Source organism: Klebsiella sp. PK18, assembly GCF_057784655.1.
In genome coordinates this window covers 1,940,108-1,996,992 of record NZ_CM173493.1, presented here as the reverse complement: position 1 = coordinate 1,996,992, position 56,885 = coordinate 1,940,108, and the positions used below count along the sequence as shown (strand labels likewise).

The 56,885-nt window shown below is 59.5% G+C and carries 55 protein-coding genes and 1 pseudogene (2 of these 56 running past the window's edge); 29 read left to right on the top strand and 27 right to left on the bottom strand.

The window, feature by feature from the left end:
- The 4 genes from tdcD to tdcA form a co-directional block, all read right to left on the bottom strand.
- Positions 1–495, bottom strand: partial view of a propionate kinase gene (gene tdcD, locus AC3EMD_RS09725; protein WP_008804335.1) — the 5' portion only. The gene continues 714 nt to the left of window position 1, outside the view; only the first 495 of its 1,209 coding nucleotides appear in the window; its start codon is at positions 493–495; the stop codon falls past the left edge of the window.
- A gap of 27 nt (positions 496–522) precedes the next feature.
- A complete protein-coding gene (gene tdcC / locus AC3EMD_RS09720) occupies positions 523–1,854 on the bottom strand; it encodes a threonine/serine transporter TdcC (RefSeq protein WP_004200322.1) in 1,332 nt (443 codons plus the stop codon).
- Between the two features lie 25 nt (positions 1,855–1,879).
- Positions 1,880–2,869, bottom strand: coding sequence for a bifunctional threonine ammonia-lyase/L-serine ammonia-lyase TdcB (gene tdcB / locus AC3EMD_RS09715; RefSeq protein WP_002910762.1), 990 nt, complete (start codon positions 2,867–2,869; stop codon positions 1,880–1,882).
- A gap of 93 nt (positions 2,870–2,962) precedes the next feature.
- Complete coding sequence (gene tdcA / locus AC3EMD_RS09710) at positions 2,963–3,901, bottom strand: transcriptional regulator TdcA (protein ID WP_302074051.1); 939 nt, start codon at positions 3,899–3,901, stop codon at positions 2,963–2,965.
- 179 nt (positions 3,902–4,080) lie between these two features.
- On the opposite strand from tdcA, the gene AC3EMD_RS09705 reads away from it, so the two are divergent.
- From AC3EMD_RS09705 to AC3EMD_RS09680, 6 genes are all read left to right on the top strand, one after another.
- Entirely contained in the window at positions 4,081–4,221 is a 141-nt protein-coding gene (locus tag AC3EMD_RS09705; protein ID WP_162494490.1) for a hypothetical protein, read from the top strand.
- 437 nt (positions 4,222–4,658) lie between these two features.
- On the top strand, positions 4,659–5,747 hold the full coding sequence (locus AC3EMD_RS09700; RefSeq protein ID WP_180264505.1) for an ATP-binding cassette domain-containing protein: 1,089 nt from the start codon (positions 4,659–4,661) through the stop codon (positions 5,745–5,747).
- Positions 5,740–6,369 (top strand): ABC transporter permease, encoded by a 630-nt coding sequence (locus AC3EMD_RS09695; protein WP_012541296.1) that lies wholly within the window; start codon positions 5,740–5,742, stop codon positions 6,367–6,369. The genes AC3EMD_RS09700 and AC3EMD_RS09695 overlap by 8 nt, the downstream gene beginning before the upstream one ends.
- Positions 6,369–7,037: an ABC transporter permease gene (locus AC3EMD_RS09690; RefSeq protein ID WP_004203269.1), complete on the top strand. Its 669-nt coding sequence runs from the start codon at positions 6,369–6,371 to the stop codon at positions 7,035–7,037. Before AC3EMD_RS09695 ends, AC3EMD_RS09690 begins: the two co-directional genes overlap by 1 nt.
- A gap of 60 nt (positions 7,038–7,097) precedes the next feature.
- Complete coding sequence (locus AC3EMD_RS09685) at positions 7,098–7,997, top strand: ABC transporter substrate-binding protein (RefSeq protein ID WP_023297855.1); 900 nt, start codon at positions 7,098–7,100, stop codon at positions 7,995–7,997.
- Complete coding sequence (locus AC3EMD_RS09680) at positions 7,975–9,372, top strand: NtaA/DmoA family FMN-dependent monooxygenase (RefSeq protein WP_306464725.1); 1,398 nt, start codon at positions 7,975–7,977, stop codon at positions 9,370–9,372. The genes AC3EMD_RS09685 and AC3EMD_RS09680 overlap by 23 nt, the downstream gene beginning before the upstream one ends.
- Before the next feature lie 47 nt (positions 9,373–9,419).
- On the opposite strand, the gene AC3EMD_RS09675 is transcribed toward AC3EMD_RS09680, so the two are convergent.
- The 3 genes from AC3EMD_RS09675 to AC3EMD_RS09665 all read right to left on the bottom strand — a co-directional run bounded on the left by AC3EMD_RS09675 (position 9,420) and on the right by AC3EMD_RS09665 (position 12,482).
- Positions 9,420–10,220, bottom strand: a complete 801-nt coding sequence (locus tag AC3EMD_RS09675; RefSeq protein ID WP_302074050.1) for a phosphate/phosphite/phosphonate ABC transporter substrate-binding protein — start codon at positions 10,218–10,220, stop codon at positions 9,420–9,422.
- On the bottom strand, positions 10,213–11,199 hold the full coding sequence (locus tag AC3EMD_RS09670) for a fatty acid desaturase (RefSeq protein WP_008804327.1): 987 nt from the start codon (positions 11,197–11,199) through the stop codon (positions 10,213–10,215). The genes AC3EMD_RS09675 and AC3EMD_RS09670 overlap by 8 nt, the downstream gene beginning before the upstream one ends.
- A 74-nt stretch (positions 11,200–11,273) precedes the next feature.
- Positions 11,274–12,482 (bottom strand): ROK family transcriptional regulator, encoded by a 1,209-nt coding sequence (locus tag AC3EMD_RS09665; RefSeq protein WP_039103940.1) that lies wholly within the window; start codon positions 12,480–12,482, stop codon positions 11,274–11,276.
- A 214-nt stretch (positions 12,483–12,696) separates the two neighbouring features.
- Here AC3EMD_RS09665 and AC3EMD_RS09660 point away from each other — a divergent pair, with 214 nt between their 5' ends.
- From AC3EMD_RS09660 to AC3EMD_RS09640, 5 genes are read left to right on the top strand one after another with little or no spacing between them, the layout of a single operon-like run.
- Positions 12,697–13,941, top strand: a complete 1,245-nt coding sequence (locus AC3EMD_RS09660; protein WP_008804325.1) for an extracellular solute-binding protein — start codon at positions 12,697–12,699, stop codon at positions 13,939–13,941.
- 9 nt (positions 13,942–13,950) lie between these two features.
- On the top strand, positions 13,951–14,859 hold the full coding sequence (locus tag AC3EMD_RS09655; protein ID WP_302074182.1) for a carbohydrate ABC transporter permease: 909 nt from the start codon (positions 13,951–13,953) through the stop codon (positions 14,857–14,859).
- The gene (locus AC3EMD_RS09650) at positions 14,849–15,688 is read left to right on the top strand and encodes a carbohydrate ABC transporter permease (RefSeq protein WP_032738925.1); all 840 of its coding nucleotides are present in this window, start codon (positions 14,849–14,851) and stop codon (positions 15,686–15,688) included. Before AC3EMD_RS09655 ends, AC3EMD_RS09650 begins: the two co-directional genes overlap by 11 nt.
- A 2-nt stretch (positions 15,689–15,690) precedes the next feature.
- The gene (locus AC3EMD_RS09645; RefSeq protein WP_012967785.1) at positions 15,691–16,653 is read left to right on the top strand and encodes a carbohydrate kinase family protein; all 963 of its coding nucleotides are present in this window, start codon (positions 15,691–15,693) and stop codon (positions 16,651–16,653) included.
- Positions 16,640–17,725, top strand: coding sequence for an ABC transporter ATP-binding protein (locus tag AC3EMD_RS09640; RefSeq protein WP_008804321.1), 1,086 nt, complete (start codon positions 16,640–16,642; stop codon positions 17,723–17,725). The genes AC3EMD_RS09645 and AC3EMD_RS09640 overlap by 14 nt, the downstream gene beginning before the upstream one ends.
- 61 nt (positions 17,726–17,786) lie before the next feature.
- On the opposite strand, the gene AC3EMD_RS09635 is transcribed toward AC3EMD_RS09640, so the two are convergent.
- The 5 genes from AC3EMD_RS09635 to AC3EMD_RS09615 all read right to left on the bottom strand — a co-directional run bounded on the left by AC3EMD_RS09635 (position 17,787) and on the right by AC3EMD_RS09615 (position 22,821).
- Positions 17,787–18,533 carry a proteasome-type protease gene (locus AC3EMD_RS09635; RefSeq protein ID WP_008804320.1) on the bottom strand — a complete coding sequence of 249 codons (747 nt, stop codon included), beginning with the start codon at positions 18,531–18,533 and terminating at the stop codon, positions 17,787–17,789.
- Between the two features lie 16 nt (positions 18,534–18,549).
- Positions 18,550–19,365 carry a transglutaminase family protein gene (locus AC3EMD_RS09630; RefSeq protein ID WP_008804319.1) on the bottom strand — a complete coding sequence of 272 codons (816 nt, stop codon included), beginning with the start codon at positions 19,363–19,365 and terminating at the stop codon, positions 18,550–18,552.
- Positions 19,362–20,291, bottom strand: a complete 930-nt coding sequence (locus AC3EMD_RS09625) for an alpha-E domain-containing protein (RefSeq protein WP_002910835.1) — start codon at positions 20,289–20,291, stop codon at positions 19,362–19,364. Before AC3EMD_RS09625 ends, AC3EMD_RS09630 begins: the two co-directional genes overlap by 4 nt.
- Positions 20,285–21,724 carry a circularly permuted type 2 ATP-grasp protein gene (locus tag AC3EMD_RS09620; protein WP_004180417.1) on the bottom strand — a complete coding sequence of 480 codons (1,440 nt, stop codon included), beginning with the start codon at positions 21,722–21,724 and terminating at the stop codon, positions 20,285–20,287. The genes AC3EMD_RS09625 and AC3EMD_RS09620 overlap by 7 nt, the downstream gene beginning before the upstream one ends.
- Positions 21,725–21,906: 182 nt before the next feature.
- Positions 21,907–22,821: an alpha/beta hydrolase gene (locus tag AC3EMD_RS09615; protein WP_302074049.1), complete on the bottom strand. Its 915-nt coding sequence runs from the start codon at positions 22,819–22,821 to the stop codon at positions 21,907–21,909.
- A 197-nt stretch (positions 22,822–23,018) separates the two neighbouring features.
- On the opposite strand from AC3EMD_RS09615, the gene AC3EMD_RS09610 reads away from it, so the two are divergent.
- From AC3EMD_RS09610 to AC3EMD_RS09595, 4 genes are all read left to right on the top strand, one after another.
- Positions 23,019–24,752 (top strand): alpha,alpha-trehalase, encoded by a 1,734-nt coding sequence (locus AC3EMD_RS09610; RefSeq protein WP_023340388.1) that lies wholly within the window; start codon positions 23,019–23,021, stop codon positions 24,750–24,752.
- A 260-nt stretch (positions 24,753–25,012) separates the two neighbouring features.
- Positions 25,013–27,133 (top strand): TonB-dependent siderophore receptor, encoded by a 2,121-nt coding sequence (locus AC3EMD_RS09605; protein WP_302074048.1) that lies wholly within the window; start codon positions 25,013–25,015, stop codon positions 27,131–27,133.
- Between the two features lie 179 nt (positions 27,134–27,312).
- Entirely contained in the window at positions 27,313–28,164 is an 852-nt protein-coding gene (locus AC3EMD_RS09600; protein WP_302074047.1) for a DUF2207 domain-containing protein, read from the top strand.
- A 12-nt stretch (positions 28,165–28,176) separates the two neighbouring features.
- Positions 28,177–29,001, top strand: coding sequence for a DUF2207 domain-containing protein (locus tag AC3EMD_RS09595; protein WP_302074046.1), 825 nt, complete (start codon positions 28,177–28,179; stop codon positions 28,999–29,001).
- Between the two features lie 48 nt (positions 29,002–29,049).
- Here AC3EMD_RS09595 and emtA read toward each other — a convergent pair whose 3' ends face one another.
- Complete coding sequence (gene emtA / locus AC3EMD_RS09590) at positions 29,050–29,661, bottom strand: membrane-bound lytic murein transglycosylase EmtA (protein WP_008804313.1); 612 nt, start codon at positions 29,659–29,661, stop codon at positions 29,050–29,052.
- Positions 29,662–29,836: 175 nt separating this feature from the next.
- Between emtA and ldcA the strand changes: the two genes are divergently transcribed.
- Positions 29,837–30,751 (top strand): muramoyltetrapeptide carboxypeptidase, encoded by a 915-nt coding sequence (gene ldcA, locus AC3EMD_RS09585; protein ID WP_016161371.1) that lies wholly within the window; start codon positions 29,837–29,839, stop codon positions 30,749–30,751.
- A gap of 92 nt (positions 30,752–30,843) precedes the next feature.
- Positions 30,844–32,577: a potassium/proton antiporter gene (locus tag AC3EMD_RS09580; protein ID WP_008804311.1), complete on the top strand. Its 1,734-nt coding sequence runs from the start codon at positions 30,844–30,846 to the stop codon at positions 32,575–32,577.
- A 16-nt stretch (positions 32,578–32,593) separates the two neighbouring features.
- On the opposite strand, the gene dadX is transcribed toward AC3EMD_RS09580, so the two are convergent.
- The 3 genes and pseudogenes from dadX to AC3EMD_RS09565 form a co-directional block, all read right to left on the bottom strand.
- Positions 32,594–33,664, bottom strand: a complete 1,071-nt coding sequence (dadX, locus tag AC3EMD_RS09575) for a catabolic alanine racemase DadX (RefSeq protein ID WP_038421446.1) — start codon at positions 33,662–33,664, stop codon at positions 32,594–32,596.
- Positions 33,665–33,673: 9 nt separating this feature from the next.
- Positions 33,674–34,972, bottom strand: coding sequence for a D-amino acid dehydrogenase (locus AC3EMD_RS09570; RefSeq protein ID WP_008804309.1), 1,299 nt, complete (start codon positions 34,970–34,972; stop codon positions 33,674–33,676).
- Positions 34,973–35,070: 98 nt separating this feature from the next.
- Positions 35,071–35,205: pseudogene (locus AC3EMD_RS09565) on the bottom strand (hypothetical protein); the annotation flags it as partial.
- 88 nt (positions 35,206–35,293) lie between these two features.
- Between AC3EMD_RS09565 and AC3EMD_RS09560 the strand changes: the two are divergent.
- Positions 35,294–36,826, top strand: a complete 1,533-nt coding sequence (locus AC3EMD_RS09560; RefSeq protein WP_004203310.1) for a SpoVR family protein — start codon at positions 35,294–35,296, stop codon at positions 36,824–36,826.
- 74 nt (positions 36,827–36,900) lie between these two features.
- Here the strand turns inward: AC3EMD_RS09560 and fadR are convergent, their stop codons facing one another.
- Positions 36,901–37,620 (bottom strand): fatty acid metabolism transcriptional regulator FadR, encoded by a 720-nt coding sequence (fadR, locus tag AC3EMD_RS09555; protein WP_012541278.1) that lies wholly within the window; start codon positions 37,618–37,620, stop codon positions 36,901–36,903.
- Between the two features lie 248 nt (positions 37,621–37,868).
- Between fadR and nhaB the strand changes: the two genes are divergently transcribed.
- The 3 genes from nhaB (at position 37,869) to AC3EMD_RS09540 (ending at position 40,573) form a co-directional block, all read left to right on the top strand.
- Positions 37,869–39,419, top strand: coding sequence for a sodium/proton antiporter NhaB (gene nhaB, locus AC3EMD_RS09550; RefSeq protein ID WP_012541276.1), 1,551 nt, complete (start codon positions 37,869–37,871; stop codon positions 39,417–39,419).
- 128 nt (positions 39,420–39,547) lie between these two features.
- Positions 39,548–40,078: a disulfide bond formation protein DsbB gene (gene dsbB / locus AC3EMD_RS09545; protein ID WP_008804305.1), complete on the top strand. Its 531-nt coding sequence runs from the start codon at positions 39,548–39,550 to the stop codon at positions 40,076–40,078.
- Positions 40,079–40,228: 150 nt separating this feature from the next.
- Complete coding sequence (locus tag AC3EMD_RS09540; protein WP_002910895.1) at positions 40,229–40,573, top strand: TehB family protein; 345 nt, start codon at positions 40,229–40,231, stop codon at positions 40,571–40,573.
- Positions 40,574–40,581: 8 nt separating this feature from the next.
- On the opposite strand, the gene ycgN is transcribed toward AC3EMD_RS09540, so the two are convergent.
- The 3 genes from ycgN to AC3EMD_RS09525 form a co-directional block, all read right to left on the bottom strand.
- Complete coding sequence (gene ycgN, locus AC3EMD_RS09535) at positions 40,582–41,028, bottom strand: cysteine cluster protein YcgN (protein WP_008804304.1); 447 nt, start codon at positions 41,026–41,028, stop codon at positions 40,582–40,584.
- 94 nt (positions 41,029–41,122) lie between these two features.
- Positions 41,123–41,782: a fumarylacetoacetate hydrolase family protein gene (locus AC3EMD_RS09530; protein ID WP_012967776.1), complete on the bottom strand. Its 660-nt coding sequence runs from the start codon at positions 41,780–41,782 to the stop codon at positions 41,123–41,125.
- A 16-nt stretch (positions 41,783–41,798) separates the two neighbouring features.
- Positions 41,799–42,080, bottom strand: a complete 282-nt coding sequence (locus AC3EMD_RS09525; RefSeq protein WP_004203320.1) for a YcgL domain-containing protein — start codon at positions 42,078–42,080, stop codon at positions 41,799–41,801.
- 126 nt (positions 42,081–42,206) lie between these two features.
- Here AC3EMD_RS09525 and minC point away from each other — a divergent pair, with 126 nt between their 5' ends.
- The 3 genes from minC to minE are packed head-to-tail and all read left to right on the top strand — an operon-like array spanning position 42,207 to position 44,017.
- Positions 42,207–42,908 (top strand): septum site-determining protein MinC, encoded by a 702-nt coding sequence (minC, locus tag AC3EMD_RS09520; protein WP_082227724.1) that lies wholly within the window; start codon positions 42,207–42,209, stop codon positions 42,906–42,908.
- Positions 42,909–42,931: 23 nt separating this feature from the next.
- Positions 42,932–43,744, top strand: a complete 813-nt coding sequence (gene minD, locus AC3EMD_RS09515) for a septum site-determining protein MinD (protein ID WP_008804300.1) — start codon at positions 42,932–42,934, stop codon at positions 43,742–43,744.
- Positions 43,745–43,747: 3 nt separating this feature from the next.
- A complete protein-coding gene (gene minE, locus AC3EMD_RS09510) occupies positions 43,748–44,017 on the top strand; it encodes a cell division topological specificity factor MinE (RefSeq protein ID WP_004103270.1) in 270 nt (89 codons plus the stop codon).
- Between the two features lie 77 nt (positions 44,018–44,094).
- On the opposite strand, the gene rnd is transcribed toward minE, so the two are convergent.
- The 5 genes from rnd to yoaA form a co-directional block, all read right to left on the bottom strand.
- Positions 44,095–45,210 (bottom strand): ribonuclease D, encoded by a 1,116-nt coding sequence (rnd, locus tag AC3EMD_RS09505; RefSeq protein ID WP_162822782.1) that lies wholly within the window; start codon positions 45,208–45,210, stop codon positions 44,095–44,097.
- Positions 45,211–45,291: 81 nt separating this feature from the next.
- Positions 45,292–46,977, bottom strand: coding sequence for a long-chain-fatty-acid--CoA ligase FadD (gene fadD, locus AC3EMD_RS09500; RefSeq protein ID WP_025999236.1), 1,686 nt, complete (start codon positions 46,975–46,977; stop codon positions 45,292–45,294).
- 205 nt (positions 46,978–47,182) lie between these two features.
- Positions 47,183–47,764: a Slp family lipoprotein gene (locus AC3EMD_RS09495; protein WP_008804297.1), complete on the bottom strand. Its 582-nt coding sequence runs from the start codon at positions 47,762–47,764 to the stop codon at positions 47,183–47,185.
- 38 nt (positions 47,765–47,802) lie between these two features.
- Positions 47,803–48,498 (bottom strand): tRNA (adenosine(37)-N6)-threonylcarbamoyltransferase complex dimerization subunit type 1 TsaB, encoded by a 696-nt coding sequence (gene tsaB / locus AC3EMD_RS09490; protein ID WP_008804296.1) that lies wholly within the window; start codon positions 48,496–48,498, stop codon positions 47,803–47,805.
- A 145-nt stretch (positions 48,499–48,643) separates the two neighbouring features.
- Complete coding sequence (gene yoaA / locus AC3EMD_RS09485; protein ID WP_008804295.1) at positions 48,644–50,554, bottom strand: DNA repair helicase YoaA; 1,911 nt, start codon at positions 50,552–50,554, stop codon at positions 48,644–48,646.
- A gap of 131 nt (positions 50,555–50,685) precedes the next feature.
- Between yoaA and AC3EMD_RS09480 the strand changes: the two genes are divergently transcribed.
- Positions 50,686–51,030, top strand: a complete 345-nt coding sequence (locus tag AC3EMD_RS09480; protein ID WP_002910910.1) for a RidA family protein — start codon at positions 50,686–50,688, stop codon at positions 51,028–51,030.
- On the opposite strand, the gene AC3EMD_RS09475 is transcribed toward AC3EMD_RS09480, so the two are convergent.
- Complete coding sequence (locus AC3EMD_RS09475) at positions 51,031–51,234, bottom strand: YoaH family protein (RefSeq protein WP_008804294.1); 204 nt, start codon at positions 51,232–51,234, stop codon at positions 51,031–51,033. It abuts the gene before it with no gap.
- Between the two features lie 88 nt (positions 51,235–51,322).
- Here AC3EMD_RS09475 and pabB point away from each other — a divergent pair, with 88 nt between their 5' ends.
- From pabB to AC3EMD_RS09455, 4 genes are all read left to right on the top strand, one after another.
- A complete protein-coding gene (gene pabB / locus AC3EMD_RS09470; protein WP_110242672.1) occupies positions 51,323–52,678 on the top strand; it encodes an aminodeoxychorismate synthase component 1 in 1,356 nt (451 codons plus the stop codon).
- A 3-nt stretch (positions 52,679–52,681) separates the two neighbouring features.
- Positions 52,682–53,260, top strand: a complete 579-nt coding sequence (locus tag AC3EMD_RS09465; protein WP_008804292.1) for a CoA pyrophosphatase — start codon at positions 52,682–52,684, stop codon at positions 53,258–53,260.
- Between the two features lie 162 nt (positions 53,261–53,422).
- Positions 53,423–54,787: an L-serine ammonia-lyase gene (gene sdaA / locus AC3EMD_RS09460; protein WP_004151445.1), complete on the top strand. Its 1,365-nt coding sequence runs from the start codon at positions 53,423–53,425 to the stop codon at positions 54,785–54,787.
- A gap of 182 nt (positions 54,788–54,969) precedes the next feature.
- Positions 54,970–56,541: an EAL domain-containing protein gene (locus tag AC3EMD_RS09455; protein WP_110199332.1), complete on the top strand. Its 1,572-nt coding sequence runs from the start codon at positions 54,970–54,972 to the stop codon at positions 56,539–56,541.
- Positions 56,542–56,574: 33 nt separating this feature from the next.
- Here the strand turns inward: AC3EMD_RS09455 and yoaE are convergent, their stop codons facing one another.
- On the bottom strand, positions 56,575–56,885 hold the end of the coding sequence (yoaE, locus tag AC3EMD_RS09450; RefSeq protein ID WP_302074044.1) for a CNNM family cation transport protein YoaE. 1,249 nt of this gene lie beyond the right edge of the window; the window shows 311 of its 1,560 coding nt (coding positions 1,250–1,560); its start codon lies beyond the right edge, outside the window; its stop codon occupies positions 56,575–56,577.

Below are 56,885 nucleotides of genomic sequence, written 5' to 3'. Positions count from 1 at the left end.
CTGGTAATACTCCCACGGCAGACCATAGAGAAAAGCTTCCGGGGCCAGGGTCTGGTGAAAGCTGGTATCAAAGACCGCCACCTGCATCACTTGCGGGAACAACCGCTGCGCCGAGGCGATGCCGCTGAGACTGGCGTAGTTATGCAGCGGGGCCAGGGACGATACCTGGCGAATGTTATTGATAACCTCCTCGCTAATAATGACCGACTCGGTGAAGAGGTCGCCGCCGTGGGCAACGCGGTGGCCAATCAGGGCCACGCTGTCGATGAGGTCGCGTTGGGCTAATGCCCCGGCAATCGCCTGCAGGGCGCCTTCATAGCCGCGCTGCGCCAGCGCCACCGGCTCGCCGCCGTTGAGCGAGAGAAACGCCCGTTCCGCGTTGATGCCCTCGGCCACGCCGTTCAGCAGGCAGTCGCAGCTGGCGGCGTCCAGGACGGAAAATTTGATCGACGACGAGCCGCAGTTGATCACCAGTACTACCGGAAATTCAGTCATGTTGTACTCCGCGTGGCCTGAGCCGGATTAGAACAGTTTGTAAACGATGTTGAGGATGGTCAGCAGACCAATGGCGGTCACAAAGAGGTTATCGAGACGTCCACGGTATTTGGCCAGCGAAGGCGCTTTACGAATGGCGTACATCGGCAGCAGGCACAGCAGCGAGGCGATAATCGGCGCGCCCATGGCCTCAATCAGGTCGAGGATATTGGGGTTGGCATACGCCACCACCCAGGTCGAGCCCATGATGAACACCATGCTCAGGGTATTGAGCTTGCCGCTGGAGACCCGGGTTTTATCCCCTTTATAGCCGAAGCGCAGGATCAGACCGTTCAGCCCCTCGAGGGTGCCGAGATAGTGGCCGAAGAACGATTTGAAGATGGCCACCAGGGCGATGATCGACGCGCCATACTCCAGCAGGGTGGCAAACGTGGATTTGGTGCCCGACATCGAGGCAAAGTGGTTCGCCAGATAGGAGAGCACCGGGATATTTTGCGCCTTGGCGTCCGCCATGTTCTGCGGCGAGAGGGTAAACAGGCAGCTGAAGGCGAAGAACATCACCACCGCCACCATCAGCATGCTGGCCCGGGAGATGATCTGTGAGCATTTGCGTTCGGTATACTCCCGGCCAAACTGCGCTTCATACTCTTCGCGTTTGGAGACCACAAATGAGGAGACGATCGGCGAGAAGTTAAAGGAGAACACCATGATGGAGATGCCCAGCCATACCGTCACCAGAATGCCGTCGTGACCGGTTAAGGCGATATCGCTGAGGTTGACCTGGTCAATCACCGCGCTATTCCAGTAAGGGATCAGGGACAGGGAGATCACCACCAGGCTGGCGATAAACGGCCACACCAGATAGCTCATCACCTTGACCATCAGGTCTTTACCAAACCAGATGACAAACGCCATCAGCAGCAGCAGGAGCAGCGCCACCACCCCGCGGTTGAGGGCCGGCATCTGCAGCTGGTTCTCCCAGAAGGTCATAAAGGTATTGGTGATCGTGACGCCATAAATCCACAGCAGCGGGCAGATGGCGAAGAAGTACAGAAAGGTGATCACCACCCCGCCGGTTTTGCCAAAATGCTCTTCCACCGTTTCGGTGATATTGCCGGAGGGGTTAGCTCCCGACAGGCATAGCCGGGCCAGCGCCCGATGGCAATAGAAGGCGATGGGATAGGCCAGCACCAGCATCACCAGGATCGGGATCAGCCCGCCGAAGCCGGCGCGGATCGGGAAAAACAGCACCCCGGCGCCGATAGCGGTGCCAAACAGGCCCAGGGTCCAGGTGGTGTCAGATTTACGCCAGGACGAAAGGCTTGTCTGGCTGGATGCAATGCTCTCAGTCGTACTCATATCCTGTCCTCACTTATGTATTGAATTAAGCGTCAACAAAACCCGTAATTTGCGAAACCCGCGAGAGATCGATATTGCCGCCGGAAATCAGGCTGACCGTTTTGCGGTTCTGGATATAGCTGTCTAATTTGCCGCTTAATAACGCGGCGCAGGCCAACGCCCCGGCCCCTTCGGTGATCACTTTATTGCGCTGAATTAAGGCGACCATGCTCTGGCGAATGTCGTCCTCACTCACCAGGACGATGTCATCCACCAGCTGGCGGGCGATTTCATAAGTCAGTTTCCCTGGCCGGGCGACATCGCAACCATCGGCTAAGGTGCCGGCGTGGCGATGGCTGGTGATCTCCCCGGCATACCAGGAGGCGGCCATCCCGTGAACATTTTCTGACTGCACGCCAATAATGCGGATTGTCGGGTTAATGGATTTAATCGCAATCGCGATGCCGGCAATTAATCCCCCGCCGCCAATCGGCACGATGACATTATCCACGTCATAAAGATCTTCTAATATTTCGAGACCAATCGTTCCCTGCCCGGCAATCACCTGCGGGTCGTCATAGGGGGGAATAAAAATACGGCCCTCAAGTTCAACAATATCGCTGGCTTTGGCGAGGGTATCGTTAAAGTTATCGCCATGCAGGACTACCTCTGCCGAATAATCACAGGTGGCGGCGACTTTCGATTTCGGCGCCCCTTTCGGCATCACCACTTTCCCGTCAATGCCGAGCATGGCGCAGGAGAGCGAGACCCCCTGCGCATGGTTGCCCGCCGAGCAGGCCACCACCCCTTTGCGTTTTTCCGCTGCGGTTAAACCGCACAGCTTATTAAACGCGCCGCGAATTTTAAATGAGCCCGTGCGCTGCATATTTTCGAATTTAAGGAATATTTCCCCCTGGCAGCGTTCGCTAAAATAATTCGAGCGGGGCATGCCCGTTTTATATATTTTTCCCGCCAGGCGTTGCTTCGCCTCGAGAATATCGTCAATGGATACCGGAAGATCGTAGGTAATATGCATGATGGCCTCTGTATCTTAATATAAAGTCAATGACCGGGCGTCATCCTGCTGATAACAGCGAGGACGTGTGTTGGGTTATTTAATCAATATCAGTCAGGCAATTTCTATTGGCTGCCAGTGGCGGTTTCCCTGCCCCGAAGAGTACTGTTTCGCCATCTCCACCAGCGACGCCGCCGCGGTTTTAAGCCGGTAATTCTTCGACCATACCGCCGCATAGCGCGCCACCGGCAAGGCCTCTTTAATGGGGATGGTGACAAACTGGCTCGAGCCGAACGGCGTGGTCATGTCGCAGGGGATCACCGTCAGAAAATCGGCATTGAGTACCAGGTTATAGATCGTCACCACCGAATCGGTATTGACGATATTTTCGCGGCGGATGCCGCTGCGCTGCAGGGTGGCCAGCAGTTCACTGTAATAGCCCATATTGGTCTCCGGCAGCACCCACTGCTCATGCTGGAGCGAGGCCAGACGGACGGTGCCGTTGCCGATCCGCGCCCGGTTCGCCACCAGCACAAACTCAGACTCAAACAGCGGCTCGACGTGCAGGTCCTGCAGTTTCATCTCATCGCTCAGCGTCCCGATGGCGAAGTCGAGACGCCCGTCGCGGATCGCCGGTAAAAAAGCGGAGAGCTGCGCTTCATACATCGATACCCGCGCCTTCGGGAAGGTCATTTTAAACTGATGCACCATCTCCGACATAAAGGTAAACCCGACCAGCGAAGGGAAACCAAAGGAGACATCCACCACCGCGCTGTTGGTCAGATCATTCATTTCATTGACCATATTTTTCATTTCACGGGTGATCGCTTCTGACCAGTTGAGAAATACCTGCCCGGCCTCGGTGAGCGAGACGCCGGTATTTCGCCGGACGATTAATTCGCTGCCAAAATAACTTTCCATGTCACCAATGATTTTACTGACCGCCGGCTGAGTGAGTCCTAACGCTTTTGCTCCGGCCCCGATTGACCCACTGCGGATCACTTCCTGGAAAACCACCAGATGCTGTGTTTTAGGCAGAGAAAAAGTATTCATCGCGTCTCACTTTCATTCCTTTGTTGACGGCGGAAAGTGTAACAAATCGCGATCACCGGGTTATGTGAGAGCTCTCACAAAGGCTCCGCCGCGGAGGATAAGCAGGAGCCACGAGTCAGAATAAGTAAATTAAAATCAACAAATTACAAGCATCATAAACGCTATTTGCGCGCCTTTTACTGTGGTCGAATGCGGGGATAAAAATAATTGATGGCGATAACATCGACAGCGAAATGGCGATAAAAAATACGCCTTTTGTACGTTATTCGACCCGCGCTATCAGGGTGAGAAGAAAGCCGAAAATTAAATTAATGCTGTAAACAATAAAAAGCAGACGTAATAAACGCCGTTATTTAACGACAAGCCGGTCGGGCATCACATTTTATCCCCGGCGGTTGGGAAAAATGCGCGGTCATTATTTACACGATAGAAACATTAAATTCACAATCTTGTTTTTGTTTTGCGGCGGACGGCGCTGCTTTTTCCGCCATATCGCAGGCGGTCATACTTTGATTAAAATCAACCCTGGTAATTTATCTTTTACGGTGGCCGCTTGAGAGTCATTTGTGTTGCCGATCACAAATCCATAAAACAACTTCCCGGCCTCTCTTCCATAGCAACTGATTAACCAGCTTTTCACTATGCAAATGCAAATAACGTATTTGCCCTCCCCGCAGGCGCTCTGTAGTTTGAGCCAGGATCCCGGCGCCACTTTATCCGGGTCAGGACTTTATTATTCAGAGTGTTGAATTCCGCCATGATTAAATTAACGCATCTTTTTAAAACCTATCCAGGCAGCGCCCAGCCGGCCATTCGCGACCTCAGTCTGGATATTGATCATGGCGAATTCTGCACCTTCGTCGGCCCGAGCGGCTGCGGAAAAACGACTATCCTGCGGATGATTAACCAGCTGGATATTCCCGACAGCGGCGACGTCTATATTCAGGGGGTCCGCCTCGCTGACGCTGATATTATCCAGATCCGCCGCCAGATCGGCTTCGTGATGCAAAGCGCTGCGCTCTTTCCCCATCGTACCGTGGCGCAAAATATCGCGACCGTGCCGCGGCTGGCGGGCTGGAGCAAAGCACGGATCCGCGCGCGGATTGACGAACTGGTGGCGCTGATGTCGCTCGATAGTCATCTGCTGCACCGCTATCCGCATCAGCTCTCCGGCGGCCAGCAGGGTCGCGTGGCCATCGCCCGCGCCATCGCCGCCGATCCGCCCATTTTACTGATGGATGAGCCTTTCGCCGCCATCGACCCGGTGGTCCGCGAACGCCTCCAGGATGAGCTCTTGCTCCTGCAGCAACGACTGCAGAAAACCATTGTATTAGTGACCCACGATATCAATGAAGCGATCCGTCTCGGCGATAAAATCGCCATTTTCCAGGAAGGCGGCGTGCTGGCGCAGTTTGATACACCCGACCGTATTCTGGCCCACCCGGCGAGCGAGTTCGTGCGCCGCTTTATCGGCCCGGAGCCCAATCTGAAGCGGCTGGGCATGATACAGGTCGGCCAGCTGCCGCGTCACGATGTCCCCCTGCTCGACGAAGCGCTGACGCCGATCGCCAGTACCCATCCACCGCTGGCCAGCCCGCTGCGTCTGGTGCTTGACCGCCAGCGACGCCCGTTGCACTGGTTTGATCCGCAGCGGGGTCTCACCCTGCCGGTGGAGCGCCCGCTCGCCAGCAGCCACAGCCTGCGTTTTGCCTATAGCGCGCTGCTCGACGTGGCGACCGGCGTGCTGGTGCATGTGGATGGTGAAGGACAATACCAGGGGGCGGTGTCTCACGCCCTGCTGCAGCAAGTGCTCGACGGCGCGGTGGGGGTGCGATCTCATGATTGACTGGAGCTGGGTTATCGATAACCACGCGATGATCGGCGATCTGCTCTGGCAGCATGCGCGGATGGTCCTGCTGGCCCTGCTGTTCGGCTCCCTGCTCACCGGCGGCCTGTTAGCGATGACCTTACGCTGGCCCGCGACGGCGCAGCCGCTCATCACCCTGTGCGGCGTGCTCTTTACCATTCCCTCGCTGGCGCTGTTTATTTTATTGCTACCGTTTACCGGGCTGTCGCTGACCACCTCGCTGATTGGCCTGACGCTGTACTCCCTGCTGATCCTGCTGCGCAACGTGCTGGCTGGCATGGAGAAGCTGCCGCAGGCGGCGCTGGAGTCCGCGCGGGCGCTCGGCTACACCCGCGGGTTCCGCTTCTTCGATATCGAGCTGTGGCTGCTGCTGCCCTCTCTGTTTGCCGGGCTGCGCATTGCCTCGGTGACGCTGGTCGGCCTGGTCACCGTCACTGCGCTGATCGGCCAGGGCGGGCTGGGGCAGCTGCTGCTGGCGGGTTTTAATCAGGACTTTCTGACGCCGATTGTCGTTAGCCTGGTCCTGAGCCTGCTCCTGTCGCTGGTCTTTGACGGGCTGATTGCCCGTCTTGGCGACTGGCTAACGCCGTGGACCGAATGATGACGCTGCTTCTCGCCACCTTTCACTGGCTAACCCAGCCGGAGCACTGGCTGGGTGACGAGGGCATCTTGCTGCGCCTGGGCCAACACCTTTATTACGTGCTGGTCAGTATGGCCGTGGCCTGCGCCATTGCCCTGCCGCTCGGCATCGCGCTGGGCTACTGGCGCAAAGGCGCCTTCGTGGTGATTAACCTGTTTAATCTTGGCCGCGCCATCCCTTCGTTAGGGCTGATTTTATTATGCATCATCGTTTTTGGCTTTAACGATATCCCGGTGCTGGCGGCGCTTATTGCGCTCTCGATCCCGCCCATCCTCACTAACACCTGGGTGGGGATTTATCACGCCGACCGCCCGCTGTGCGATGCGGCCATCGCGCTGGGCATGACCCCCTGGCAAAGCCTGTGGCAGGTGCGGATCCCCCTGGCGGCGCCGCTGATCCTCGCCGGTGTGCGCACGGCGCTGGTTCAGCTTATCGCCACGGCGGTGGTCGCGGCCTATGCCGGTCTGGGCGGGCTGGGACGTTTTCTGATCGACGGCCTCGGGCAGCGGGATATCCCGCAGGTGATAGGCGGCTCGCTGGTGGTTTCCCTGCTGGCGATAGGCGGTGAACTGCTTTTCGCCCGCTGCGCCGGCCGCCTGGTTCATCGCCGTATTGCCGCGCCTTATTAGCGTGAAACTGACATGACCCCAGCGCCTGGGGCTGATTAACCTGAAAATAAAAGAGGTATTATGAAGCAATTATTTGGCAAGGCCGTCACCGCCCGTCGATTTCGTCTCTCGCTGCTGGCCGCCGGGCTCTTCAGCCTGAGCGTTAGCACCTTTGCCGCCAGCGTCACGGTGGGCGGGGCCAATTTTACCGAAAGCTCCATTCTCGCCAACATCTACGCCAGCGCGTTAAAGAAAAATCATATCGAGGCCAACACCCGTCTCAACCTTGGCAACCGGGAAATTATTATTCCGGCGCTGCAGAGCGGTGAGATCGATATCGTTCCGGAATATCTTGGCGCCCTGCTCAATTTCTATAACGGCAAGACCGAGGCCACCAGCCAGCAGGCCGTTAGCGCTGAGCTGGCCCAGGCCCTGCCCGCCGATTTCACCCTGTTGAACCCGGCCCCGGCCACCTCGATCACCGCCTGGGCGGTACGTGCCGAGACCGCGGAGAAATACCATCTGCGCACCCTCTCCGACCTGAAGCCCGTCGCCCCGCAGTTGGTGATCGGCGGACCACCGGAGCTGGCGGTACGCGCCCTGGGCCTGCCGGGGCTGAAGCGCGTCTATGGACTTGAGTTCAAAGCGGTGAAATCGCTGGACATGGGCGGGCCGCTGACCCGGCTGGCGCTCAATTCGGGCAAAATCGACGTCGCGACGGTCGTCTCCACCCAGGGCAACCTGGCGAAGGAGAAATGGGTGGTCCTCGAGGATGATAAACATGAACAACCGAGTCAGAACGTGGTGCCGCTGGTGCGCAAAGCCAGTCTGACGCCGGAGATCAGCGCCGTGCTCAATGAGGTTTCCGGCAAGCTGGACAATGCCACGCTGATTGCCCTCAACCAGCAGGTGGATCTCCAGCATAAAGATCCGGCAGCCGTCGCCGAGCAATGGGTTAATGCCAACCTCCCCCAACACTGACCGTCACCCCGCCACGGATGGCGTTCAGCCGCGAGTCCACGCTATGTCTACCCGACACATGATCCTGAACCTGTTCTTTTATAACCCGCAGGGGGATTACCGTTTCTCCTGGCGTCACCCTGACGCACCAGAAGCGGAAATATTTACCCTCAACTATTACGCCAGTCTGGCGCGCAAGGCCGAAGCGGCGACCCTCGACGCTATCTTTGTCGCCGACCATATCGCGGTGTGGGATACGGTGCCCAGCGGCCTGACCCACTATGCCAACGCCCGGCTTGAACCCCTGACGCTGCTCTCCGCCCTCGCCGCGGTGACGGAGCATATCGGCCTGATGGCCACCGCGTCGACCTCCTATAACGAACCCTATAACCTGGCGCGCTACTTTGCCTCGTTGGATTTCCTCAGCAATGGCCGGGCCAGCTGGAATGTGGTGACGTCGTGGCTGGAAGAAGAGGCGGCAAACTTCGGTCTGGAGCAGCTTCCCCGCCACGGCACCCGCTACCAGCGGGCCAGTGAATTCATCGACGTGGTCACTCGCCTGTGGGATTCCTGGGAAGATGGCGCGGCGATCTTCGATAAAGCGCACGGATTATTCGCCGATGCCGGCAAGGTGCATCACCTCGACTATCAGGGCGAGTACTTTCGCGTGCGCGGCCCGCTCAACGTCCCTCGCCCGCCGCAGGGCCATCCGCTGCTGGTGCAGGCCGGCTCTTCAGAGGCGGGAAAAGCGCTGGCCGCCGCCTGGTCTGATATGCACTTCGTGTTTATTCACTCGATCGCCGAAGGGCTGGCCTATCGCGAAGAGATGAACCAGCGGCTGCGCCAGCACGGGCGCGATCCGGCCCATTTCAAAATTATCGCCGGGGTCCTGCCGGTGGTGGTGAACTCCAGCGAGGAAAAGGCGGCCCGCCAGCAGCTTAACGAGCAGCTGATGAGCGACCAGATGGCTATCGACCTGCTCTCCTCTTATCTTCGGATGGATCTCAGCACCCTGCCACGGGACCAACCCCTGCCGCCGCTCCCCGATGAAGAGAGCTTTGATGGCATCCGCACGGCGCTGAAGCTTATCCGCCAGTACGATCCGCGGCTCACCCTGCTGGAGTTGGGGAAATTGTTATTACAGAGTTCCGATAGCTGGCTGCTGCTGGGCAGCGCCGAGGAGATTGCCGCCGCCTTAACGGAGACCTGGCAGGCGGGCGCCGCCGATGGGTTCAACCTGATGTTCCCGCTGCTGCCGGGAGACTTTGACCGCTTTGTTGACCAGGTGGTGCCGATTCTGCAGCGTAACGGCGTCATGCGCGATCGCTACCCGCCCGGCACCCTGCGTGAAAAGCTCGGTCTGCCCGCGGTGGAAAACCGCTTCACCGCGCCGTAGCCCGACGTGGCCCGCCCCGGCACAGACCGCTGGCCGGGGCATTTTACCTATAGCTGGCTGACTCCCAGCGCCGCGGCCTCATCCCGCCACGCCAGCAGCGGCGCATAGGCCTCCCGCGGCATATCGCTATAGCCGCAGATCAGCAAGGCATCGCACAGGGGACGATAGCGCGCATCGCTCACTAACTGCTGGAGCGCCTCGCGCAGGATATTCAGCGTCGCCGCCGGAGTGGCGCCGGCGGTGATCAGCGGCAGCCCTGGCGCGGCCGGGCTCCAGCCGATCGCCACCAGGCCTGCCAGGACCTGCGGCTGATGGCGCTGCAGCAGCGCGTAGGTCACGCAGTCGATGGCGGCGATATCGGCGTTTTCCTGCTGCAGCTCGCGCAGCGACTGCCGATGGCTGCCGCTGAACACCACCGCCGAAAAAAATCGCCCCTCCCGGGAGAGCGGCGCGACCATTTTACGCAGCACGTTGTAGCCGGACTGCGAGTGCTCGGCATTGCACGCGGCCCGACGGCCAAAAAAGTCCCCCAGCATCCGATGACTATCCGCTTCGCGGACCACCAACAGGCTGCGGTAGCGGCGCCCTTCACAACCGGGCGCGGCGTAGTGGAAACAGCCCACCGTCTGCACCTCCGGCAGCTGGGTCACCAGCGGGTAGCCGCAGGTCTGGCTCAGCAACAGCGTCGGCTGGCGCCAGTGGTCCAGCAGATCCTCGGGGTCAGCCGTCGGAGGATCTCCCGTCACGGTCACGCCGCGTTCGGCCAGCAGCGACTGCACCGCCTGCCACAGGGCCTGGGTCTGTTGACGGTGGATGGCATACATCGGAAAGGTCATGCGTTCAGCCATGTTCTCCTCCCGCTTGCGCCTGCTCGCCAAAGCCCGGATGGGCGTTCACCGCCACCGCCCGGCGGCCAAAATGGCGTCGCCACTCGCCGTACCCACGCACCAGGAACCCCTGATTACGCTGCAGATAAGCCGTCTGGCGATGCAGATACAGCTGACGTAAAGCGTACCAGGGGACCCCTGGCAGGTCATGATGCACCGCATGGTAGTTGAGATTGAGGAACAGCACCCGCCAGGGGAGCCCGGCCTCGTTGATCACCGAGCGGGCCAGCGGGTCATCCGCGGCGCGGTGTTCGAGAAAAGAGCGCACTTTGGTCAGGGCCAGCGCCGGGTAGCTCACCGCCAGCACAAACCACAGTGGGGAAAAACCCTGCGCCGCCATCCAGGTCAGCAGGCCCGTCAGCAGCAACAGATGCAGACTCCACATGGCGATAGCGCGGCGGTCGCCCTCGCGGAAAGCCCGCAGCGCGCGGTTCAGGGTGTGAATAATATCCATCAGCGGCGCCAGCAGCAGACGCCCCCAGAAGGTGTTGCGCAGGTGGATAAGACGGCGCTGCCAGGCTGAGAAGCGCTGCCAGCTTTCCGCCGTCACATAGTACGATTCGGGGTCGTCCTCGGGGTGCGTCAGCAGATGGTTGCGATGGTGCGCCAGGTGGCTGTCGCGGTAGATGCCATAGGGATACCAGACCGCCAGCGGCAGCGTCCCCAACAGCTGGTTAAACCATGCCAGCCGGGTGGGATGCCCATGGATAAGCTCGTGCTGTAAGGACATATACCAGGTGGTAAACCAGATCAGCAGCAGCGTGGCCGGCATCAAACCCAGCGTCTGCCAGCCCGCCACGCAGGCAAACCAGCCGCCGTAAACCGTCACAATCAGCAGCCATGTCGGCAGCTCGCTGCGCCACAGCCAGCTGCGCGCCAGCTGGCGGATCAGGATGCGCTGTTGATCATCCACATAGACAGCCGTCTTCTTTTCCGTCACTTCCGATACCTTGCCGTGTTGCCTCATTCCCTCCGAAGATGTGAGATAACACGTTAAATAACAAAGTATTTAATTTACTTAGCTTTGCCAAAAAGCGCGTTTGTATTCACCGCTTTCATCAACACCTGAAACTGCGGATTAAATTCATCAAAGATTGGCAGCGCAGCGGCGCCCAGCGCGGCGGTATCGGTGCCGGTCATCCCCATTTTGACACGCTGCGCCGGCAGGTAACGCCCGCGCACAGACTGATACAGCGGCGGCAGCCGCGCCAGCACTTTCTCCAGCAAGGGGGCGGGCATCATACCGCCCACCACCACCGTCTCGGCATCGAAGACGCACTCCAGCAAATTGATCGCCTGACGCAACGGCGCCAGGATGCTGGTGATCCACTGGTCGAAAAGCGCAGCGTCCACCGACAGCAGATCTTCCGGCAGCGCGCGATAGGGGTCGAGGCCGCAAAACTCATAGGCCGCCTGCAGCGAAACATAGCGCTCAAGGCATCCCTCATTCCCGCAATAGCAAGGGCGACCGTTCGGCGCGACCACAATATGCCCGACCTCACCGGCGTTATGGGCATGGCCGGTATACACATGACCATCGGTAAAAATACCGGCGCCCAGACCGGTGCCAATATAGAGATAGACAAAAGAGTTGAGCTGCCGCGCCACGCCGTGAAAGCGTTCGCCAATGGCGGCCACCGTGGCGTCGTTTTCGAGAGTCACCGGCAGGCCGCTGAGTCGCCCGAGCTCCGCCGCTACATCGACCCCTTCCCAGCCGTTGAGCGTCGTGGGTCCCGTCGACGAGATCCCTTCCACGCCAAAGGGCCCCGGCATCACGACCCCCATCCCCAGCACCCGCGACCAGTCCAGCGTCGGCAGCGCACGGATCTCATCCAGCACCTCGGCGAGGCGGGCAAAGGTCGCACCAGGCTGGGGCTTTTGCACCAGAATGAGTCGGCGAAAATGGACCTCACCGGCCAGATCCACCAGCACCACAATCAGCGTCTGATGATCAAGATGGATGCCAATTGACCAGGCGCTGGCGGGATTGAGGCTCACCGGCACCGCTGGCTGTCCACGGCCGCTGGCGCGCCGCGGTTGGTGGCTGGTCAGGATATCCATCTGCTCCAGCTCCGCCACAATATTCGACACGGTCTGTGGAGTCAGCGCGGTCAGCCGCGCCAGCTCGGCGCGGGTCAGCTCGCCATGTAAACGCACCGCCTCAATGATCACCCGGCGGTTATGCACCCGGGCATGTTCAAGGTTTGTACCTGATGTTTTCATCGTTTCCCTTCTAGGCTGGACTGGTGAAATTTTAGCCGGCATCACAGATCTGACAACGACCCGCGCAGGCAGGTCTTCGCGATGGCATACCCTTTGCTACGCTTAGTGCTGGGGCCCCTCGGGAGATGTCGCCGATATTGTCGCCCTGATTAAATCAATCAAATTGATTTAATAAATCATAACCCCTTTCAGTACAGCACAGCGGAGAGCAAAGATGAAATACCACAGCGCACTACGGGTCAACGCCTGTCTGCTGGCGATGCTCGTTATCAGCGGGAGCGTCAGCGCAGCGACCCAGATTAATGCCCTGTTCATGACCCAGGCGGCCTATAGCGAAAACGACATTCGCGCGATGACCAGTGACTTCGAAAAGCAACACCCTGACGTGAAGGTCAATCTCGAATTCGTCCCCTATGAAGCGCTGCACGACAAGATCGTCGCCGCCCGCGGCGCAGGGGGTAACGGCTACGACGTGGTGCTGTTCGACGCGATCTGGCCGGCGGAGTTTAGCCGCTTCGATCTGCTGCAGGATGTCTCCTCACGGATTGCCGCCGACGAGCGCGAGAAGATTTTCCCCGGGGCGATGAATACCGTGGTGTATCAAGGCAAAACCCTCGGCATGCCGTGGATCCTCGACACCAAATATCTGTATTACAACAAAGCCATGCTGGACAAAGCGGGGATCAAAACGCCGCCTGCCAGCTGGCAGCAGGTAATGGACGACGCCAAAGTGCTTAAGGACAAAGGGATTGTTAAATATCCTCTGGTCTGGAGCTGGTCGCAAGCGGAAGCGCTGGTCTGCGATTACACCACCCTCGTCTCCGGCTTCGGCGGGAGCTTCTACCAGAACGGCAAGCTCGATTTTTCGACGCCCGCCTCGCTGAAAGCGGTCACGCTGATGAAAACCTCGCTCGATCAGGGGCTGAGCAACCCGGCATCACGTGAATATCTTGAGGAGGATGTGCGTAAGGCTTTCTCCAATGGCGACGCCGCCTTTGCGCTCAACTGGACCTATATGTACAACATGGCCAACGATCCGAAACAGAGTAAAGTCGCAGGTGATGTTGGCATTGTCCCCGCCCCAGGCGATACCCCGGATAAACCCGGCGCCGTCAACGGTTCTATGGGGCTGGGCATCGCCAAAGCCAGTCAGCATCCGGAAGAGGCCTGGCAGTATATTCACTATCTGACCTCCCAGCCGGTACAGGACAAGTATGCCAAACTGAGCTTGCCGGTGTGGAAAGCCTCGTACCAGGATCCTGCCGTTGCCAAAGGCCAGGAGAGCCTGATCGCCGCCGCCGACAAGTCGTTGAACGTGATGCTCTCTCGTCCCGAAACGGCAGATTACTCGCGCCTGTCAAACACCCTGCAACAGCAGCTTCAGTCGGTACTGCAGGGTAAAGCCACGCCCGACGTCGCCCTCAAGGCGGTCGACACCAGCGCGGCCCGTCTGCGTTAAGGAGGCATGATGCTGAGTCTGCAACGACGCGAGCATCGTCAGGCATGGGTGCTGTTAGCGCCCATGCTTATCGCGATGTTTATCCTCACCGCATGGCCGCTGGCGCGCACGCTGTGGCTGAGTTTTACCGATACCGCGCTGGCGGGAAGCGGCGAGGCGACCCACTACGTCTGGCTGGATAATTATCTTTATGCCCTGACCGACCCGGACTTTCGTGCGGCCTTCGCGCGAACGCTCTATTTCACCGTGGTCTCGGTGGCGATTGAGGGGGCGATCGGCGTACTGGTGGCGCTGTTGTTGAATCAGCGTTTTGTCGGGCGAAATGTCCTGCGGGTGCTGGTGATCCTGCCGTGGGCGTTGCCGACTATCGTCAACGCCATGATGTGGCGGCTTAACTTTAATCCCGACTACGGCAGCGTTAATGCTCTGCTCAGCCAGCTGGGGCTGATTGACAGCTATCGCAGCTGGCTGGGCTCGCCGGATTCTGCGCTGCACGCGGTGATGCTGGCGGATATCTGGAAAAACTACCCGCTGGTCACCCTGCTGGTGCTGGCCGCCCTGCAGTCTGTTCCCGACGATCTGTACGAGGCGGCGCGGCTCGACGGCGCCTCGGCCTGGCGGCGTTTTCGCGCCATTACCTTTCCGGCCATTGTGGGTCCCCTTGGCGTCACGCTGGTGCTACGCACCATCGATGCCTTCAAAGTGTTCGACATTATCTATGTTATGACCCGCGGCGGCCCGCTCGACAGTACCAAAACGTTGAGCTTTTTTGTCTATCAGGAGTCCTTCAGCTACCTGCGCGCCGGCAGCGGCGCGGCCTACGCCATGCTGATGAGCCTGATGTGCGCCGTGCTGATAGCCCTGTATCTGTTTTTGCTGCTGCGTCAGCGGCGCCGGAGTGTTGATGATGAAGCGTAAAGGGTACATCGTACTGCGTTACCTGGCGGCGCTGGCGGTGGCGATCTCGATCCTCGCCCCGATGCTGTGGCTGTTTTTGATGAGCGTCAGCACCACCGCGGACCTCACCCGCGTCCCGCTGGAGTGGCTCCCGCGGCAGTGGGACTTCAGCCGCTATGGCCATCTGCTGTCGCTGGCCCCTGGCGAACCCGGGGCGCTGTTTCTTCCCGCGCTGGGCAACAGCCTGCTGGTGGCCGCCGGGGCGACGCTGGTGTCGTTGTTGCTGGCGATCCCCGCCGCCTTCAGCTTTTCGCGTTATCCCGGCCGCGACGGCTGGCTGTACGCCGGCCTCGGCATCTATATGGTGCCGCCCGTGGCCTTTGTGCTGCCGCTCTATTTTATTCTTGAACACTTTGGCCTGCTCAACACCCGCAGCGGGCTGGTGCTGGTCTACTGCTCGCTGATCGTGCCGTTTCTGACGTGGATGGTCAAAAACCAGTTCGATACCCTGCCGCAGGATATCGAACAGGCGGCCCGGCTTGACGGTCTGCGCATCTGGCAGGTCCTGCTGCGTATCACTCTGCCGCTGGCGAAACCGATGCTTGGCGCCGCCGCGCTGTTCGGCTGGCTGCTGGCGTGGGACGAGTTTTTCTATGCGCTACTGTTCACCAGCAACCTCGCCGCCCAAACGCTGCCGGTGACCATCGCCGGCTTCACCGCTGGCCGCGCCACCGATGACGGGCTGGTGGCGGCGGTGGGCATACTGGCCTCAGTCCCTCCGCTGTTGATTGCTATCTGGTTGCAAAAAACGCTGGTCAGCGGCCTCACCAACGGGGGAAGTAAAGGATAACTATGGATAACACCAGGACACCTGTGCTCTATATCGTGGGCAATTACAATATTGATTTAGTGATGGGAACCCTGACCCACTGGCCTGCTCAGGGGACTGAGATGATGCTCGAGCACAGCGCGCTGCGGCCCGGCGGCTCTGCCGGCAACTGCGCGCTGGCCGCCGCCGCCATGCAGCTTCCGCACTGCACGGTCGGCTGTCAGGGCGACGACGCGTTTACTCCGTGGCTGGCGGCACAGTTTCCCGGCGGCAGCGCACGCTGGCCGCAGTATCCCTGTGAAACTTCGCTGACGGTGGCGATCACCCATCCCAACAAAGAGCGCTCCTTCCTCAGCAACCACGGACATATTACCCGCCTGACCGCCGGGGATGTGTTGAGCCAGCTGCCGGCCGCCGCTGGCGAGGGCGATATCGTGTTGCTCTGCGGTACCTTTCTCTGTACCGGGCTGCTGTCCGACTATCCGCAGCTGCTCGCCACGCTCCGCCAGCGCGGTTTTACCCTTGCCGTCGATACCGGCTGGCCGCCTCAGGGCTGGAGCGACCCGCTGCGTCATGAGGTCGACCGCTGGCTGGGCGACTGCGACTGGCTGTTGCTCAACGACGTTGAAACCCTGCAGCTGGCCGGCCACCCGCCCCTCGCCGCAGCCGCCGCAGCCCTGGCGGCACGGCTCAGCGGCCGCGGCGGGTGCGTGGTAAAGCGCGGCGCCGACGGCGCGGACTGCTGGACGACCGACGGCCATCACCATGCGCCGACCCGGCCAGTCACCGTGATCGATACCATCGGCGCTGGCGACAGCTTTAACGCAGGATTCCTTGCCGCGCTGCTGAGCGGTAAACCTGCGGCAGCCGCGCTGCGCTGGGGAAATACCGTCGCCGCGCAGGCGATCGGCACCTCCCCGCGCCGCTATCCCGACTGGCATACCCTGCAACATCACCTTGAGGAGGCCACCGATGGCCAGTGTTGAACTGATCGATGTCGCCAAGCGCTACGGCAAACAGACGGTGCTCCAGCCGCTAGACCTCACCATCCCCGACGGCAGCTTTACCGTACTGGTGGGCCCTTCCGGCTGCGGCAAGTCGACCCTGCTGCGCCTGCTGGCCGGTCTCGAAACGCTTTCCGGCGGCACCATTCTGATGAACAAGCGGCCGGTCAACGATCTGGATCCGGCCGACCGCGATGTGGCGATGGTCTTTCAGAGCTACGCGCTCTACCCCCACCTGACGGTGGCGGAAAATCTCGCCTTTCATATGCAGGTCAAAAAGGTGGATAAGCAGTTACAGAAAAGCAAAGTGCAGCAGGTCGCCAGCCTGCTGGGGATTGATAAACTGCTGGCTCGCTATCCGCGAGCGCTCTCCGGCGGCCAGCGCCAGCGGGTGGCGATGGGCCGGGCCATGGTCAGAAACCCCCAGGTTTTCCTGTTCGATGAGCCGCTGTCGAACCTTGACGCCCAGCTGCGGATGGAGCTGCGCGCAGAGATCAAATCCCTTCACCAGCGCATCAATACCACCATGATCTATGTCACCCATGACCAGGTGGAGGCGATGACTCTGGCCGATCAGATTGTGGTGATGCGCGACGGGCAGATCGTCCAGCAGGGGGCGCCGCTGGCCATTTACGACCAGCCCTGCAATACCTTCGTCGCCCGCTTTATCGGCTCCCCGCCGATGAATCTCCTGCCCGGTCAGCGCGCCGTGCGCGACGGCCAGCCCGGCGTCGCCTGCGGCGCGCTGTGGTTTCCGCTGGCCGAACGCTGGCATCAGGCCGTGGCGCAGCAGGGCGATGCCCCGCTGATTGTCGGTCTGCGCCCGCAGGATATTCTGCCGGATGCGCATGGCGCGCCGGCAACGGTAAACATCATGGAGGTGACGGGGGAATCCACCCTGCTGCATCTCGACTGGCAGGGTTTTCCGGTGCATGTGCAGGTTGCCGGCAGGGTGGCGGTCGCGGCGCAGCAGACGCTGGGGCTGACTCTCCGCCGCGAAAACCTGCATCTGTTTGATGCCGCCAGCGGCGAGCGGCTGGCGGAGACGCGCTAAGGGCGAAGGGAGCCGGTCATCATCCGTGTGGCCGGGCTCCGGGCGAGGTCGTGTTCCAGGGCTACTCCTCTTCCCGCTCCGCTGGGGTCCAGGTCGGCAGCGTCTGGAAGGTGTGCAACAGCCCTTCGGACCACGCCTTGCGGATGCGGTTGAAGTAGGGATCGCTGTCGGTGATGCGATGCTGCCCGGCACTGCTCAGGCTGCCGCTGCGGTAGAGCAGCGTATCCAGCGGCAGGCCGACGGACAGATTACTGCGCAGCGTCGAGTCAATGGAGATCAACGCGCAGCACATCGCCTGCTCCAGCGGCGTATCGATGGTCAGCACCCGATCGATGATCGGCTTGCCGTACTTGCTTTCGCCGATCTGGAAATAAGGTGTGTCGCGGGTGGCTTCAATAAAGTTGCCCTCCGGATAAATATGGAACAGACGATGGGTTTCGCCGGCGATCTGACCGCCAAGCAGCAGGTTGCAGTTGAAGTTGGTGTTACTGCAGTTCTGCTGGTTGCTGCTGTCGCGCTGGATCACCTCCAGCAGCGTTTTACCGATCAGCATCGCGGCGTCGTAGAGGGAGGTGACCTGCATCAGATTCGGCTCCTGCTGGGTACGGATGCGCGCGCTGAGCAGGCTTATCACGCTCTGGGTGGTGGCCAGGTTGCCAGCGGATTGCAGCACCAGCACCCGTTCCCCCTCCTGATGGAAAACGTGCAGCTTTTTAAAAGTGGCAATATGGTCGACGCCCGCGTTGGTGCGGGAGTCGGAAGCAAACACCAGTCCATCCGCCAGGCACATGGCCACACAGTAGGTCATTGCGGTTTTTCCCGTATTATTGCTGCTGCGCCTGCTGGCTGTGTTCGCGCACTTCAGCGTTGGTTAACATAATCTCCCCGCCGCCGCCCAGCCGGGTGCCCCGTACCGGGCAGGCGTCGAGATAATCCAGCCCGGTCGCCAGCCGCAAATGCTGATTCAGGCGACGGGTATTATTGGTGATATCAAACGACAGCCAGCGGCCGTCGAGCCAGACTTCCGCCCAGGCGTGCATCGCCACATGCTGAGCGTTATCGCTGTAAACATAGCCGCTGACGTAGCGCGCCGGGATCTCCAGCGCGCGGCAGCAGGCCAGAAAAACATGGGTATGATCCTGGCACACCCCCTTCGCGCGGGCGAAGGCGTCGGCGGCGGAGTCCTGCACCTGGGTCGCGCCGGGGGAGTATGGCATTCTTAACAGCAGATCCGCCATCAGTTGATTCAGACTTTCTTCCGCCGCATCGGGACGATAGAGGCGCTGGGCAAACTCACGGATCGCCGTATCGGCGCGGGTTAGCGGCGTACAGCGCAGAAAAACCAGCGGCGACAGCAGCTCGGCCTCTTCATCACGCGTCTCCTCCCCTTCGTCGGCGATATCGACAATCCCGCTGGCGCGGATAGTGATTTCCTTGTGCGGGTTATCCAGCGTCAGCACATGCAGCACATTGCCCCAGCCGTCGGTAGTGGTCACCGCCGCCCCGTCCGGCAGGGTCAGCGTCCAGGCGGTGATAGTCTGCCGGCCGGTACTGCGCGGCGTCAGGCGCAGATACTGGGTGGAAAACTTCACTTCTTCATCGTAGCCATAGCGGGTGAGATGATCGATGACCAGTTTCATAAGGCCTCCAGATAGGTTTGTCTGATGCTGTCGGACAGCGCGTTAATTCTCGCCAGCAGGCCGTTAAGGGTGGTCTGCAGGTCCGCCTGCGCCAGGTCGTCGCGGGTGCTGAAGCGCAGGTCAACGTTGAGCTGATGGGCCAGGCGCAGCGGTTGATAGGAGCGATCGTTGGCGATCTTCTCCAGCTCGCCGACCAGATCGGCAATGCTGGCGCGCAGCGAACGCGGAATATCGTTACGCAGGATCAGCAGCTCCATCACCGTTTCGCGACTGACTGGCTGGCGATAGAGGCTGTTGTAGGCTTCGCGGGCGCTGACCGCATTGAGCAAGGTATCCAGTCGATAGTATTCCCGCACCGGATCCGGGTCGTTGGTCAGTTGTTGATCCTTAATCAGCAGCAGCTGGGTGGTGGCGAAGGCACGCTCTATCAGCGTGCCGATGCCGATAAAGCTCAGCGCGTCGTTGCGCAGCAGCGTGCCAATCACCGCCCCGCGAAACAGATGCACCCGCTCTTTCACCCACTCGAAAAAGCCGTCGCTGCCGAGTTCGCCCAGCCCCTGCTGGCGCAGGGTTCGCAGCTCGATGCGGGTGGCGTTGATGCTCTCCCACACCTCGGCCGACAGACTGCCGCGCACCGCGTGCGCATTGTTCCACGCCATCTCCACGCAGCTGTAAATACTGCAGGGGTTGTTGCCATCGAGGGCAAAAAAGTTGAGCAGGTTGCTCATGGTAAAACGGGCGTGGCGCGCCTGAAACAGCTCGTGGGTCATCGACAAATTCAGCGGCAGCGCCAGATCCCGCGACTGCTGGCTGTGCCGGGGGATCATCGATAATTTCCAGGTCACGTCCAGTACCCGGGCGTAGCTTTCCGCCCGCTCGAGATAGCGGGCCATCCAGAACAATTCACTCGCCGTACGACTTAGCATGATGCGTCATCCTCCATCACCCAGGTATCCTTGGTTCCGCCGCCCTGCGACGAATTGACCACCAGCGACCCTTCGGTCAGCGCCACGCGGGTCAGGCCGCCGGGCACCAGCCGCATCTCCTGCCCGGACAGCACGTAGGGCCGTAAATCGATATGTCGCGGCGACAGACCTTCATCAACGAAGGTGGGGCAGGTCGACAGCGCGAGGGTGTCCTGGGCGATATAGTTGGCCGGATTGGCCAGCAGGCGCTGGCGGAAGGCCTCTCGCTCCTCTTTAGTCGAACGCGGGCCAACCAGCATGCCGTAGCCCCCGGCGCCATGGACCTCCTTGACCACCATCAGCTCAAGGTTACTCAGCACATAGCGCAGGTCCTCTGCTTTCCGGCACTGCCAGGTGGGGATATTGCTGAGGATCGGCTGTTCGCCGAGGTAAAAGCGGATCATTTCCGGAACGTACGGGTAGATTGATTTGTCGTCGGCGACGCCGGTGCCGATAGCGTTGGCCAGCACCACGCCGCCGGCGCGATAGACTGACAGCAGCCCCGGTACGCCGAGCATGGAATCGGCGCGGAAGGCCAGCGGGTCGAGCCAGGCGTCGTCGATGCGGCGATAAATCACATCCACTCGCCGCGGCCCCTCGGTGGTCCGCATATACACCGCGCCGTTCTTAATGAACAGGTCGGCGCTCTCCACCAGCTCGACCCCCATCTGCTGCGCCAGGAAGCTGTGCTCAAAGTAGGCGCTGTTGAAGCGCCCCGGGGTCATCACCACGACGCAAGGGTCATCCACCAGCGAGCTTTCGCGCAGGGTCTGCAGGAGGTAGCTCGGGTAACGCTCCACTGGCGCAATGTGATGCTGCTCGAACATCTCCGGATAGAGGCGCATCATCATCTTACGGTTTTCGAGCATGTAGGAGACGCCGGACGGCGTACGCAGGTTATCCTCCAGCACGTAGTATTGACCGTCGTTATTGCGCACCATATCGACGCCGGTGATATGGGCATAGGTGTTGTTTGGCAGGTTGATGCCCTGCATGCACGGCTGATACTGCTCGTTGGCCAGCACCTGCTCGGCCGGGATCAGCCCCGCGCGCAGAATATTCTGCTCATGATAGATGTCATAGAGGAAGGCGTTGAGCGCTTTCACCCGCTGGCGAATGCCGCGGTCAATGCGCTGCCACTCCCCGGCGGGTATGATCCGCGGCACGCTATCAAACGGGATCAGCCGCTCGGTTCCCTCATCCTCGCCGTACACGTTAAAGGTGATGCCGATACGGTGAAAAAGCAGTTCCGCTTGCGCTTTTTTCTGCCGGATAGAGAATTGATCGGTGTTGCGAAACCATTGCCACCAGGCATTATAGTGCGGCCGCTGTTCACCCTGCGCGGTCAGCATCTCGTCATAATAATGCCCGTCAGGTAGCGTAATTTTAATCATGGCTATCCCCTCCGGTTGTACTCACTTTGTGGTAATCCCGGTAAGAGATAAGCATTAATTATGCCAGGTCATCTACCGCCGCGGCGTTGTGCAAATCTGTTCTGACCCGCCGTCTGATTGTGCAAAAAATCGCCAGAACAGCCGCCCGCGCCCGGCTGCGGTTGCACCGTCGTGAGGCAGCGCTACGATTTTTGCGCCATCGTGGACGCCAGCGCCTTCAGCCAGGCGGCATAGGCCGTGGGCCAGGCGGTCGTCGGCGTTCCCGGGCGCCCCATACCAAAGCCATGGCCACCGCGGGTATAGCGGAAAAGCTGCACAGGAACCTGATGCTGGCGGCAGGCGTCAGCCATCAACAGCGTATTGTGCGGATCGGAAATCGGATCGTCCTGCGCCTGTACCAGAAAACAGGGCGGTGTGGCCGTTGTCACCCAGGTTTGTACCGACCAGGCGCGGTCGGCCGCCTCGCTCGCCTGCGGCCCCACCAGCAGACGATGGGTCGCCGTATGGCTCCAGGGCGGCAGGAGCGTGATCACCGGATAGATCAGCGCGGCGCCGTCGGCGGTGGCGGGCTGGTGGTCCAGCGCATCCTCCGGCGGGTAGCTGGTAAACGCCGGCCGACAGGCAGCCATCCCCAGCAGATGTCCCCCCGCCGAAAAACCGAGCACGCTGACCTGCGATTCCCGGGCGCGGGTCAGCCGCAGGGCCCGCTGCGCATCCTGCAGCGGCGCCAGCGCACCGGCCTGCCAGCCCTCCCCCGGCAAGCGGTAGCTCAGCACATAGGCGGTATAGCCGTGCGCCGTCAGCCAGTGCGCCGCAGGCCAGGCCTCACTGCCCATCTCGATCCGCTGGTATCCGCCGCCGGCCGCCACCAGCACTCCGTGGCCAGTGGCCCGGGCGGGTTGCCAGACCGTCAGCACAGGACGAGGGATATGGCTCAGCGCACCGCGGGCGGATAACCGAGCCTCGCCCCCCGGCCCTCCTCCCCCCGGCGGTTGATCCGGCCACAGCGGCAGCGTCAGCGCCGGAGCAGTGGCCGCCGCGCCCCGCACCGCAGACAGCGCAGCGGCGCTAAATAGCAGAAATTGACGTCGATTCATGACTGGCTCCCGGGCGCGTTGGCTTGCCTGTAAACCAAACCGCTTTGCCGGTGGTTATATCAGAAAACCTGGCAGGTAAATCCTCTGTTTTCGCGCAAAATGTTACCCCTGACACGCGCAGCGGCAGATATTCGTCTAAGGTTTCTGGATGGCCAAACGTCGTGGCCCGCAGTCGATAATGATAAGGAGAACTCCCCATGACGAGTACTGATGCACATCGTCCCGCTGCTTTGCCCTGTACCCTGCGCCTGGCGATCGGCGGCGCCCTGCTCGCCCTGATGAGCCTGAATGTCCAGGCGGAAGACGGCAAAACCGCGCCGCCCCCCTCGCCGGATATTCTGCTGGGCCCGTTGTTCAATGATGTCCAGAGCGCGAAGCTCTTTGCCGATCAAAAAACCTTCGCCGACGCGATCCCTAACAGCGATCCGCTGATGATCCTTGCCGATTACCGGATGCAGAAAAACCAGGCCAGCTTTGACCTGCGCCACTTCGTCGAGCTGAACTTCACGCTGCCGAAAGAAAATGACACCTATGTGCCGCCTAAAGGGCAAACCCTGCGTCAACATATCGATGGCCTGTGGCCGGTCCTGACCCGCAGCACCGTCGAGGTGGAAAAATGGGACTCGCTGCTGCCACTGCCTAAGCCCTACGTGGTCCCCGGAGGACGCTTTCGCGAAGTCTATTACTGGGACAGCTATTTCACCATGCTGGGTCTTGCCGAAAGCGGTCACTGGGATAAAGTCGAAGATATGGTCGCCAACTTCGCCGCGGAAATTGACACCTGGGGCCATATCCCCAACGGCAACCGCACCTATTACCTCAGCCGTTCGCAGCCCCCCTTCTTCTCCTTTATGGTGAGCCTGCTGGCGACGCACGATGGCGACCAGGTACTGAAAACCTACCAGCCGCAGCTGGAGAAGGAGTATCGCTACTGGATGGCCGGAGCGGACGCGCTGGCCCCCGGCAGCGCCGACAAACGGGCGGTGCGGATGGCGGACGGCGCGCTGCTCAACCGCTACTGGGACGATAACGACACCCCGCGCCCCGAGTCCTGGCTTGACGACGTCAAAACCGCCAAAAGCAACCCGAATCGTCCGGCAACCGAGATCTATCGCGACCTGCGCTCCGCCGCCGCCTCCGGCTGGGATTTCAGCTCCCGCTGGATGGATAATCCGCAGCAGCTCGCCACCATTCGCACCACCTCGATTGTCCCGGTCGATCTCAATGCCCTGATGTTCCATCTGGAGAAAACCCTCGCCCGCGCCAGCAAGGCATCCGGGGACAGCGCCGGCGCTACGCAGTACGATGCGCTGGCTAATGCCCGCCAGCAGGCCATCGAGAAATATCTGTGGAATGATAAAGAGGGATGGTACGCCGATTACGATCTGAAAACCCGCAAGGTGCGCAATCAGCTGACCGCGGCGGCGCTGTTCCCGCTGTACGTCAATGCGGCGTCACGCGAGCGGGCGACGAAAGTGGCCGCCGCCGCTGAGTCGCGGCTGCTCAAACCCGGCGGGCTGACCACCACCACCGTCAACAGCGGTCAGCAGTGGGACGCCCCGAACGGCTGGGCGCCGCTGCAGTGGGTGGCGGTCGAGGGCCTGCAAAACTACGGCCAACAAAAGATCGCCATGGAGGTCAGCTGGCGCTTCCTGAGCAACGTTCAGCATACCTATGACAGCAAGCAAAAGCTGGTGGAGAAGTATGACGTAAGCTCGACCGGGACCGGCGGCGGCGGTGGCGAATATCCGCTACAGGATGGCTTTGGCTGGACCAACGGTGTCACCCTGAAGATGCTGGATCTGATCTGCCCGCAGGAGAAACCCTGCGATGCCCTGCCCGCCACGCGCCCGGCGGCGGCCCCTTCCGCGCAGAGCAAGCCAGCCGCCAACGACCCCGCACCGGCGGCAGCGCAAAAAACCGGCGCCTGACGCTTTTCCGGCCCGTCCCTCCCCCTACCAAAATCAGTAGGGGGAGTTATCTCCCTGCTGACAACGTCCCCGTGCAGCCCCGCTCTGCGGCCCGCGGGAAGCACGTCACTCCCCCCATCGCCCTGAACCGGTCACCTTTCGCTTGATCACATAAATACAAACAATAATAATTCGCATTACTTTTTAACGAACAATGACAGATTCGTTTTTCCCGCGGCGGCGTACAGGAGTACCAGACCGCGTTGGTTCAGGATGATCTTATGAACGTGGCTATTTCCCGAAAACGCCCGAGGCTGCTGTACGCCCTCGTGGTCGCCCTTCCCCTCACCGCGCAAGCTGAAGAGACCGTGGTGGTCACTGCCAGCCCGCCGGCGTCCGCCAGCGCGCCGACTGAAGGCTACAGCGCCAGCACTTCGCTCGGGGCGACGAAAACCGACCAGCCGTTAATCACCACCGCCCAGTCGGTGTCGGTGGTCACCCGCCAGCAGATGGCGGACCAGGGGGCGAATACCATCAGCCAGGCGCTGGAATATACCCCGGGGGTCTACTCCAGCTTCGGCGGCGGCGCGACCCGGTTCGACGCTATCTCCCTGCGCGGCTACCACGGCGGCGACGTCGATAACCTGTTCCTCGACGGTATGCGCCTGATGAGCGACGGCGGCAGTCATAACGTTGTGCAAATCGACCCGTGGTTTATCGAACGCGTCGATGTGATCCGCGGCCCCTCCTCCGCGCTCTACGGGCAGAGCGTGCCGGGCGGCGTGGTCAACCTGACCTCCAAACGCCCGCAGTTTAGCCAGCAGGGCCACGTCCGCCTGACCGGCGGTACGCAAAATACCAAAGGCGCGGCCTTCGATTACACCGACGCCATCAACGAGCAGTGGGCATGGCGGCTGATCGGGATGACCCGCAGCAGCGACACGCAGTATGACCATACCCGCGAAGAGCGCTACGCGATTTCGCCTTCCCTGCTGTGGCAGCCGGACAGCGACACCTCGCTGCTGCTGCGCGCCTATCTGCAAAAAGATCCTTCCGGCGGCTACCACGGCTCTTTGCCGCTGGACGGCACCCGCTACGCGCATAATGGTCGTAAGCTCTCCCCCAGCACCAACGAGGGCGATCCGGGAGATGGCTATCAGCGCCGCCAGCAGATCTACAGCTATGAGTTTGACCACCAGTTCACCGACGTCTGGTCGGTCTATTCCGCCGGGAGCTACACCCACACCAACGTCTCCCTCGATCAGGTCTATCAGGTCGGCTGGATAGATGACAGCGACATGCTGGCCCGCGGCTACAGCGGTTCGCGCGGTTCGCTGGACGGCTGGTCGACCGATAACCGCCTGCGCGCCGATTTCAATACTGGCGACCTGGCGCATACCCTGATCCTCGGCGCCGAATATCATCGCTTCCGCAACGATCTGTGGACCGGCGCCGGCGGTGCGGCGCCGCTAAACCCGTTTACCGGCTATACCGCGCAGACCGGGCATACCGTCACCTACAGCGATGACAATCATCGCCGCTACTACCAGACCGGGCTGTATCTGCAGGATGAGATGGTCTGGAACCGCTGGCATGTGGATGTTTCCGCACGCTACGACCGCATCGTTTCCCAGCAGGTCAGCGATACCTTCGGCACCTCAAACCGCCGTTCAGACGACCATATCAGCGGCCGCGCCTCGCTGTTGTACGCCCTGGATAATGGCCTTTCGCCTTATCTGAGCTACAGCCAGGCGATCACCCCGGCGATGCTGCCGGGCGCGGACGGCAAACCGCTGAAACCGACCACCGCCGAGCAGGTCGAAGCCGGTCTGAAGTTCCAGCCGCCGGGCAGCCGCGACCTCTATAGCATTGCAATTTACGACCTGACGCAAAAGGATGTCGCCACCCGCGACCCGAACATCGCCACCGCCACCTATATTCCGGCGGGTAAGGTCCATTCCCAGGGCGTTGAGCTGGAAGCACACCACCAGATCACCCCGCAGCTGAGTACTATCGCCTCGTATACCTGGAATCGTCTGCGCTTCCAGGACACCAAGGACGGTACCGATAACAACACGCCGCAGCTGACCCCGGATCAGATGGCCTCCTTCTGGGCGCGCTATCAGTTCCCGGCGGGGATCTCCGTGGGCGCTGGCGTCCGCTACATCGGCAAACAGTGGGCGGATGATGCCAACACCGCGCGGCTGCCGTCGGTCACGCTGATGGATGCCATGATGCGGGCCGACCTCGGTGTCTGGTCGCCAACGCTGAAAGGCGCTTATGTGCAGGTTAACGCCAACAATATCGGCGACCGCGAGTATATTTCCGGCTGCTACGGCACCGGCAACTGCTACTGGGGAGCAGAGCGCAGCGTCATGGCCACCGTGGGCTACGACTTTTAACTGACCGCAGCAATATAAGCCTCCGGCCATGACGGCGGAGGCTTTCATGAAGACTTTTGTCTCGCTTTTATTGCTGAAATTAACTTAAAAATGCCACCCCATTATTTCACTTGCCCCCCGTGGATGAGAAAGCTTACTATGCTGGCGCAAACCGGTTATAGCGCTCACAAGGAATAAAAGTGAACCCCGTCATTAGCTATATTGCCAATTTACATCCGTTATCATTTATGGGTTATTATGTATTATCCACCACAGTGATATATATTCTGCTGAATATCATTATTGCGAAGACCCGCCCTGCTGGAAATACCACCGCCGTCCCGGCGCCCTATTCTATCTCCCCCTCTTTTTTAGCCTGGCTACGTCATCGCGCCACCCGCGTCATTCAGCTGGCCATGTTCCGGCTGTTAAGAAAAAACTATGTCACCCTCATCCATTCTGCTGAAGATATTCAGCTCTGCGCCAATCAGCAGTATGCCGAATGCAAAATGACCTGCGTGGAAAAAATACTGTTTGACCATTTCGCTACGCCAAAATCCTGTCACCAGGATCTCCCGCTTTCTCTGCACGTCGCTGAACAAAACCACTGGGCTACCGATCCCCACAGCAGTGGACTACGGCTAAGCCCAACGCACCAAACGTGGAACATGATAGTGATTGCCGCCCCCTCCCTGCTGTTAATCGCTGTGCTCGTCTGGAAAACACTATTTGATCATCAGGCGATAATTCACTCCAGCGTATTGAGCTGGCTGGTGATGTTTATGGTTTCCGGACTGTGGTGGCTGTGGCTATTATGCATCACCTTAAATGCCACCCGGCTCGACCGGGAGGGGATCGCTATTAATATTCTTCACCACTATATTGATACCCTGAAAGAGACGCTTATTGCTGACGCAGATACCCTGACCGATGAAAACGCCGATTATTGCGTGGCGATTGGTACAACCACCCTGCTTCCCGAAAGATTTGCTGAATATGTAAAAATCATCAACCTTATTCAGTATCCCTTTTGTCTGCAGCGCCTGGATTAACGAGGGGACAGTATGTGGAATTTTATGATGCATCTGCATCCACTGCTGTTTCTTGGCGGATTTATGTTTATCGTCCCGGGTATCTATATTGCTATCGGTACGACGATCGTCGTGACACGGCCAGCGGCTCAGCCCCAGCCGCACGCGACGGAGGTCAGTCCATGGCTGCTGGCCTGGCTGACCGGAGAAGGGACCCGGGTGATCCAGCTGGCGATGTTCAGCTTACTCAGTAAAAAGTATCTGTGGATCCCGGAGGCCGGGCAGGTTTTGGCCAACGGACGCTATGCAAACCAGGAAATGAACGTCATTGAAAGAATACTGTTTGACCATTTTGAGGTGCGAAAGCCGTGTCATGAAGATCTGCCCTGCAGCCTGAGTATTGCCGGACGTAACCTCTGGCAGGAACAGATAGCGAGCGCGGGCTTAGCCTTAAGTCCGCTGCGCCGCGGGTGTAATATGCTGGCCATCAGCATCCCTTCGATCGCCCTCGGCGTTATCGTTGTGAGTAAGACCTTTATCTGGCTCGACTTCACCGCGTACAGCATCTTTAGTTGCCTGCTCATGCCCACGGGTTGCGCTTTGTGGGGCGGGTTATGGATAGAAGCCATTAGCAAAACCATTCGTCTCGATATCTGCGGCATCTCACATCATGACGCCCATGCCTGCATCGATGCGTTACGAGAAGTGTTAGCGCTGAAAGGCGATCAGGAAGATGACGCGACAGCTATACTCTGCGTGGCGGTGAACGGCCCAGGATCCCTTCCCGAGCGCTACCGGGACTATAAAACGCTCATTGCGCCGATGAGCGCTATCACCTCGCTGCGTACCGAGGATTAGGCGAGTGAGAAGCACTCACCCCGCCAGGCCTGCGGGGTGAGCGTAGGCCTACATGGCGTCCAGCGCTTTCTGCAGTTTCCAGATATAGCGCGGCGCCTGCGGTGCCGGGTGTTTCTTCACCACATGCTCGAAGAACTCATCGGCGTCGAGATCGTTAATCTCATCGATGGCGTCCTGGCGATCCGACGAGAAGGTGCGCAGCAGGGCGCCGGCACCGTTGGCATAGGAGACCACCACCGCGTAGCGCATCACCTGCGGGTCTTTGATCCCCGCCAGCGGACCGTTCTCCAGAATGCTCAGATAGGCGGCCCCCATCGAGATATTACGTTCCGGGTTTTTCAGCTCACTGACCGACGGCTCGCCGCGCCAGCCCATCCGCCGGTAGACATCGCGTCCGGAGGTCGACGGCTTGAGCTGCATCAGCCCGACGGCGCCGGATTTACTCACCACCGCTGGATTACCGCCCGACTCGATGGCGATGATCGCCGTGATCAGCTGCGGGTCCACGCCCCAGGCGGCGCCGGCTTTTTCACTGATCGGCATCCACTGCATCGCCCGCTTCACCGGGACCTCGGGGTTCCACGGCGGGTTAGTGTAATCATGTTTCGAACTACAACCGGCCAGAAAAACGACTAAAATAAGCAACCATCTCAATTTCACACATCTATCCTTATCTACCCAAACGCCATCATGCTGCAGAACGACGGCAGCGGTACGTCCCCCGCCGGCCGACAACCTGAAGGATGACGGGTGCGGACTGAAGTTAGCCACCTGGAGATGACAATCGCCATTCCAGGCGGCATCATAACCCTTTCATTCATAGCAAGGAATTATCATGTCTCAGTTTTATCTGGTCGCGCCATCGGGTTATTGCATCAACCAGCAGGCGGCAGCCCGCGGCGTCGAGCGTCTGCAGCAGGCCGGACATGAGGTGGCCCACCAGCAGGTCATTCCCCGCCGGCAGCAGCGTTTCGCCGGGACTGAACAGGAACGCCTGGCCGATATTAACCAGCTGGCCCAGCTGCCCGGGCGCAACCGTATCGTCCTCGCGGTGCGCGGCGGCTACGGCGCCAGTCGCCTGCTGCCGCATATCGACTGGCAGGGACTGATTGCCCGCCAGCAGCGCGACCCGCTGCTGATTTGCGGCCACAGCGATTTCACTGCTATCCAGTCGGGCCTGCTGGCTACGGGCAACGTCATCACCTTCAGCGGGCCAATGCTCGCGGGCAACTTCGGCGCGGAGACCCTCGATCCGTTTACCGAGCACCATTTCTGGCAGGCGCTACGCCAGGCGGAATTTACCCTCGAATGGCCGGGCGAAGGGCCGAACTGCCAGGTAGAAGGCACCCTGTGGGGGGGAAATCTGGCGATGCTGACCTCGCTTATCGGCACGCCGTGGCTACCGTCGATCCGCGACGGCATCCTGGTGGTGGAGGATATCAACGAACACCCGTTCCGCGTCGAGCGCATGCTGCTTCAGCTGCTGCATAGCGGCGTGCTGGCGGCGCAGAAAGCAGTGATCTTCGGCAGCTTCACCGGCAGCGCGCCAAACGACTATGACGCGGGGTACGATTTGCCGCAGGTCTTTGATTACCTGCGCCAGCAGCTTTCCCTGCCGTTGATTAGCGGACTGGAGTTTGGCCACGAGCAGCGCACGGTGACCCTGCCGCTGGGCGCCCGCGCGCGACTGGTGAATCAGGCAGCTACCACCACTCTGACGATCAGCGGCCACCCGGTGCTGACAGAATAAATTTCCCGGACGCATAGGCGGATCCCCTGCGAATTGTTAAAATAGTGTCACTTTTAGCCATTTTTTCACGCCAGTCAGGGAGTACGTGAACATTGGACGCCGCTGCGGTCATTAGTCTGTTTATTCTGGGTTCTGTTTTAGTAACCTGCAGTATCTTATTGAGCTCCTTTTCTTCGCGCCTTGGCATCCCGATTCTGGTCATCTTTCTGGCCATCGGGATGCTGGCAGGCATTGACGGCATCGGTGGCATCCCCTTCGACAACTACCCCTTCGCCTATATGGTGAGTAACCTGGCGCTGGCGGTGATCCTGCTGGACGGCGGGATGCGCACCCAGGCCAGCTCCTTTCGCGTCGCACTATGGCCCGCGCTATCGCTGGCGACGGTCGGGGTACTGATCACCTCGGCGCTGACCGGGATGATGGCGGCCTGGCTGTTCAAGCTGGATATGATCGAAGGCCTGCTGATCGGCGCCATTGTCGGCTCCACCGACGCTGCGGCGGTTTTCTCGCTGCTCGGCGGCAAGGGGCTCAACGAACGCGTCGGCTCAACGCTGGAGATTGAGTCAGGCAGTAACGACCCGATGGCCGTCTTCCTGACCATCACCCTGATCGAAATGATCCAGCAGCACCAGACCGGCCTCAGCTGGATGTTCGCCGTGCATATCATCCAGCAGTTTGGTCTCGGGATCGCCATCGGCCTCGGCGGCGGCTACCTGCTGCTGCAGATGATTAACCGCATCGTGCTGCCCGCCGGGCTCTATCCACTGCTGGCGCTGAGCGGCGGGATCATGATTTTTGCCGTCACCACCACCCTCGACGGCAGCGGTATCCTTGCCGTCTATCTCTGCGGCTTTCTGCTGGGCAACCGGCCGATCCGCAACCGACACGGTATCCTGCAGAACTTCGACGGCCTGGCGTGGCTGGCGCAGATCGCCATGTTCCTGGTGCTGGGCCTGCTGGTGACGCCCTCCGACCTGCTGCCGATCGCCATCCCGGCGCTGCTGCTGTCGATGTGGATGATTTTCATTGCCCGCCCGCTGTCGGTGTTTGCCGGCCTGCTGCCGTTTCGCGGCTTTAACCTGCGCGAACGGGTGTTTATCAGCTGGGTTGGCCTGCGCGGCGCGGTGCCCATCATTCTCGCGGTGTTCCCGATGATGGCCGGGCTGGACAACGCCCGCTTGTTCTTCAATGTCGCCTTCTTCGTGGTGCTGGTGTCGCTGCTGCTGCAGGGCACTTCGCTGTCGTGGGCGGCGAAGAAAGCCAAAGTGGTGGTGCCGCCCATCAGCTGGCCCATCTCCCGCGTCGGGCTGGATATTCACCCGGAAAACCCGTGGGAGCAGTTTGTCTATCAGCTGGGCGCCGATAAGTGGTGCATCGGCGCGGCGCTGCGCGATCTGCATATGCCGCCGGAGACGCGGATTGCGGCACTGTTTCGCAACAATGCCCTGCTGCACCCCACCGGCAGCACCCGCCTGCGGGAAGGCGATATCCTGTGCGTCATTGGTCGGGAGCACGACCTGCCGGCGCTGGGCAAAATGTTCAGCCAGTCGCCGCCGGTGGCGCTCGATCAGCGCTTTTTCGGCGACTTTATTCTTGATGCCGAGGCCCGCTTCGCCGATGTGGCGCAAATCTACGGCCTCGATGGCGGAGAGGAGTTCCGCGAGCATCAGCAGTCGCTCGGGGAAGTGGTGCAGCAGCTGTTGGGCGCCGCGCCGGTGGTGGGCGACCAGGTGGAGTTCGCCGGGATGGTGTGGACGGTGGCAGAAAAAGAGAACGATCACGTGCTGAAGGTTGGGGTGCGGGTCGCGGAAGACGAGGCGGAGTGATCCGCCCCGGAATAGGTTACAGGGTCACAACCGGCACCCGCGGCGCCAGGGCGCACATCAGCTCATAGCCGACGGTGCCGCTGCTGGCCGCCACGTCGTCGATTTTAATCTCTTTGCCCCACAGCTCGACCGGCGCGCCGATCCCGGCCTGCGGACAAGGCGTTAAATCGACCGCCAGCATATCCATCGATACGCGTCCAACGGTAGTGGTGCGTACGCCATCCACCAGCACCGGCGTGCCGCTCGGCGCCACCCGCGGATAGCCATCGGCATAGCCGCAGGCGACGATGCCGATCCGCTGCTCCTGGCTGGTGCGGTACAGGCCGCCATAGCCAATCGCCTCGCCGGGGCGCAGGTTCTGCACGCCGATGATTTCGCTGCGCAGCGTCATGACCGGCTTCAGCCCGGTGTTCGCGATGTCCTGCCACTGCCCGGAAGGCGACGCGCCATACAGCACGATGCCCGGACGCACCCAGTCAAAATGCGCTTCCGGATGCCAGAGGGTCGCCGCCGAGTTGGCCAGCGAGCGCGGGCAATCCAGCCCCTCCGCCGCCTGTTCGATACGGCTCATCGGCTCGACAATCCCCTGCGGGTTCTCCGCCTCCGCGAAGTGCGACATCAGCGTCATTTCGCCGACGTTGCTTATCGCCCGCAGCTGCTGCCAGACGGTATGCACCCGCTCCGGCATAAAGCCCAGCCGGTTCATACCGCTGTTCACCTTGAGATAGATATCCAGCGGCGCGCGCAGCTTCGCCTGCTGCAGCGCCTTAATCTGCCAGTTGCTGTGGACGCTGGTGGTTAAGCGATATTGATCGAGCACCGCCAGCTCATCGGCATGGAAGAAGCCCTCCAGCAGCAGGATCGGACCTTTCCAGCCCTGCTCGCGCAGCAGGATCGCCTCTTCCAGGTTGAGCAAGGCGAAACCATCCGCCCCGCTTAACGCACTCCATACGCGCGCCACGCCGTGGCCGTAGGCGTTGGCTTTGACCACCGCCCACAGGCGCGACCCAGGGGCCGCGCGACGCACTATCTGTAAATTCTGCCGCAAGGCCAGCAGGTCGATGCTGGCCACTACCGGACGGGTCATGCAAGCTCCTTAGTTGTGTGCGCCATGCAGATGCTGCGGACGCGCCGGGGTGAACCCGGGGCTGTAGCGGGCGACCGCCAGATCGTCGTAAGGGATCGCCGGCGTGCGCCCGGAGATCAGATCGCTGATAAGCTGCCCGGAGCCGCAGGCCATGGTCCAGCCAAGCGTGCCGTGGCCGGTGTTGAGCCACAGATTTTTATACGCCGTGCGGCCGACCACCGGCGTGCCGTCCGGTGTCATCGGCCGCAGGCCAGTCCAGAACGTCGCCTGCTCCACGTGGCCGCCGCGCGGGAACAGATCGCGCACCACCATCTCCAGGGTTTCGCGACGCGGCTGCAGCAGCGCTTTGTTAAAACCGACAATCTCGGCCATGCCGCCGACGCGAATGCGCTGATCGAAGCGGGTAATAGCGATTTTGTATGTTTCATCAAGGATAGTGGAAACCGGCGCGCCGTCCTCCTGGGCAATCGGAATGGTCAATGAGTAGCCTTTCAGGGGATAGACCGGTATATCCACCAGCCCTTTAAGCATCGCCGTTGAGTAGGAGCCGAAGGCCATCACATAGGCATCGCCCTTGATAATCTCATCGCCGCATTTCACCCCGGCAATGCGATCGCCCTCCTGTAGCAGGGCGTCCACTGCGGTGTTGAAGCGGAAAGTGACCCCGGCCTGTTCCGCCATGGCCGCCAGACGGGTGGTAAACAGCTGGCAGTCGCCGGTTTCATCGTTGGGCAGGCGCAGGCCGCCGGTCAGTTTATGGCTGACTTCCGCCAGTGCCGGCTCCACCTCCGCCAGCCGCTTCGCTTCCAGCAGCTGGTACGGCACGCCGGCGTCTTCCAGCACCGCGATGTCGCGGGTGGCATTTTCATACTGTTTGGCGGTCCGGAACAGCTGCAGCGTCCCGCCCTGACGCCCTTCATACTGAATGCCGGTGGTGTCGCGCAGCGCTTTCAGGCAGTCGCGGCTGTACTCCGCCAGGCGCACCATACGGCCTTTGTTCTCCATATAGTGGCGGGTGTCGCAGTTACGCAGCATCTGCCACATCCACTTCAGCTGGAACGACGTGCCGTCAAGACCGATCGCCAGCGGCGCATGGCGCTGAAACATCCATTTGATCGCCTTCAGCGGCACCCCCGGCGCCGCCCAGGGCGCCGCATAGCCGGGAGAAATCTGCCCGGCGTTGGCCGCGCTGGTCTCCTCTGCCGGACCAGGCTGACGGTCGATAACCGTCACCTCATGACCCGCCTGACTCAAATACCACGCGCTGGCTACCCCAACCACCCCACTTCCCAGTATGACGACACGCATAGCGACTCCGTAACAGTTAAAGAACAATCATCTAATTACAAATTGATAACTCAGTTGAAAATATTATTCAACATACGCTTTATTTATGGTGACTTAACTCACAGCAAACCGCACCAGCCCTGCGCTGCGAGATTTACGATCTCATGCTGCGCTTTATTTTTACCCAGCATTAAATTCTGTAAATAAGCGCAAAAAACGGCTTTGAGATGGGGAAATCGCGAAGAAAAGAAATTGTCTGACGATACAGTTTGCCATCCGGTGTTCTATGCTTGTTTAGAGGTTTTCCGTTCAGAGAAAACCAACAACAACGAGGGCGCGCTAATGGCTACGATTGACTCCATGAACAGGGACACCACCCGTTTAAGCGATGGACCCGACTGGACGTTCGAGTTACTGGAGACCTACCTGGCCGAAGTGGACCGGGTCGCCAAGCTCTATCGTCTTGACACCTACCCGCACCAGATCGAAGTCATTACTTCCGAGCAGATGATGGACGCCTACTCCAGCGTCGGCATGCCCATCAACTATCCGCACTGGTCGTTCGGCAAGAAATTCATTGAGACCGAGCAGGCCTATAAGCACGGCCAGCAGGGCCTGGCGTATGAGATAGTCATCAACTCCAACCCCTGTATCGCCTACCTGATGGAAGAAAACACCATCACCATGCAGGCGCTGGTCATGGCGCACGCCTGCTATGGGCACAACTCATTCTTTAAAAATAACTATCTGTTTCGCAGCTGGACCGACGCCAGCTCGATCATCGATTACCTGATCTTCGCCCGCAAATACATTACCGAGTGTGAAGAGCGCTATGGTGTCGACGAAGTGGAGAAACTCCTCGACTCCTGCCACGCGCTGATGAACTACGGCGTCGACCGCTATAAACGTCCGCAAAAAATCTCCTTGCAGGAGGAGAAAGCGCGGCAGAAAAGCCGGGAAGAGTATCTGCAAAGCCAGGTGAATATGCTGTGGCGCACCCTGCCGAAGCGCGAGGAAGAAAAAGCGATTGAGTCCGCCCGTCGCTACCCTTCCGAACCGCAGGAGAACCTGCTGTACTTTATGGAGAAGAACGCCCCGCTGCTCGAATCGTGGCAGCGCGAGATCCTGCGCATCGTGCGTAAAGTCAGCCAGTATTTCTACCCGCAGAAACAGACCCAGGTGATGAACGAGGGGTGGGCCACCTTCTGGCACTACACCATCCTCAACCATCTCTATGATGAAGGGAAAGTGACGGAGCGCTTTATGCTGGAGTTTCTCCATAGTCACACTAACGTGGTGTTCCAGCCGCCGTACAACAGTCCGTGGTATAGCGGGATTAACCCCTACGCGCTGGGCTTCGCCATGTTCCAGGACATCAAGCGCATCTGTCAGTCGCCCACCGAAGAGGACAAGTACTGGTTCCCGGATATCGCCGGTTCTGACTGGCTGGAAACATTGCATTTCGCGATGCGTGATTTCAAGGACGAGAGCTTTATCAGCCAGTTCCTGTCGCCGAAGATCATGCGCGATTTCCGCTTCTTTACCGTGCTCGACGACGATCACAACAATTATCTTGAGATCTCAGCGATTCACAACGAAGAGGGCTATCGCGAGATCCGCAACAAGCTCTCGGCGCAGTATAACCTCAGCAATCTTGAGCCGAACATCCAGGTGTGGAACGTTGACCTGCGCGGCGACCGCTCGCTGACCTTGCGCTATGTGCCGCACAATCGCGTCCCACTGGACAAAGGCCGGCGCGAAGTGCTGAAACATGTGCATCGTCTGTGGGGATTCGATGTGCTGCTGGAGCAGCAGAACGCCGACGGCAGCATTGAGCTGCTGGACCGCTGCCCGGCGCGCCCGAACGCGCTATAACATTGCGGGACGATGAAAACGACGAAGGGGGCCACTGGCCCCCTTATTGTGTTTATCGATCGCCAATATCCGGCTTAACGCATATTCATGGCTAAATCGCCGGGCAGCGATTTCTGCATCCGATGCCAGATCTCCCCGCTGTCATGGCCGTAGCGACGGACCAGCTCATACACCTGATCGTGCAGACCGCCTTCGCACACCTTCGCCAGTTGATGATAAAAGCCCAGCGCCAGGCTGCGCGCTTCCGGACTGGAGAAATAGTGGCGGCCGATGCGGGTATACAGCCCCTTCATGCCGTTGAGGATCAGGCCGTAAATCGGGTTGCCGGAGGCAAACGCCAGACCACGGAAAATGTTGTAATCGAGGTCGGCAAAGGCGTCGGCGTGATCTTCCACTTCCCGGGCGCTGTCCAGTACCGCCAGCGCTTTATCCGGATGCTGACGGAACGCGGTGCGAATAAAAATCGTGGAAATATTGGTGCGCACGGAGAGCAGGTTATCAATCAGCTGCGGCACGCTGTCGTGATCAAGGCGTGCCAGCGTTTCGAGGATATTCAGCCCGGAGGTCTCCCAGAAGTTATTCACTTTGGTGGGTTTGCCATGCTGAATGGTCAACCAGCCGTCACGCGCCAGACGCTGCAACACTTCGCGCAGAGTGGTGCGGGTGACACCGATCAGCTCAGAAAGCTCGCGTTCAGCGGGGAGAATCGATCCAGGTGGGAAGCGGTTATTCCAGATGCTCTCAATGATATACTCTTCCGCGAAACCCGCAGGGCTCTGCGCCTTAATGACCATAATAATATTTCCATTACACATTGTTGCAATTGCACTCATCATACCAGAGCCGCTATAGCGCAGATAGCATCGCAAGTGAATTAAAAAGGGATCGCCGTTTCATTTTCCGCTTTTACTTTGCGCTTTTCCTTATCACCCGTCACCGCCGCCGCGGTGCGAAGAAAGTTGCTTCTCATTTTGCTCAACTGATACTCTTGCCAATAGTTACGCACAAAATCATGTACTAATTGACGGGGAAGGATTCTGTCGTGGAAATTTCATATGGCCGCGCGCTGTGGCGCAATTTTCTTGGCCAGTCGCCGGACTGGTACAAGCTGGCATTAATCATTTTCTTAATCGTAAACCCGCTGGTGTTTGCCGTGGCGCCGTTTGTCGCCGGCTGGCTGCTGGTGGTTGAGTTTATCTTTACCCTCGCCATGGCGCTGAAGTGCTATCCGCTGCTGCCGGGCGGCCTGCTGGCCATTGAGGCGCTGCTGATCGGCATGACCAGCCCGGCGCATGTGCGGGAAGAGATCGCCGGCAACCTTGAAGTGCTGCTCCTGCTGATCTTCATGGTCGCGGGCATCTACTTTATGAAACAACTGCTGCTGTTCGTCTTCACGCGCCTGCTGCTGGGGATCCGCAGCAAGATGCTGCTGTCGCTGGCCTTCTGCCTGGCGGCCGCTTTCCTCTCCGCCTTTCTCGATGCGCTTACCGTGGTGGCGGTGGTGATTAGCGTCGCCGTTGGGTTCTACGGCATCTACCACCGCGTCGCTTCAGCTCGCCCTGATGATAACGATCTGCTGGACGACAGCCATATCGAGCAGCACTACCGCGAGGTGCTGGAGCAATTCCGCGGCTTTCTGCGCAGCCTGATGATGCACGCCGGCGTCGGGACCGCCCTCGGCGGAGTCATGACCATGGTTGGCGAACCGCAAAATCTGATTATCGCCAAAGCGGCGGGCTGGCATTTTGGCGAGTTCTTTATCCGCATGGCGCCCGTCACCGTGCCGGTGATGGTGTGTGGGCTGTTGACCTGCCTGCTGGTCGAAAAGTATCGCCTGTTTGGCTACGGCGAACCGCTGCCGCCCACGGTACGGAAGGTGCTGCAGGACTTTGACGACCGCAGCCGCGCCCAGCGCAGCCGTCAGGAGCAGCTGCGGCTGCTGGCCCAGGCGGTGATTGGTGTCTGGCTGATCGTCGCCCTCGCCTTTCATCTGGCCGAAGTCGGGCTCATTGGCCTGTCGGTGATCATCCTCGCCACCACGTTTTCCGGGGTGACTGATGAGCACGCCATTGGCAAGGCGTTCACCGAGGCGCTGCCCTTCACCGCGCTGCTGACGGTGTTCTTTGCCATTGTGGCGGTGATCATCGACCAGCAGCTGTTCACCCCGGTCATTGAGTTTGTGCTGCAGGCCTCGCCGCACGCGCAGCTGTCGCTCTTTTACCTATTTAACGGCCTGCTGTCGTCCATTTCGGATAACGTTTTTGTCGGCACGGTCTACATTAACGAAGCGAAAACCGCCCTCGAACATGGCGTTATCAGCCTGCCGCAGTTTGAGATGCTGGCGGTGGCGATCAATACCGGCACCAACCTGCCGTCGGTCGCCACCCCCAACGGCCAGGCGGCATTCCTGTTCCTGCTGACCTCCGCGCTGGCGCCGCTTATCCGACTCTCCTATGGCCGCATGGTATGGATGGCGCTGCCCTACACTCTCGTACTGACGCTGGTCGGCCTGCTGTGCGTCGAGTTCACCTTGATGCCGGTCACCAACTGGCTACTGGCGCACGGCTGGGTGACCACGCCCACGCTGCCCTGACCCGATCCTGGCCCGGATTCATCCGGGCCATTCAATAACCCGTTACGTAATATTTTCTGCCGGGCCGCTGGCGTCGGTTCGGTTTTCGTTTACACTGCCATGATTTAGCATCTTCCAGGGAAATGATTATGTTGCAATATTTAAACCAGTGCTCAAGGGGACGCGGTGCCTGGCTCCTGATGGCATTAACCGCTTTTATTCTCGAACTCGTTGCGCTGTGGTTCCAGCATGTGATGCTGCTGCAGCCGTGTGTGATGTGTATTTACGAACGCTGCGCGCTGTTCGGCATCATGGGCGCGGGGCTGGTCGGCGCCATCGCCCCCAAAACGCCGCTGCGCTATGTCGCCATGGTGATCTGGTTGTACAGCGCAATACGTGGACTGCAGCTGGCGTGGGAGCATACGATGATCCAGCTGCACCCTTCGCCGTTCCAGACCTGTGATTTCGCCGCCCGCTTCCCAACCTGGCTGCCGTTGGATAAATGGCTGCCGCAGGTTTTCGTCGCGTCCGGCGACTGTTCAGTGCGTCAGTGGCAATTTCTGTCGCTGGAGATGCCGCAATGGCTGGTCGGTATTTTTGCTGCCTATCTGCTGGTCGCCATCCTGGTGATCATTGCTCAGCCTTTCAAAGCGAAAAAACGCGATCTGTTTGGCCGCTAAGCCGCTGCGAGTACCGCACACAATGAAACGCCCTGCGGGGCGTTTTTTTATGTCTGCTGCGCATCGTTGCATCGTTTCCTGCCTGTGGTTGACCACAGCCCCTAAAAGGTGCATATTAAATACATCTTTTAAAGCCCCACAGGAGCTCACATGTCATCTTTACTGATCCCCGCAGACTGGAAAGTTAAACGCTCCACCCCGTTCTTTACTAAAGAGAACGTCCCCGCCGCCCTGCTGAGCCATCACAACACCGCGGCCGGCGTCTTCGGTCAGCTGTGCGTCATGGAGGGAACGGTCACCTATTACGGTTTTGCCAATGAGCAGGCGACGGAGCCGGAAAAGAAAGTGGTCATTCATGCCGGACAGTTTGCCACCAGTCCGCCGCAGTACTGGCACCGCGTCGAACTCAGTGACGACGCCCGCTTCAATATTCACTTCTGGGTGGCCGAAGAAACCGACGGTGAAAACGGGCTGTTTCACGCGAAGAAAGCGTGATCCGGCGCTTAACGCGCCCTGTCAGGCAGATTGAGGATATGATCCTGCCAGTCGACGACGGTGGACTCGGGCACCGCAATATGGCGAACAGAGATGCGTTCGCCATGCATCGCCGCTTTTGAGCCGGTCAGCAGCGGATGCCAGGCCGGCAGCGATTTGCCCTCCGCCAGCAGGCGATAGGCGCAGGTCGGCGGCAGCCATTCGAAGGTTGGCAGGTTTTCGCGGGTAAGCTTGATGCAGTCTGGCTCGTACTCGAAGCGACGTTCGTAGTTACGGCACTGGCAGGTTTTGATATTAAGCTGACGGCAGGCGACGTTGGTGAAGTAGATCTCATCGGTGTCTTCATCCATCAGCTTGTGCAGGCAACACTGGCCGCAGCCGTCACACAGCGATTCCCACTCCGCGTCGGTCATTTCATCCAGTGTTTTTTGTTGCCAGAAAGGTTGTTCGCTCATCGGAGTGTCCGTCGTTGCCAGTTAAGGGTGCACCTTATAACCAGTCTGGCACGCCGATGCAAGTTTTGCCGCCCCAAGAGGCGGCAAGCAGCGCTTACAGCACGCGGGTGGTGAGCGACAGGCCGTTGAAGCCAACTTCCAGTTCGTCACCGCTATGCAGCGGCCCCACCCCTTCCGGGGTGCCGGTGAGGATCACATCCCCGGCTTTGAGGGTAAAGAAGCGCGACATATAGGCGATCAGCGGCACAATCTTATGGATCATGTCGGCTGTGGTTCCCTGCTGGCGCACTTCACCGTTAATCTTCAGGCTTAACGGCGTATTCTGCGGGTCGCCGTGGAACTCAGCGGCCGGGATAAAGCCGGAGATTGGACTGGCGTTATCGAAGCCTTTCGCCTTCTCCCACGGTTGCCCGGCCTTTTTCATCTTAGCCTGCAGGTCGCGCAGGGTGAGATCCAGCGCGACGCCATAGCCGGCGATCCCTTTCTGCACATGCTCTTCCGTCGCCTGACGCAGCGTGCTGCCGATCAGCACCGCCAGCTCGACTTCGTGGTGCACTGAGCCCAGCCCTTCAGGAAGCACCAACGGCTGACGGAGATCGCACAGCGCGGTCTCAGGTTTAATAAACAGCACCGGCTCTTCCGGCGTCGCACTGCCCATTTCCTTGATGTGTTTTGCATAATTACTGCCGACGCAAACCACTTTGCTCACTGGATAATCCAGTAGCGCACCCTGCCAGTTATGATGTTGGTACATTATTTTCCCTCGTGGGTTAATCGGATTGTTTCCCCTGTTCCGCCAGGTGTTTCTTTAGTAGATTTTCAGATGGCGGGGGAAGTTGCAGGTAATAGCCCTGCTCGCTCAACGCCTGTTTCACTTTTTCCAGGTCGGCGTTAACCAGCTTTTTGCGCCCATCCAGCGGCAGCAGCATCGCCATTTGCGGCGTGCCGAAGCCGCGCATTAGCTCGTCAGGAACGCGTGAGAAATCGTCTTTTTTTTCGACGTATAAATAGGTTTGTTCACGTTTAGTACTTCGATAGATCACACAAAACATAGTTTTACTCGGAATTAGACCCGTGGTCACTTGCCTCAATATATGAGTGACTATAACATGCCTTTTAGTCTTCGGAATATCACCGCACTTCTGCGGTTGATAAACAGCAAATTGAGTAAGGCCAGGATGTCAAATACGCCAATCGAACTTAAAGGCAGTAGCTTCACGTTATCTGTCGTTCATTTGCACGATGCAAATCCCGAGGTTATTCGTCAGGCGTTAGAAGACAAAATCGCCCAGGCTCCCGCCTTTTTACGCCATGCGCCGGTGGTGGTGAATATCGCCAGCGTGGAGGAGGAGGTCGAATGGCGCGCCATTAACGAGGCCATCGCCGCGACCGGTTTACGCATTATGGGCGTCAGCGGATGCAAAATCCCGCGCCTGAAAACCGAAATCGATCGCGCCGGGATCCCGTTATTAACCGAAGGGAAAGAGAAAGCCGCTCGTCCGGCACCGTCCGAACCCACCCCTCCGCCGCCGCCAGTTGCTAACCAGATCACAAAAACGCGTTTGATTGATCAGCCGGTACGTTCCGGTCAGCGCATTTATGCGCCACACTGTGATCTTATTGTTACAAATCATGTGAGTGCCGGTGCGGAACTTATCGCTGACGGCAATATCCATGTATATGGCATGATGCGAGGACGCGCGCTGGCAGGCGCCGGTGGCGACAGAGACGCCCAGATATTTTGTACCCACCTTGCGGCGGAGCTGGTCTCCATCGCCGGGGAATATTGGCTGAGCGATAACATCCCGGCCGAATTTTATGGCAAAGCGGCACGCCTGCGTTTAGGTGAAAGCGCTTTGACAGTTCAACCGTTGAATTAATCCCTTTTTAACAAGGAATTTCTATGGCACGCATTATTGTTGTGACTTCGGGTAAAGGGGGCGTTGGCAAGACCACCTCCAGCGCGGCCATCGCTACAGGTTTGGCCCAGAAGGGAAAGAAAACCGTCGTTATCGACTTCGACATCGGCCTGCGTAACCTCGATCTGATTATGGGCTGCGAACGTCGCGTCGTTTATGATTTCGTCAACGTCATCCAGGGCGATGCCACGTTGAACCAGGCGCTGATCAAAGATAAGCGCACGGAAAATCTCTACATTCTCCCGGCCTCTCAGACCCGGGATAAAGACGCCCTGACCCGCGAAGGCGTCGACAAAGTTCTCGAAGAACTGAAGAAAATGGACTTCGATTTCATCGTCTGTGATTCACCGGCAGGTATCGAAACCGGTGCGCTGATGGCGCTCTATTTTGCTGATGAAGCCATCATCACCACCAACCCGGAAGTCTCCTCCGTTCGCGACTCCGACCGTATCCTTGGCATTCTCGCTTCGAAATCCCGTCGTGCGGAAAATGGCGAAGAGCCGATCAAAGAGCATTTACTGCTGACCCGCTACAATCCAGGCCGCGTCAATAAAGGCGATATGCTGAGCATGGAAGACGTGCTGGAAATTCTGCGCATCAACCTGGTGGGCGTGATCCCGGAAGACCAGTCAGTCCTGCGCGCATCCAACCAGGGTGAGCCCGTGATTCTGGATGCCGCGTCGGACGCAGGCAAAGCCTATGCCGATACCGTTGAACGTCTGCTCGGAGAAGAACGCCCTTTCCGCTTCATTGAAGAAGAGAAGAAAGGATTCCTCAAACGCCTGTTCGGAGGATAAATTATGGCTTTACTCGACTTTTTTCTCTCGCGAAAAAAGAACACGGCTAATATTGCGAAAGAACGCCTGCAAATCATCGTCGCCGAGCGTCGCCGTGGCGACGCGGAGCCGCACTACCTGCCGCAGTTGCGCAAAGATATTCTGGAAGTGATCTGTAAATACGTGCAGATCGACCCGGAGATGGTCAGCGTGCAGCTGGAGCAGCGGGATGGTGATATTTCGATTCTTGAGCTGAACGTGACCCTACCCGAAACGGAAGAGTCGAAACCCTGACCCTGTTGTTCCGCCCCGAAAAAAACCGGCAACGCCCTGCGCTGCCGGTTTTTTAATGGCCTGAACCAGACCGCCCGCTAGCGCGGATAGTCGTTTAACAGCGACTTCAGCCGCTCGGCCATCAGTTCGCCACGCCAGCCGGAAATCAGCTCAGGCTCACCGGCTTGCGTTTTCAACTGCCAGTGCCAGTTCAGCAACTGGTTGATCTGCCGACGCGAGGCCAGCAGTTCCGCGCTCACGCCCTTATCGGCGCTCACTTCCTGCACCAGCGCTTTAATATCTTTAAAGGCTTTACGGTAACCCGGCATGTCAATGAGGTTCTGCAGCGGCGCCGGCAGGGCCGACTCCGGCAGCGCCTGGGCTTTCTCGACCAGGCTAATCAACGTTTTGCCGTGGAAGCGAATTTCACTGCCGGACAACCCGAGGCTGTCGAGCTCGCCGAGGCTGGTGGGCATATAGCGCGCCACGCTCCACAGATGCTCTTCCCGCACCACAAAGTTCACCGCCAGGTCGCGCTCACGCGCTTTGCGCAGACGCCACTCTGCCAGCAGCTGCAGGCAGCCCAGCTGGCGGGTACGCAGCTGCCAGGCGTTGCCGATGTCGCGCCAGGCCTCGGCCGGGTCAACCACCTCCTGACGACGCTGCTGCATCAGACGACATTCGTCCAGCGCCGCCGATAGCCAGCCTGCGCGGTCGGTCTCCGCCATTAATTGGCTGGCGATCGGCAACAGGTACCAGACGTCAGCTGCGGCGTATTCACACTGACGCTCGGTCAGCGGGCGCGCCAGCCAGTCGGTGCGGGATTCACTTTTATCCAGCGCCACTCCGGAATACTCTTCCACCATGGAGGCAAAGCCCCAGGACATCGGGCGGCCGCAGAACGCCGCCAGGATCTGGGTGTCGATCAGCGGCTGCGGCATCAGGTTGAACGCATTGAGGAAGACTTCTAAATCCTCGCTACCGGCATGCAGATATTTAGTCACATCCTGGTTGAGCAGCAGCTCGCGCATCGGCGCCCAGTCGCTAATCGTCAATGGATCGATCAGAGAGACCTGGGTGCCGTCGAACAGCTGCAGCAGGCCCAGCTGCGGATAGTAGGTACGGGTACGGACAAATTCCGTATCCAGAGCGACGGCGGAGGCCGCGCTTGCCGCTTCGCAGACAGCGCGCAGGCCATCGTCGGTGGTGATCATCTGATAGTTCAAAGCATACTCTCTTAACTTGCGCCCATAAAAAACGCCGGCGTAGCCGGCGTCAGGCGACTCATTCGTTACTTAGCCTTTATTGTCCACTTTAGCGCGCGCTTCGTCACGCAGTTCTCGCCGCAAAATTTTCCCGACGTTGGATTTCGGCAGTTCGTCACGGAATTCCACCAGCTTCGGCACTTTGTAGCCGGTGAGATGGCGGCGGCAGAACGTAATCAGCGCCTCTTCGGTTAACGCGGCATCTTTCTTGACCACGAAAATCTTCACCGCTTCACCGCTGCTGCCGGACGGCACGCCGATGGCCGCCACTTCGAGGACGCCGCTGTGCTGCATAACCACATCTTCGATTTCATTCGGATAGACGTTAAAACCCGACACCAGGATCATATCTTTTTTCCGGTCAACGATGCGCAGGAATCCCTCTTCATCCATCACCGCGATATCCCCGGTGTGCAACCAGCCGTCTTTGATAATCTCATCCGTCGCGTCAGGACGCTGCCAGTAGCCCAGCATCACCTGCGGCCCCTTGATACAGAGCTCGCCCGGCTGACCCGGCGCCACTTCGTTATCGTCGTCGTCCACCAGTTTGGCTTCTGTGGAAGGCACCGGCAGGCCAATGCTGCCGCTGTGGTAGTCGATGTCGTGCGGGTTGACGCTGACCAGCGGCGAACACTCGGTCAGGCCGTAGCCCTCCAGCAGATATTGTCCGGTCAGTTTTACCCAGCGCTCGGCCACCGCCTGCTGCACCGGCATCCCACCGCCGGCGGAGAGGTGCAGCGAGGAGAAATCAAGCTGCTGAAACTCTTTGTTGTTCAGCAAGGCGTTGAACAGGGTATTGACCCCGGTCATGGCGGTGAAAGGATATTTCGCCAGCTCCTTCACCAGCCCGGGAATGTCGCGTGGGTTGGTGATCAGCAAATTTTGCCCGCCCAGTTCGATAAACAGCAGGCAGTTCATGGTCAGGGCGAAAATGTGATACAGCGGCAGCGCGGTCACCACGAACTCTTTGCCGCGATGCAGCAGCGGGCCGTAGGTGGCATTGACCTGCTCGAGGTTCGCCAGCATGTTGCGGTGGGTCAGCATCGCCCCTTTGGCCACGCCGGTGGTGCCCCCGGTGTACTGTAGAAACGCCAGATCTTCCGCAACGATCTCCGGCTTCACGTACTGCATGCGGTAGCCATGCTGCAGTGCGCTGCGAAACGAGATGGCATCCGGCAGGTGGTACTTAGGCACCAGGCGCTTGATGTACTTGACCACGAAGTTCACCAGCGTGCCTTTGGCGGTGGAGAGCTGATCGCCCATGCGCGTCAGGATCACGTGCTTAACCTGAGTTTTCGCCACCACTTTTTCCAGGGTATGGGCAAAGTTGGAGACGATGACGATCGCCGCCGCGCCGCTGTCGTTGAGCTGATGCTCCAGTTCACGCGGGGTATACAAGGGGTTGACGTTAACCACGATCATCCCGGCGCGCAGGATGCCAAACAGAGCCACCGGATACTGCAGCAGGTTAGGCATCATCAGGGCCACGCGATCGCCCTTCTGTAATCCTAACCCCTCCTGAAGGTAAGCGGCAAAGGCGCGACTACGCTCTTCAAGCTTACGGTAGGTCATCACTTCACCCATATTGATAAACGCCGGTTGGTCGGCGTAGCGGGTGGTGGCATGCTCAAACAGTTCAACCAGGGATTGATAGCGGTCAGGGTTTATCTCCGCAGGAACATCTGCGGGATAACGGTTTAGCCAAACCTTTTTCACTGCATCACCTCTGAAATAGTTATTCGTCGTCATCACAGCCCCTGGCAAATACATTTTGTTAACATTATATTAACTCAGCGTACCAGTTTATTAATTAGGCAATGAGCAGGTTGCGAAGCGCGTCACTATTTTTTTTCTTATTCGACTGAAAACAAAGAAACAGCGGACCGGCCGCTGTTTCTTTGAACTAACATAAACAACAAAATCATTCGGTTACGACGTTTCTCACCTCAGCAGGGCCGGGGTTGTACCAGCCCCAGCCGCCATAGCCGTAACCCCAGGGGCGCGGACCCAGCATCCACGGATCGATGGGCTGCGGGGGCATCACCACCTGCTGCACCACGTTCCAGCGTTTGTAACCGATGGCGTTCATCAGCATAAATTTATACGGCGTGCTGCCCACTTTGCCGTCGACCACGCCGGCAATCGGCCCGACCACGGTGACCAGCTGGCCGCGGTAGTCGACCGGATCGAGGAAGCCGTTAACGTCGGCATAGATCCGCCCACGAGACGGTTCGCCCAGCACAGGCCGTGCGCCGCTGTCCAGCGGTACGGTGGCGATTTCTAAGCGGGTTTTACCCTGCTGGTTCTGCACATTGACCACTTTGCCGCCAAAGCGTGCTTCCTGGCCAACGTACAGCTGCGGGGCGTTCATCACCCGCACTAAATCCTGCTGCGGCGTAGGGCTGGTGCCTTTGATGGCATCCGGCACTGACACGCAGCCGCTTAGCGCAACGGCAACCGCCGCGGCTAACAGCCAGCGAACGCCCTGTTTTTGACCCGCCATGATGCGACTCCTTTTCTCAGTCTTCTTGTTACTGAGATTCACTCGCGGCCTGGAAGTTTCTTCCACGCCACCTCGTTTCGCAAATAAACCGGCTCCGCTTTCTCCACGGCCACGGTTTTCCCCGCCGCCAGCAGGTAACAGGCTAACGGCAGCATATCCTCCGCCGCCGGCAGTTCAATTTCGCCGCTGCTTAAGGTCAGTCCGCTCGCTTTCGCCAGATCCGGCCACGCCTGCCAGCCGGTGCCGACGGTGGCCCATTCGCCGGAAAGCTGTGCCAGCCGTTCGGCTACCGCTTCCGGTTTGAGCACCGCTTCCGTCTCTTCGCCATGCCAGACGCCCTGCTCGTCACGCTGGTACTCGGCCCAGTAGACTTCGCCCATTCGTGCGTCAATGGCCGCCAGCACGCGGGTGGCGCCGGTTTTGCGCCAGGCGCCCTGCGCCATGGTGGCCAGCGTCGAAACGCCGATCATTGGCAGCTCAGCGCCCAGCGCCAGCCCCTGAGCGATACCGATGCCGATGCGCACGCCGGTAAAGCTACCCGGACCGCGGCCAAAGGCCAGCGCGTCCAGCTCGGTCAGCGTGGCGCCGCTCTCGGTGAGGACCTCCTGCACCAGCGGCAGGATACGTTGGGTATGTTCGCGGGGACAAATTTCGAAATGAGCACTAAGGGTGCCATCATTCCACAGCGCCGCGGAGCAGGCCTCTGTGGCGGTATCGATAGCCAAAATTCGCATGGGTGGTCACGCTCTCGTTACATAGTTCAGGCCTTCAGGCAGCCTGTTTTCCGGCAAACGGCCAACCCGCCGCCATACCGCCCGAAGTCTATTGGGAACCGCTAATTAACAAAATGGCGCGCAGCTTAACACATTTTAGTGCGGATTACCTTGCCGGCGGCACGGCGAGGAAGCGCACCGCCCGGCGGATATCGCGGGTCCGCGGCGCGGGCGGCAGGCTGGCCAGGAACACCGCGCCGTAGGGGCGCATCACCAGCCGGTTGTCGCAGATCACCAGCACCCCGCGATCGTCGATATCGCGGATCAGGCGTCCCACCCCCTGTTTGAGGGTGATGACGGCTTCCGGGAGCTGTACTTCATCGAACGGATCGCCGCCGCGCAGCCGACAATCTTCCATGCGCGCTTTCAGCAGCGGGTCGTCCGGCGAAGTAAACGGCAGCTTATCGATAATCACCAGCGACAGCGCATCACCGCGCACGTCGACCCCTTCCCAGAAGCTGCTGGTGGCCACCAGCAGGGCGTTGCCGGCGCTGACGAATTGCTGCAGCAGTTGGCCTTTGCTGGTTTCCCCCTGCAGCAACACCGGTAGCGTCATGGTGGCGCGGAACTGCTCCGCCAGATCGCGCATCATGGCGTGCGAGGTACACAGCATAAAGCAGCGGCCGTCGTTGGCCTCGATCAGCGGCTTGAGCATCGCCGCCAGGTGGCGCGCCGCGCCAGGCTGGTTCGGCAGCGGCAGATTGCGCGGCACGCAGAGCAGCGCCTGATGTTGATAATCAAAGGGGCTCGGCAACAGCAGGGACTGCGCCTCGTCGATCCCCAGCCGGGCGGTGAAGTGATGCAGATCGTCGTTGACTGACAGCGTCGCCGAGGTAAAGATCCAGCTTCCCGACTTCTGCGCCATCACCTCTTTAAACTTCTCGGCCACGGTCAACGGCGTCAGGGCGAGAGTAAAGTGGCGCGAGGTGCACTCATACCAGTAGCTGTAGCCCGGCTGGTTAATCTCTTTCAGCCGCTTTAAGCGCCCGCGATAGAGGGTGGCGCGCTCAAAGGCGGCATCGAGCAGCGCCGAGCGGCCCAGCGAAAGTTTGGCGACGTCATAGCATAGCTCGAGCGCGTCATCGAGCAGCAGCAGCGCGCGCTGAATGTGGCTATCCGCCAGCAGTTCGCGCAGGTTGCCGCGATAGCCGGGATCCCCCAGCTGCAGGCGAAAATCCTGAGCGCTTTGCGCCAGGCGGTCGGCGCATTTTTGCAACTGCTGGGTGTCTTTCAGTTCGGTGCGGTAGGCAATGGTGATGTCTTTCGCCAGATCCAGCAGCTGGCGGCTGGAGAGCGACTGACCAAAGTACTGACTGGCGATATCCGGCAACTGATGGGCTTCATCGAAGATCATCACTTCCGCCTCGGGGATCAGCTCGGCAAAGCCGCTCTCTTTGACCACCATATCGGCCAGGAACAGGTGATGGTTGACCACCACCACGTCGGCGTCCATCGCTTTTTTACGCGCCTTCACCACGAAGCAATCTTTATACAGTGGGCAGTCGCTACCGAGACAGTTATCGTTGGTGCTGGTGACCAGCGGCCAGGCCTGGGAGTCTTCCGCGACGCTGGCGCAGGTGCTGATATCGCCATCCTGGGTTTGATTCGACCAGGAGCGCAGGAGGATCACATCGCTGAGGGTTTGTACCGGCAGATCGCCGCCCGCCAGCGCCTGCTGCTCAAGACGTTCAAGGCACAGGTAGTTGGAGCGCCCTTTAAGCAGCGCCAGTTTACCGGTGAATTTGAGCGCCTTGGCGACGGTGGGCAGATCGCGGCTATAGAGCTGATCCTGCAGCGCTTTCGAGCCGGTGGAGATAATCACCTTTTTTTTCGCCCGCAGCGCAGGCGCCAGGTAAGCGTAGGTTTTACCGGTTCCGGTCCCCGCTTCCACCACCAGCGGTCGGGAGGCCTCAATCGCTTCGCTCACCGCTTTCGCCATCTGGCGCTGCGGCTCGCGCGGCTTAAATCCCGGTATGGCTTTGGCTAACTGGCCGTCTGCTGCAAAATCGTCGATCACATTGCCCCCTGGTTATTTGGACAGTGATTATGTCAGGGAGGACGGCGTTTCGCCAGTCCAGGTAGTGACGCGAACGGAACATTATGGCAGTCTTGCCGCAGCCGAATGGAATGCTCAAAGAGGAAAAAGAAATGACAATTACGCGTATTGATGCCGAAGCCCGTTGGTCAGACGTGGTGATCCACAACCAGACCCTGTACTACACCGGCGTGCCGGCAAATCTTGATGCCGACGCCTTCGAGCAGACCGCCAATACCCTGGCGCAGATTGACGCGGTGCTGGAAAAACAGGGCAGCGACAAGTCGCGTATTCTTGACGCCACCATCTTCCTCGCCGATAAAAGCGACTTTGCGGCGATGAATAAAGCCTGGGACGCGTGGGTGGTGGCCGGTCACGCCCCGGTGCGCTGCACGGTGGAAGCGACGCTGATGAACCCGCAGTATAAAGTTGAGATCAAAATTATCGCCGCGGTGTAATTAGTCGTCCTCATCTTCGTCTTGATCTTCATCCTCATCTTCAAAGCGCGCGACGATCTGCTCGCCGGTATGCGTTGCGCGCAGTTCTTCCGCCACCAGGGCAATCGCCTGACCGCTGCTCATCCCCTGGGCCATTAGCTCATGGATACGTTCGACCGCTTTTTGCTGTTGCTCGTGGCTCAGCGAAGGTAAACCTGCAAACATCTTTTACTCCTGCTACATTGTGGGGCGTAATTATTTCACGCCGTCCCCGCCTACGCCAGAGGGACGGCAACGTTCAGGATCGAGAAAGATGTTGTCCCCCGCGATTATTACCCTGCCCTGGCGCCCGGATGCGGCCGAACACTATTTTGCGCCGTTAAGCGCCCTGCCCTGGGCGATGCTGCTGCATTCCGGCTTTGCCGACCATCCGCATAACCGCTTTGATATTCTGGTAGCTGCCCCGCGCGCCACGCTGCTGACGCGCGGTGAACAGACGTGGGTCGATGACGGCGAAACCGCTTTTGTCTCCGCGGAAGATCCGCTGCAACTGCTTCAACAGCAGTTGGATCGTCAGCCGTTCACGCCGCAGCCCCATGACGATCTGCCGTTTCTTGGCGGCGCGCTGGGGCTATTCGGGTACGATCTGGGCCGCCGCTTTGAGCGACTTCCAGCTCATGCCCAGGCCGATATCGCGCTGCCGGATATGGCGGTGGGGATCTATGACTGGGCGCTGATTGTCGACCATCAGCGCCAGCAAATTTCGCTGCTCAGCTATGACGATCCGCAGCAGCGCCTGCAGTGGCTGCAGGCGCAATCCCGTCCGGCGATGAAACCTTTCGCCCTGACCTCTGCCTGGCAGTCAAATATGAGCCGCCAGCAGTACGGCGAGAAATTTCGCCAGGTGCAGGCCTATCTGCACAGCGGCGACTGCTATCAGGTCAACCTCGCCCAGCGTTTTCAGGCCCGCTACGTCGGTGATGAATGGCAGGCCTTCCGCCAGCTGAACGTTGCCAACCGCGCCCCCTTTAGCGCCTTTATTCGCCTCGAGGAAGGGGCGATTTTAAGCCTGTCGCCGGAGCGATTTATTCAGTTGCGCCAGGGAGAGATCCAGACGCGCCCGATAAAAGGTACTCTGCCGCGGCTCGATTCGCCGCAGGAAGATGCGCGGCAGGCTGAGAAGCTGGCGAACTCCCCGAAAGACCGCGCCGAGAATTTAATGATTGTCGACCTGATGCGCAACGACATCGGCCGCGTCGCCGTGCCGGGCAGCGTGCGGGTCCCCGAGCTGTTCGTGGTGGAGCCGTTCCCGGCGGTCCATCATCTGGTCAGCACCATCACCGCCCGCTTACCGGCGACGCTGCATGCCAGCGATCTGCTGCGCGCCGCCTTCCCCGGGGGATCTATCACTGGCGCCCCGAAGGTCCGGGCGATGGAGATTATCGATGAACTGGAACCTCAGCGACGTAACGCCTGGTGCGGGAGCATTGGCTACCTGAGCTATTGCGGCAATATGGATACCAGCATCACCATTCGCACCCTGACGGCCTGGCAGGGGCAACTGTATTGCTCCGCTGGAGGCGGTATCGTCGCGGACAGCGAGGAAGATGCGGAATATCAGGAAACTTTTGATAAAGTTAATCGTATCCTGCACCAACTGGAGAACTAGACCATGGCGGACCACGCCCTCAATCTGGATGATTTTCTGTCCCGCTTCCAGCTGCTGCGCCCCCAGCCTTCGCGCCATGCGCTCAATCAGCGGCAGGCGGCGGTGCTGGTGCCGATCGTGCGCCGGCCGCAGCCCGGCCTGCTGCTGACCCAGCGTTCGCCGCTGCTGCGCAAGCACGCCGGTCAGGTCGCCTTTCCCGGCGGCGCGGTAGATAATACCGATGCGACGCTTATCGCCGCCGCCCTGCGCGAAGCCCAGGAAGAAGTCGCGATCCCGCCGGAAGCCGTCGAGGTGATCGGCGTTCTGCCGCCAGTGGACAGCGTCACCGGTTTTCAGGTGACGCCGGTGGTGGGTATTATTCCCCCCAATCTGCACTATCACGCCAGTCAGGACGAAGTCTCAGCGGTATTTGAAATGCCGCTCGCCGAAGCCCTGCGCCTGGGGCGCTACCATCCGCTCGACATCCACCGTCGGGGTAACGACCACCGCGTCTGGCTCTCCTGGTACCAGCATTATTTTGTCTGGGGAATGACCGCCGGGATCATTCGCGAACTGGCGTTGCAGATAGGCGCTCGACCTTAGCTATACTGTTTATGAGAGAGCGCTCTCACTATTAGTAAAATCGCGGTTATCCATTAGTTTAATTCATGTGAATAGTTCAACTGGCAGCGCGCTTCCCTCTTACACTATGCGCAGTTATTACATCGTTACCGCACCCGCGGTAACCCTGTCAGGAGTATTATCGTGATTAGTCTATTCGACATGTTCAAGGTGGGGATTGGTCCCTCATCTTCCCACACTGTTGGCCCGATGAAGGCCGGTAAACAGTTCGTCGATGACCTGGTCGAAAAAGGATTGCTTAATGCGGTGACCCGTGTGGCGGTTGACGTCTACGGCTCGCTGTCATTAACCGGCAAAGGCCACCATACGGACATCGCCATTATCATGGGACTGGCGGGCAATCAGCCCGATACGGTCGATATTGACGCGATCCCGGCATTTATCCGTGACGTCGAGGCGCGCGGCCGACTGCTGCTGGCCAACGGCCAGCACGAGGTCGACTTCCCGGCGGATGACGGCATGCGTTTTCGCAGCGACAACCTGCCGCTGCACGAAAACGGCATGACCATTCATGCCTGGGCCGGCGAGAAAGAGATCTACTGCAAGACCTATTACTCGATTGGCGGCGGCTTTATCGTCGATGAAGAGCACTTCGGCAAAGAAAACGCCAATGAATTGCAGGTGCCCTACCCGTTTAAATCGGCGCAGGAAATGTTGGCGTATTGTAAAGAGACCGGCCTGTCGCTCTCCGGGATGGTGATGCAAAACGAGCTGGCGCTGCACAGCAAAAAAGAGATCGAGGACTATTTCGCCAACGTCTGGCAGACCATGCGCGCCTGTATCGACCGCGGGATGAACACCGAAGGCGTGCTGCCTGGTCCGCTGCGCGTGCCGCGTCGCGCCTCGGCGCTGCGTCGTCTGCTGGTGGCCAGCGATAAGCTCTCCAGCGATCCGATGAACGTCGTTGACTGGGTCAATATGTTCGCACTGGCGGTCAATGAAGAGAACGCCGCCGGCGGTCGCGTGGTGACCGCGCCGACCAACGGCGCCTGCGGCATCGTTCCGGCGGTACTCGCCTATTACGACCACTTTATCGAATCCGTCAGCCCGGAAATTTATATCCGCTACTTTATGGCCTGCGGGGCGATCGGCGCGCTGTACAAGATGAATGCCTCCATTTCCGGAGCGGAAGTCGGCTGTCAGGGTGAAGTGGGCGTTGCCTGCTCGATGGCGGCGGCGGGCCTGGCTGAACTGCTCGGCGCCAGCCCGGAACAGGTTTGCGTGGCGGCGGAGATCGGCATGGAACACAACCTCGGCCTGACCTGCGACCCGGTCGCCGGCCAGGTGCAGGTGCCATGCATTGAACGTAACGCCATCGCCTCCGTCAAGGCAATCAACGCCGCGCGAATGGCGATGCGCCGTACCAGCGAACCGCGCGTCTCGCTCGACAAAGTGATCGAGACCATGTACGAAACCGGTAAAGACATGAACGCCAAGTACCGCGAAACCTCCCGCGGCGGCCTGGCGATTAAAGTTCAGTGTGACTAAACTGTTCGTCCCCCCCTGCGCCCGCAAAGCGCGCAGGGGGATAACCCTGGTGACTGAAATCTCCCTGATGCGCCTTCAACGGCGCATTTTCTTTTTTCTATACCTGGCGATATTCTGCCACTACAATTGCTCTATTAAATAAGCCACGCTTAACCACTCGTCCTGTCGACAGGGTGTCGCACATGCAGACTGCACAAAAAGTCATTACGGCCTATCGTCGCAAACGCATTATTGTCTGCCTGCTGGTAGCCCTGCTAACCCTGGGTACCACCTTAGCTATCCGATTTATTTCACAGCGTAGCGTAAATGAAGAGTACATTCGCACTGCCGCCAGCCAGCGGGTCACGGCGCTGGATAACATCCTGCGTCCACTGAGCGCAGAGCGGGCGACGCTACTCTCCCTGGTCGACAAACCCTGCATGGATATTCATCTCACACTGCGCAAAATGGCGGCCTCGCTGCAGACGGTCCGCTCCGTCGCGCTGGTGGCGTCAGGGATGATCTACTGTTCCAGTATCTTTGGGCAACGGCAGGCGGATCTGCACCAGCTGCAGCCCGCGCTTCCGGCTCACCACCCCTTACTGCTCTTTTCTACCGACAACTCACTGCTCAAAGGCACACCGGTGCTGATCCAGTGGTATCCAGCCTCGGAAAGCGGCTTCGACGGCGTGATGTTAATTGTCAATATCGAACTGCTGGGGACCTTAATTCTCAAAGAAAAATCGCCCCTGATCAGCGACGTCAGCCTGCAGGTCGGCGACCATTATTTTATCAGCGGCCTCGGCCTGATTGACAAAGCGCACGCCCCGCAGGCGTCGGTGATTTATCGCCAGCGCTCCACAGAATTTCCCTTTACCATCAACATTAACGGTCCGGGTGCCGCGACTATCGCGCTGGAGGAGCTGCCCGGTGAGCTGCCGCTGGCCCTCATCTTCAGCCTGTTGATGACCGGCATCGCCTGGCTGGCCACCGCCGGCAGAATGAGTTTCTCGCGAGAGATAAGTCTCGGCATCACGGCCCGGGAATTTACCCTCTGGTGCCAGCCGCTGCAGGATGCGCGCAGCGGACGCTGCTGCGGGGTGGAGATCCTGCTGCGCTGGAACAACCCCCGCCGCGGCGAGATTTCGCCCGAGGTATTTATTCCCATCGCCGAAGGGGACAATCTGATTATTCCCCTCACCCGCTATGTGATCGCCGAAACCGCCCGCCGCCTGGATGCCTTCCCCAGCGAGCCGCATTTTCATATCGCGATTAATGTCGCTGCCCGTCACTTTGCCCACGGTTTGCTGCTGCATGACCTGCACAATTACTGGTTTAGCGTCAATCCGATACAACAGCTGGTGGTTGAACTCACCGAACGTGATGTCCTGCAGGATGGCGACCAGCACATGGCCGAACATTTGCATTTAAAAGGGGTCCAGCTGGCGATAGATGATTTTGGCACCGGTAACAGCTCGCTCTCGTGGCTGGAAAAACTGCGGCCGGACGTGCTGAAGATCGACCGCTCGTTTACCAGTTCCGTCGGGATAGACAGCGTCAATGCCACGGTGACGGATATTATTATAGCCCTCGCCGACCGTCTGAATATCGTTACCGTGGCCGAAGGGGTGGAGACGCTGGAGCAGGAAAGCTATCTCCGGGGCCACGGCGTCGATGTGCTGCAGGGATTTTATTATGCCCGGCCGATGCCGATAGAGGCGTTTCCGGCGTGGCTGGCAGACAGAGAGGGGCAGAAAAGCGAGGGGGGAGAATAGCTCGCCGGCCACAGGGGCCGACGAGCAGGGCAATTACTCTTCTTCGTCGCTCAGCGGACGGGTGACCACCGCGCGGACCAGGTCGACCCGGTAATCATTCGCTTCCACCACGGTAAACTGCAGCGGCAGTAGCGACACGGTGTCGCCAATGCGCGGGATATGGCCATTGACGGCGATCACCAACCCGGCCACCGTGGCAATATCCTCATCTTCATTGACCAGCGCATCCAGTCCAAGCGCCTGCTGCAGCGCATGCAGGTCGGTCGAGCCTTTGATCAGCCAGCCATCGCCATCAATGACGATCTCCGGCGTCTCATCGGCATCCGGGAATTCACCGGCGATGG

Coding starts and splice junctions, on each gene's coding strand:
- tdcC (WP_004200322.1), bottom strand. CDS start 1,854: ATGAGTACGACTGAGAGCATTGCATCCAGCCAGACAAGCCTTTCGTCC.
- tdcB (WP_002910762.1), bottom strand. CDS start 2,869: ATGCATATTACCTACGATCTTCCGGTATCCATTGACGATATTCTCGAG.
- tdcA (WP_302074051.1), bottom strand. CDS start 3,901: ATGAATACTTTTTCTCTGCCTAAAACACAGCATCTGGTGGTTTTCCAG.
- AC3EMD_RS09700 (WP_180264505.1), top strand. CDS start 4,659: ATGATTAAATTAACGCATCTTTTTAAAACCTATCCAGGCAGCGCCCAG.
- AC3EMD_RS09695 (WP_012541296.1), top strand. CDS start 5,740: ATGATTGACTGGAGCTGGGTTATCGATAACCACGCGATGATCGGCGAT.
- AC3EMD_RS09690 (WP_004203269.1), top strand. CDS start 6,369: ATGACGCTGCTTCTCGCCACCTTTCACTGGCTAACCCAGCCGGAGCAC.
- AC3EMD_RS09685 (WP_023297855.1), top strand. CDS start 7,098: ATGAAGCAATTATTTGGCAAGGCCGTCACCGCCCGTCGATTTCGTCTC.
- AC3EMD_RS09680 (WP_306464725.1), top strand. CDS start 7,975: ATGCCAACCTCCCCCAACACTGACCGTCACCCCGCCACGGATGGCGTT.
- AC3EMD_RS09675 (WP_302074050.1), bottom strand. CDS start 10,220: ATGGCTGAACGCATGACCTTTCCGATGTATGCCATCCACCGTCAACAG.
- AC3EMD_RS09665 (WP_039103940.1), bottom strand. CDS start 12,482: ATGAAAACATCAGGTACAAACCTTGAACATGCCCGGGTGCATAACCGC.
- AC3EMD_RS09660 (WP_008804325.1), top strand. CDS start 12,697: ATGAAATACCACAGCGCACTACGGGTCAACGCCTGTCTGCTGGCGATG.
- AC3EMD_RS09655 (WP_302074182.1), top strand. CDS start 13,951: ATGCTGAGTCTGCAACGACGCGAGCATCGTCAGGCATGGGTGCTGTTA.
- AC3EMD_RS09650 (WP_032738925.1), top strand. CDS start 14,849: ATGAAGCGTAAAGGGTACATCGTACTGCGTTACCTGGCGGCGCTGGCG.
- AC3EMD_RS09645 (WP_012967785.1), top strand. CDS start 15,691: ATGGATAACACCAGGACACCTGTGCTCTATATCGTGGGCAATTACAAT.
- AC3EMD_RS09640 (WP_008804321.1), top strand. CDS start 16,640: ATGGCCAGTGTTGAACTGATCGATGTCGCCAAGCGCTACGGCAAACAG.
- AC3EMD_RS09635 (WP_008804320.1), bottom strand. CDS start 18,533: ATGACCTACTGTGTGGCCATGTGCCTGGCGGATGGACTGGTGTTTGCT.
- AC3EMD_RS09630 (WP_008804319.1), bottom strand. CDS start 19,365: ATGAAACTGGTCATCGATCATCTCACCCGCTATGGCTACGATGAAGAA.
- AC3EMD_RS09625 (WP_002910835.1), bottom strand. CDS start 20,291: ATGCTAAGTCGTACGGCGAGTGAATTGTTCTGGATGGCCCGCTATCTC.
- AC3EMD_RS09620 (WP_004180417.1), bottom strand. CDS start 21,724: ATGATTAAAATTACGCTACCTGACGGGCATTATTATGACGAGATGCTG.
- AC3EMD_RS09615 (WP_302074049.1), bottom strand. CDS start 22,821: ATGAATCGACGTCAATTTCTGCTATTTAGCGCCGCTGCGCTGTCTGCG.
- AC3EMD_RS09610 (WP_023340388.1), top strand. CDS start 23,019: ATGACGAGTACTGATGCACATCGTCCCGCTGCTTTGCCCTGTACCCTG.
- AC3EMD_RS09605 (WP_302074048.1), top strand. CDS start 25,013: ATGAACGTGGCTATTTCCCGAAAACGCCCGAGGCTGCTGTACGCCCTC.
- AC3EMD_RS09595 (WP_302074046.1), top strand. CDS start 28,177: ATGTGGAATTTTATGATGCATCTGCATCCACTGCTGTTTCTTGGCGGA.
- ldcA (WP_016161371.1), top strand. CDS start 29,837: ATGTCTCAGTTTTATCTGGTCGCGCCATCGGGTTATTGCATCAACCAG.
- dadX (WP_038421446.1), bottom strand. CDS start 33,664: ATGACCCGTCCGGTAGTGGCCAGCATCGACCTGCTGGCCTTGCGGCAG.
- AC3EMD_RS09570 (WP_008804309.1), bottom strand. CDS start 34,972: ATGCGTGTCGTCATACTGGGAAGTGGGGTGGTTGGGGTAGCCAGCGCG.
- AC3EMD_RS09560 (WP_004203310.1), top strand. CDS start 35,294: ATGGCTACGATTGACTCCATGAACAGGGACACCACCCGTTTAAGCGAT.
- fadR (WP_012541278.1), bottom strand. CDS start 37,620: ATGGTCATTAAGGCGCAGAGCCCTGCGGGTTTCGCGGAAGAGTATATC.
- dsbB (WP_008804305.1), top strand. CDS start 39,548: ATGTTGCAATATTTAAACCAGTGCTCAAGGGGACGCGGTGCCTGGCTC.
- AC3EMD_RS09540 (WP_002910895.1), top strand. CDS start 40,229: ATGTCATCTTTACTGATCCCCGCAGACTGGAAAGTTAAACGCTCCACC.
- ycgN (WP_008804304.1), bottom strand. CDS start 41,028: ATGAGCGAACAACCTTTCTGGCAACAAAAAACACTGGATGAAATGACC.
- AC3EMD_RS09530 (WP_012967776.1), bottom strand. CDS start 41,782: ATGTACCAACATCATAACTGGCAGGGTGCGCTACTGGATTATCCAGTG.
- AC3EMD_RS09525 (WP_004203320.1), bottom strand. CDS start 42,080: ATGTTTTGTGTGATCTATCGAAGTACTAAACGTGAACAAACCTATTTA.
- minC (WP_082227724.1), top strand. CDS start 42,207: ATGTCAAATACGCCAATCGAACTTAAAGGCAGTAGCTTCACGTTATCT.
- minD (WP_008804300.1), top strand. CDS start 42,932: ATGGCACGCATTATTGTTGTGACTTCGGGTAAAGGGGGCGTTGGCAAG.
- minE (WP_004103270.1), top strand. CDS start 43,748: ATGGCTTTACTCGACTTTTTTCTCTCGCGAAAAAAGAACACGGCTAAT.
- rnd (WP_162822782.1), bottom strand. CDS start 45,210: ATGATCACCACCGACGATGGCCTGCGCGCTGTCTGCGAAGCGGCAAGC.
- AC3EMD_RS09495 (WP_008804297.1), bottom strand. CDS start 47,764: ATGGCGGGTCAAAAACAGGGCGTTCGCTGGCTGTTAGCCGCGGCGGTT.
- tsaB (WP_008804296.1), bottom strand. CDS start 48,498: ATGCGAATTTTGGCTATCGATACCGCCACAGAGGCCTGCTCCGCGGCG.
- AC3EMD_RS09480 (WP_002910910.1), top strand. CDS start 50,686: ATGACAATTACGCGTATTGATGCCGAAGCCCGTTGGTCAGACGTGGTG.
- AC3EMD_RS09475 (WP_008804294.1), bottom strand. CDS start 51,234: ATGTTTGCAGGTTTACCTTCGCTGAGCCACGAGCAACAGCAAAAAGCG.
- pabB (WP_110242672.1), top strand. CDS start 51,323: ATGTTGTCCCCCGCGATTATTACCCTGCCCTGGCGCCCGGATGCGGCC.
- AC3EMD_RS09465 (WP_008804292.1), top strand. CDS start 52,682: ATGGCGGACCACGCCCTCAATCTGGATGATTTTCTGTCCCGCTTCCAG.
- AC3EMD_RS09455 (WP_110199332.1), top strand. CDS start 54,970: ATGCAGACTGCACAAAAAGTCATTACGGCCTATCGTCGCAAACGCATT.